The organism is Bacillus sp. ISL-75 (assembly GCF_018613095.1).
On sequence record NZ_JAGGQX010000075.1, the window covers coordinates 1 to 47929 of the forward strand.

Here is a 47929-nt window from a genome sequence, read left to right on the forward strand (position 1 = left end):
CGGGAGGAGTATGGCAAGCATACAAGTAAAAGATTTTAATTATACTAAACTAGGTATAATCAGTTATTCAATTATAGGGCGCATTTCTTGAGCAAGAAATGTGCTCTTTTTAATGTATAGGGCCAGATTGTGGAACAATACCATTTAGGAAATTAGGATCTCTATGTTAATCTAGAAGAGATTGTGAAAATTCATACTTAAACGATCGAACAAGGTGAGTGGGAGAAATGAATAATAACCTAGCATTTATGTGTTAAGATAATGCAGAATTAAAGAGAGGGTTGAAAGACAATGTCAAGAGGAGAACATCTACTACAAGAACAACATGGAACAACAAAGAAGGCTTCCTCTTTCTATGAAAATCAAATGCTTAATTACCTAAATGATAAGATGACAGAGTTTATATCTAACCAAAGTATGATGTTTATAGCAACATCTGATTCAAGGGGTAACTGTGACTCCTCTTTTAGAGCTGGCTCAATAGGTTTTGTACGGGTTATTGATGATAAAACATTAATATATCCTGGATATAAGGGGAATGGTGTTATGGCAAGTTTAGGGAACATTATTGAAAATCCCCATATCGGATTAATGTTTATAGATTTTTTTGAGTATTGCATTGGGTTACATGTTAATGGTAAAGCTTCTATTCTAGAGAATGGACAATTATCATCACTAAAAATGACAGAAAAGATAAAGAAGGATATTAAAGAAAAAGAAGGAAATAGACCCGAACGTTGGGTTCTTATCAAAGTTGATGAAGCCTATATTCACTGTTCAAAACATATCCCAAAACTAGAAAAGATGGACAAAAAAATATATTGGGGAACTGATGATGAAAAACAAAAGGGGGGAATTTCTTTAAAGCAAAACAAAGTAAAGAAGATTAAAAATAATATTCATTTATCGGGCGCAATTCTGAAACAAGAATTGTGCTTTTTCTTTATGTTTAGGGCCATTTTCTTGAATAAGAGAAGGGATTATTCGTAAGTAAATTGAAGTTAATCAGAAGATGTTATTTAGTTTAACATCGGGACGTACTACTCAACATTAAGGAGGGGTTTGAATTGAAGTTATTACAAATTAGACTGTTGGTTAATGATTTTAAAAAAAGCTCCAATTTTTACAAAGATTTATTAGGACTTCCAATAAGTTGGTATGAAGAAGAAATGGAATATGCACTTTTCAATAATGGAGAAATGAAAATCGAGCTTTTATCCCGAAAAGCCATGGAAGAAGTGGTCGGAGAGGAAAATAAATTTTTAGAAGGGGAATCTCAATCAAAATTTCTACTTCAATTTGAAGTAGAAGATGTTGATAAGACTTATAACCGTTTAAGAGAAAATGGGATTGAATTTATTACTAAACCACACGATCGTAAAGAATGGAGATCACGTATTGCACATTTTCGAGACCCAGATAGGAACCTTATTGAAATATATAAAATGCTGTAATTAATTAGGGATTTTTCAAAACTTATAGTAACTCCGCTTCAATTTATTCGAACGGAGTTATTTGTGTTGCTACCGATACGAATTACTAGAATAATTTTATACGAGAAAAAGGAGGAATTAACGTGAGAATAAAAATTGAAGAATATGAACTTCCCCATATAAAGAAGCTGTTGTCTATCAAATCTGGGAATTAGTGAAGGAGTCCGTGGCTATGGTACAACAACTCAGGAACCTCCATGGGAACAGAAATTGCCTTTGTCCATCCTGGTTTAGATTGGGAAGGGTAGACGTGGCCGAACAACACGTAATCCGTACCGTCCTGGAGAGCTTTTTCACCTTCATGATAAGAGTGAATGGAACTTCCCACCCTTAACTCCGGAAACGCTTTTTTTACTATTGCTGACTCTAAACTATGAAAGGCTAATTGGACCCCTGACACCCTTGTAGCGAAAGCGACATCCCCCCGGTCATTAATGATTATTTTTGATAGGGGGATATCTTTGGAAAGCAAATCCACCGCTTGAAAAAGTTCCCTTGCTGTTTTTTGCTTTTCCCGTAAGTGAATCGACGTTACATAGGGGTGTATATCGATTAAAATCTCCCGTAACTGCTCGATTGGCATCTTACCGTTTGAAATAATATGTAACTCTTTAGCTTTCGTTAAAATTCGCGTCACCCCTTAAAAAATTTCGCTAATTGAAACAAGTGAAAAACAAAAAAAACACTTTCCATGTAAGAAAGTGGTTTGATAATTTGAAATGATATGCGTGCGCACTCAAATATCCCGTTTTCCACTTCCCTACGCTGGTATTAACCAGATCAGGTTCATAGAGTCCCGAAGTAGCACTTCAATCTCAGCCCTTTAAAAAGGCACCTCTAGAGGATTTGTTTTCTATATTAATTTGTAATAATTACCTGCATGTATAATACTATCACCATTGTAAGAAATGTCGAATAATTATTAATACCTTAGATGAATAGTAGATAAGTATGACTGACTATTTATTAAAAAATTCGTTTTTAGAACAATATTATCTTAAAGCTTTTATCATGCCTATTCTCCATCCTAGTTCTTCTGAAATGGCATTTGCATATTTTAAAAGTGAATCAATTATTTTATTCAATTGATTATTTTGACTTGCCGAATTGATAGATAGACTAATGGATGCAGCTACAGTGTTATCCCATGAAAAAATTGGAGCTGCAATATTTGTTAGTCCCGTAGTCTTTTCACCAGGTGTTATGGAAAAACCATGTTGTTTGATTAATCTTAATTCTTCTTCTAAATCAGTCCTGTCCTTAACTATATCCTTTTCAGTTAGTTCTGTGATAATTTTGTCCCTCAGCCTAAAACTTAAATTAGCTAAAATCACCTTGTTGGCGGCATCAATGGATAGAGGTAGACGTATACACTCCACACCTGTATTAAAATTATAGATGGGATTTACTGAATTAACAGATTCGATTACTACCCCTTCGGATCCTTCAGCGATTGACAATCTCACATTTTCTTTCGTTTCATTCGATAATTTGATTAAAAAAGGTAAAGAAGCATTACGAACGGACATGTTTTCTCTAATGGAGAAACCTAATTCCATTATTTTAGTCCCGAGACGAAATCTTCGTGTTTCTCTATCTTGAACAACAAAGCCAACTTCGCACAAACAGTTAAGTAATCTGTGTACCGTCTGTACCGGGATCTTTAATTCTCGGCTTATTTCGGTTGTACTCCAATCTTCTTTTTCGCCATTTGGCTCTAATAGAGTTAGAAGCAACATTGATTTATGTATTACTCCGGACATTCCAATCATCCTCCTGTGTAGCAACTTTTACACAATCATAATAGTAAAATCCTTTGACAATATTTTGAATAGTTATGTAACATAATTTAACAACCATTTTTTATTGATGTAAAACAACTTCCCAAAAAATAACCCAAAAATTATAATTTTTGTTGTAAAAAATCTGGAGATAGACAAAGGGGAAATAGATTCAGACTGGATGTCAGGGGAATGAAGTAGCTTTCCTTCCCGAATGTAAGGTAAAAGTCCTACCGCCATTCTATAAAGTAGAACTACTAACAAACAAACAAAGAAAGAGGAGGTGAGCCCCTTATCTTTCTTTGTAGTGTTAAGTTACTATAGAAAATACTATAATATTATTCTAGATTTGCATGTCTACTAAACATAGTTGTCGAATCTAAATGCTTAATATCCATATATCTTAGGATTAAAGCATCAAAAAATAATAATAACGTTTGTTCAAACAGGGAACCCATCGGCTGAATCGTGTGATATTGACTGGTTTCTTTATCTTTCGGTGAGCCAGGTATCTGAACAGTCATGTCAACTAGCTTGCCAATGGTAGAATCAGGAGAAATCGTTACAAGCGCTACCTTAGCTCCAATGTTATTCGCTTTTTCTGCCATGGAAACCAATCCTCTCGTTTCACCGGAACCAGAGCAGATGATGAGTAAATCCCTATTTCCGATATTTGGAGTCACCGTTTCTCCGACTACATAGGCATCAATCCCCATGTGCATCATTCGCATGGCAAAGGACTTGGCCATTAGTCCGGATCTTCCTGCACCAGCTACAAAGACTTTTGATGATGTTGATATAGAATTGACTAATTGTTCGGCTTCAAAATCAGATATTTGAAGGGAAGAATAAGTAAGCTCTTCAATCACCTTTGTTAAATAGTAAGTGGTTTCCATTGCAATGACATCCTTACCTTAAACAAGTGCTTCTTGTTTAATTAGTTTCTGCATTTCGGAAGCAACAACTTTTTTATCTTTTTGACCAGTGATGCCACCTCCTACGATAATTAAGTCTGGTTGTGCCTCAATCACTTCTGGAAGTGTCTCTAATTTAATTCCACCTGCAACAGCGGTCTTTGCATTTTTAACGACACGTTTAATTGTTCTCAACTGTTCAAATGAATTTTCACCTGCAGCTTGAAGGTCATATCCAGTATGAACACATATGTAGTCAACACCGAGGGCATCGACCTCTTTTGCGCGCTGTTCAATATCTTTAACATTAATCATATCTACCAGAATTTTTGATCCTTGTTTCTTTGCTTCTTCTACCGCACCAATAATGGTTGCGTCATCTGTCGCCCCTAAAACCGTGACGATCCCCGCTCCTGCTTCGGATGCTTTCATCACTTCGTATCCACCAGCGTCCATCACTTTCAAATCGGCAAGAACAACTAAAGAGGGGAAAGCTTCTTTAATTGCTTTTACGGCATGAAGTCCTTCATTAATCACAACTGGAGTTCCAATCTCTACAATATCAATGTAGTCCTGAACCTCGTTTACTACTTGTTTTGCCTCTTCAATATTGACCAAATCTAGTGCTAATTGTAATTCCATGTTTATTCCTCCTAATAAATGTATTGAGTTTTCTTACAATTTCAATTATATTTTAAATATTCTAAAAAAAAAGTACGCACTTTAAAATCATATAGTGTAGAAAAATATACCGTAGGTTTAGAGTGTATTTAAAATGGGGTGAGGATATTGAGTCGTTTTGATGAAAAAACGTTTAACTGTGAAAAGGAATTAACCTTAAATGTCATCGGCGGAAAGTGGAAAATGCTGATTATGTGGCATTTAGGAAAGCATGGAGTGCTGCGTTTTAATCAATTAAAATCAATCATTCCAGACATAACACAAAGAATGCTTGTCAATCAATTGCGTGAACTAGAGGAAGATCTAATTATAAACCGTAAAGTTTATCCTGTGGTTCCGCCAAAGGTAGAATATTCCCTAACTGAACTAGGGCAGTCCTTAATGCCGATCCTGGAATCCATGTATGAATGGGGGAAAAACTATCGTTTAAAATATTTGGAACATACCAAGTTCTTAGAAGATGCGATTAAATAATCAATTAGAAATAAGAGTGCAATGTAAAAGGATCATCGATTACATTGTGCTCTTTTTTTGTGTGATTACTATCATACCTAAAGTAGTCGTTTCTTTTTAACTATCTTCATTGTAAGAAATGAATTTTTCTTAGGAATAATTCTCATTGTAATCTTTCCTCACACAAAAACGTTGATTTTCCTGAAAATTGAGAAAACTTAATTGGAGCCTATCTTTTTTTATGTAAAGATAGGGGAGTATTAAATAATAAATCCATTTGAGGTGAGAGTATGAGAGGAAAAGCAGTGGAGTGGGAGGTATGTTGCTTATGAGTGCTGAAAGAGAAATGGTAGTAGATTCATCGAGTACGCATGTGGAAAGCTCACTAGGTACGACTGGAGAACTGAAGAGAGAGATTACTTGGAAGGATGCGTTTTGGTTTGCCAGTGGAGTCCCTGCCTTAGTATTATTCTCTATTGGTGCTATCGCAGCTACTGTTGGGAATATCTCTTGGGTAGTTTGGGCATTATCGATCTTGATGGGTTTTCTTCAGGCATTCACTTATGCCGAAATTGCAGGCATGTTTCCAAATAAATCCGGGGGAGCATCCGTATATGGTGCCATGGCGTGGATTCGTTATTCAAAACTAATTGCTCCTTTATCGGTATGGTGCAATTGGGTCGCATGGTCCCCCGTATTAGCTCTTGGAACGCAGCTGGCATCAGGGTACGTATTAAGTATCTTTTTTTCCGATTCTGCCATAACGACATGGCAGCTTACCCTATTAAATTTGGATTGGATCAAGCAGGGTCTGTCCTTACGTATTAATGCCAGCTTTATGATAAGTGCTGCTTTTCTTTTACTGATTTTTGCCATCCAACATCGAGGAGCCCTCTCTGCTGCACGTCTACAAAAAGTACTGGCAATCGCTGCCCTTTTACCGTTACTATTAGTTGGAATCATCCCATTATTTACCCATGGAGTTTCAATCCATAACTTATTTCCTCTTCATCCATTGTCAGGTTCCTGGGATATGGGAGGATGGACATTAATGTTTGGAGGAATGTTTTTAGCCGCTTGGTCTACGTATGGATTCGAAACAGCCGTGTGTTATACAAGTGAATTAAAGAACCCGCAGAAAGACACCTATAAATCAATCTTTGCTTCGGGCTTACTTTGCATCGTTATCTTTACACTGGTGCCTTTTGTATTTCAAGATACTTTAGGGCTTAAAGGGCTGCTCGATCCGGATGTTGCAAGTGGTGCGGGTGTTAGTAAGGCGATGGCACATATGCTGGGTGGAGGTGTTATCATCGAAGGTCTTTTCGTCCTATTGTTAATCCTCTCATTAGTATTAGCGATTATGACCGCAATGGCCGGTTCATCCCGAACATTATACCAGGCTTCAGTTGATGGATGGTTCCCCAAGTACCTATCCTATGTTAATAAAAATGGTGCCCCGACTAAAGCGATGTGGACGGATTTAACTTTCAATATTATTTTGCTTTTGCTGTCGGATTATACATTTATACTTGCAATAGCAAATGTAAATTATATCATCTTTAACTTTCTCAATTTGAATGCTGGATGGATTCATAGGCTTGACCGTCCAAATTCGTCCCGTCCATATAAAGTGCCTATGTGGCTTTTAGTCACAAATATTGTCTTCGCTTTTGTCAATCTTATCTTTGTCGGAATGGGAGCGGATATATGGGGCGAAGGTACATTATGGACAGGTTTAATATGTGCCTCTCTTATTATTCCAGTGTTTCTATTTAGGCATTACGTAACCGACAAAGGGAAGTTTCCTGAAAGAATGCTGGAGGATATGGATATGAAGAATCCTTCGGTAGTAAAGAGGGCTGGCATTTGGCCATACGTAACCATCATTGCTGCGATTTTGTTCATCGTGATCGCTCATGAAATAGCTGTCTATCATTAAACAATCAGATTGATAAGTTCTGGCTAGAAGAATGTAAACGAGATTTCATATTTGAAATCTCATTTGCATTTTTATAGAGAAAGTGAAAAGTCCCTAATGGTAAATCAGGGACACTTTATGCATAGGTTTCTATGCCATAGAGATATATAGACTTGTCGTAGGCGATGGGGCAATTGAATGAGTGACCATTTGAAAAGCTTCTGTTATTTCAATCTTGCGATATGTTTCGACCGCCCGACCGGCGACCATTAGTGTCTTTCGATAATCAATCAGCTGGCCGTATTGATCCGGTTCAAACATCTCTCAGGATCTTTTAAACGAAGAAAAGACATAGCCTTCTGCAGCCGGGCAGCTTTTAATATAAACGTCATGATTTTGAACTCTCCCAGTAGGAGAGTAAGCGATGGCGCTTTTTATCCGTAGTTTGGCGCTGCTGATTGTTTCAGGTAAAAATGTAGCTCGAGAAGGTGCAATGTCTTCGACGAGCAACCTAGTTATATGACGGTCATTAACGGCTTCAAGAATTTGTTCGGGATCATCCTCTATAATCACTTCCTTATTGGGCGTCCACACATCCATCCAGTAATGGTCCATATGTTGTTTCCCTACATGGAAAATAAAAAATTCGGGATAGATTCGGAGTTTTCCAGGTTCGTTTCCAAGCAATGGGCGATGGAAATCATAAAATTTCGTTATGGCAGCCATAAGGAGAGCGCTTGCCCCAGCACTCCCACCTGATTGGCGAACCACAATTCCTAGGCGATCCTGTTCATTAAATCCAGGAAATATATCCATGAGAGTGCTCTTTACACCATTAATCATAATATCGAAATCATTCGTTTGAACGACAGATGTAGTGTGCATTTCTTATAGCCCCTTTTTATTTTCACTTTATCTATAAGTCTAAAACAAGACAACCATGTTTAGCCCTTGATACACAAGGCAATATGACATTCCCTTCCTTTTTATCAGAATCAGACAGAAAGAAGTCTCTGTGGTCAATATCCCCAGCGAGTACATCGATTTGGCAACTGCCGCATCCGCCGATTTTACATGAATACGGAGCTTGAATATTATGTTTAAGGAGGGTTTCCAACAAACTTTCTTCCTTCGTTACAGTCAGTATTTGATTGCTTTTATTTAACTTCACCTGAAAATCGTGCTGTGGACCAAAATCAGGGGGGGTAAAGAGTTCAAAGTGAATGCTATTTTCGGGATATCCATATGTTTTTGCTGCATTGGCATATTCTTTCATCATTGACTCTGAACCGCAAAAGTAGACATGTGTTCCCACTGGTTTATTTTTCATAAGGTCAGTAGTCATTTTCTTCCTATCTTTTGAAAAATAGAAATGAGTTTCGTCTGGATAAGTATTAGCTAAGAAATCATGAAAGGCACACAATTCCCTTGAAGGAGCTGCATAATGCAACTCAAAGGTCATTCCTTTCCTTTTTAAGTCCGCTGCCATTGCTAAAAAAGGTGTAATTCCGATTCCTGCAGCAAAGAAGACATGATGTTTGGCACGGAAACTTAGGGGAAAGTGGTTTTTGGGATAGCTAATATGAAGCTTATCTCCAATTTCTACTTGATCGTGCCAATAAATAGAACCTCCTTTCGACTGTTCACTACGTCGAATCGCAATTTGAAAGTGGGAAGTGATATCAGAGTCAGTTGTCAGCGAATAGTGGCGCTCAATCAGACCTTGTTCAGTCATTAAATAGGTGGTGATATGAGATCCTCCACTAAATCGTGGCAGCGGTGAACCGTTTGCCGTTACCAGGCTGAAACTTTTAACCGTTGGTGATTCAAGATTAATCTCATCTACAATAACATCAATTGTTTGAGTAGCCACTTTATTTCCTCCTTCATGTTAAATTTTTAAATATCCGAGATATGCATCAAGTCTTTTTGAGTAGTGAACAGAAACATCCAGAGTAGCACTGCAATGTTCGCAAACAAAATCATGCCCGACATCCACTTTTCTGTTTATTTGATAACACTTCACACAAAATACCCACTCATCTTTCGGTCCAATTCCGTTGAATAGGATTTCCTCATCCGTAAATCCTTCTTGATAAGCCATCTCCTTCACTTTGTTCATCATGGACCATTGACCAGCAATATAAAGTTTCGTACCCATCACTTGGACTTGAAGGATAGGGGAAATCTCTTGTTCGGTAAATGATGATACAATATGAATACGATTAGGAAGAATTTTTTGAAGGAACCACTTTTTTTCTAAATGGGTTCGATTTAAATTTATATAGAGGAACATTTCAATTTTACTTAAGTTTAAATAATAAATTATTGCTAAACTATCAAATAAAGTTGCTTCATCAATAAATAACAAGACTTTATTTGTCATAGACGCAAGCTTTGAAATTGTATGATTTAATGATTCAAGCCCCATAAACGATTCACTTGTTGTTGAAGAGTCCATTTGTTGTTTAGTTGGTTCATGGTAAAAAAGCCGGTATAAATTTTGATCTTTTGAAATTTCTACATAATGACTACGGAGCTGAATAAATTCAGCTCCATTCCATTCTTGAGTGTTTTTTAAAATGCCAACTTTTTGAGGGAACGCCCCATCTAGCAGCTTTACTTCCGTTGAATACACATTTTCATATAACCTCTCTTCAAGAGAAAACTGATACTGGATCATGTTCACTTTATTCCCCCTGTTTTACCTGTAAGGTCTGTTCTAAATATTCAATAAGTTGATTTTTGTAGCTAATAAATCCTTTGTATTGAGAGATATAGTCAGGTAAATCGCTTAAGACACGATAAAAGCGATTGATCCATTTTTCATTTTCACTTAGCTGGTTCACTGATCGTAAATGGGTGTGAATGCTGAATAAAATCCCATTACTTCTTGGGAGACGGAATAATCTTTGATCTTCCACTCTTAAGTGAACGAGCTGACCAATATTTTCAGTAGTTAAGTTTTCTTTTTTAACTCCCCATTCATCAAAATTTTCAGGGAATGTATCTAGGATGGGATCGACTGTTAAGGTCCAGTTCAATCGGGTCCAAGGGTTGCCTGCTTCCATTCTTAAAAGAAAATTACGCACTTTTTCTGCTAAGCCGCTATCTGAAAAGTGCGGTACTGGTGAATGAAATTCTGTATAACTCATACCAAGATTAAATGCGATTGACCAGTTTGCTGGGAAACATAGCTGCCCAGCATCCATATAAAGATCACCATCTCTTTGGGCAATATAAATCAAATCTTCTTGAACATGACAGCCGATAAAGTCTAATGGCTCATACGGCAAGCTGGAGGAATCCCCAAAAATAAAAGTATGGTTTTCATCTAATAATCGATTATAAAACGTCCAGCAATTATTATTTTTCTCTATACTGAAATTGTTAGGGTATAATGTGGTTAATTCGTTCAAAATCATCTCTAAAATTTCCCATTGTGCTTCTAACGAGTGTGAAAAAGACTGATATGCCTGGTCTTTTTTAGTATTTAAAATTTGTCGCTTAAGTTTTATCTCTTCACAATATTCTGGAGTAATCTCAAGTAAAAAAGGTGGATCCAGTGCTTCAGAATTATTGGAATATCGATATGAGTCTCCTTTAAAAGGGAAGGGGAAGTGTTCCAGGATAGATTGATTTCTCATTTTTTTTCTTAAATCTATTGGGTTATCATAAATGGACATTACTTATCCCTCCTGACAGATAGATTGGTTTATATAGAATGAGCATTCTAAGCGGGAATACCTGACCTAGAATGCTCGTTTTTCTTACTGAATCTTAGTATTTGACCTAGTTTTTACTATAATATTTTGATCTTACATAAAAGCAGGTTCTGGTAAACGATGACCAGTATAAATGGCTTCCCCATCACTTTCTTTATCAAAAATAACCGTTGTTTCAGGAGTAAAGATTAATACGTCCCCAGCTTCTGCCACATATTTTATCCCTTGATCGTCGCGTACAACAATTTTTCCGTGTATTATGACCTTTTCTTCCAAATAGGTATAGGTGAATTCAAAATCTTCCGAAGGTTGCATAGAAAAGTAACCCATGGATAAGGCATTTTCTTTTGAACAAATTGGTACATCAATAATTTGGCTTTTTAATGCTGGAATTCCCAGTAGTCCGTTCAGCTCTTTTTTTTCAAAAGTACCTGCTTTGATTAGCTGGACACCTGGCTTCGCGCTTAAATAATGGAATTTCTCTTTTGTTACTGTTTTTTCACTCATTTTCTTCACCTCGAAAAAATTTTTTCCATAAAGATTTAAATGTTGTCATACTTGCCTTCGGTGTCATTCTTTTTAAAAAGCTTTATTGATTGGAATAAAAATATAATTACATATTCACCATGAAAAACCCACTTGATTTTCTTGATTATTGGGATAATTTTGAATTATATGTCAATATATCTAACACAGAATGCACTTTTAGTGATCTTCTATTTAAAAAAAAACGGAGATTGTAAGATTTTGTAACGTACAATTTCATATCATCCTACTATTTAGGAAAAGTCTGTTTATTTATTTTATAACCTGTGTGAATATTAGCTCATTAAAAAATGGGAAAAGAGGAGAGGATCTAATGAAAAAAGTGGTCATTATTTCAGGAAGCCCATCACGATTTTCACGGTTAAATGGAGTTTTAGATTATGTCCACACGGTTTTAGAACAAAGAGTGCTCCAGGTACAAACCATTCAAGTGTGCCAGTTTCCAGCAGAGGATTTATTACATGCCCGATTTGATAGTAATGAAATACAAAAAGCAAATCTATTAGTCGAACAAGCTGAGGCTATTATTATTGCCACACCGGTATATAAAGCTTCATTTAGTGGGATTCTGAAAGCTTATCTGGATTTACTGCCACAAGAAGTATTCGTTAATAAGGTCATTTTACCAATTGCAATTGGCGGAACGGCAGTCCATCTACTAATGCTAGAATATGCACTTAAACCGGTGCTCTCTATCCTTGGAGCTACAATAATAGGAAAAGGAGTTTTTATCCAAGATACCCAAGTAGGCTTGAACGAATATGGAAAGACGGAAATCGCTCAAGAAATTAATAATCGTTTAGATCATTCACTTAATCAACTTATAGGGATAACTATATAAAGGTACAAAAGTAATTGTATGGTTAAGCAGCCTTTCTCCAGATACTCGTTTGTTGGCACAACTCACTAACTTATCAAACTTCTATATAATCAAATGTTAGAATACATAACATTGAATTCGTTATTTTCTCAATATTCGGGAAAATAAAGTAGGATTTTCTAGCAACTTATGTGATTATATGAGTAATCGTAAGATAAATGGTTAGTGATGTAATATTTATTGACATTAAGAGGTGATGGGTTTGAACGGGTAGACTGGTGAATGGGGCTACTAGAATGAAAAGGATGGATGGAATTGCGAGTACTTAAAGATAAGACGTTAAAACTTACCGCTTCAGTATTGACGATAGGAGCGCTTGATGGAGTCCACAAAGGACATCAGACGCTGATCATAGGAGCGAAAATGCGTGCAAGAAAGTTTAATGTACCTCTGGTTGTTTATACGTTTGATCCGCCGCCCCAGGTTTATTTTAAAAAGAGACTCTTTTGTTAACACCTTTAGCTGAAAAAATAAAATGGCTAAGACTGCTTGGTGTCGATTATGTCATTGTAGCACCTTTCAACGCTAATTTTATGGGAAGAGAAGTTCATTCCTTCCTAACAGAACTTGCTGATTTAAATCCATTAGAAATATGGGAGGGACAAGATTTTCAGTTTGGTAAGAATCGAGAGGGAGATGTAAATACTTTACGTAAACATTTCTCTGTCCAAGTTTTGGAACCCATTCGTTGTAGTTCGGGAGAGATTATTTCTTCTAGTAGAATACGTTTACTAATTATGGAAGGAATGATTAGTCAAGCCGAACAGCTATTGGGTTGGAAGAGGTTATCTCCAGATTTGGCAGGTGGTAACTATTTATAGATATCACCATTCTATTTCTCTAGAATTCCATTAAAAAATAAATCTGTCATGTATTAAAGGGAGGGGCAATATATGCTTAAATTGTTGAAAAAAAGGAATTATTTATTTATTTTCATCATGGCACTCATTTTTAGTTTTCCATTAAATGCTTTTGCTGCCGGACCAGGGCCGAAAATTGATACTGGAGATACGGCGTGGATGATTGTTGCGACAGCTCTTGTTATTTTCATGCATGTTCCAGGTTTGGCACTCTTCTATGGGGGGCTGGTCAGTGAACGGAATGTCATATCGACCATGATGCATAGTTTTGTAAGTCTTTTAATTGTTAGTGTTGTTTGGGTTTTATGGGGATATACCTTGAGCTATGGCACCGATATTGGAGGTTTAATCGGTGGTCTTGATTTCCTCGGTTTTAAAGATGTTGGGGGAGAACCGGCGCTTGGCATATTAACAATCCCGCATTATCTGTTTGCTATGCTACAAATTGCCTATGCGGCTATTACCGTAGCTATTATCTCCGGTGGGATAGCAGGGCGGATTTCATTTTCCGCATGGGTGATATTCGCTGCCCTTTGGCCTACGATTGTTTACGCTCCAATGGCCCACTGGGTTTGGGGAGGCGGCTGGCTATACAAGATGGGAGAGCTTGATTTTGCAGGTGGTACAGTTGTTCACATTCTGTCAGGTGTTAGTGCACTTGTAGCGGCTTTAATGATCGGACCAAGAAAAGGATATCTTTCACATGAACACAAACCACACAATATTGTGCTCTTCTTATTCGGGGCTACTACTCTATGGTTTGGCTGGTTCGGTTTTAATGGTGGAAGCGCACTGGCTTCCGGCTCTATCACATCGCTTGCCTTTGCAACTACCCATATAGCCGCGGCCGCAGCTGGAATAAGCTGGCTTCTGATAGAATGGAAATTACGCAAACGCCCGACTCTAATTGGGACAGTTACTGGGGCCATTTCCGGACTGGTGGCGATTACTCCGGCCGCCGCGTATGTAACGATTCCGTCCGCGTTAATAATTGGTATACTTGCTGCACCTGTTTGCTATTTTAGTATTTTCTTCTTAAAGGCTCGTTTAAAGTATGATGATACATTGGATGCATTTGGTGTGCATGGAATGGCTGGTATTTGGGGAGCTCTTGCAACAGGTATTTTTGCAACAAAGGATGTGAACGCAGCCGGGAATAATGGGTTGTTATATGGTAACCCAGAACAGCTTCTTCATCAATGTGTTGGTGTAGCTGTAGCGATTCTTTTAGCATCAGTAGGAACTTTGGTTGTTTTGAAAGTGATCAGCATATTTACACCGTTACGTGTAAAAGAAGAAGAAGAGCTGCTTGGTTTGGATTTAAGTTTTCATGAAGAGCAAGCATATACGAATATTAGCATAGCACCTGATTTGAATACCATAAGTACTCCAAAGAAGGAAATCCTTTCATAGAATTTTATTCTATCAAAGTGGAAAGGAAGGAGCCGGTCTGAAATCCGACTTGGATTTTTGGGCCGGCTTTTTTTGTAAGATTAGTTAAATGCTCTGACAAGAAAAGCTTTTATTCTAAAGAAACAAAATAATTTATCTTTTATGTTATGTTTCCTTACATGAAAACAGACATTTTCCTGAAAATTGAGAAAACTCTGTTGGAGCGGAATTTTTTTTATGTCATGATAGGGGTGTATTAAATATATCCATTATGAGGTGAAGAGGATGAATGAAAAAACGTTGACAAAAACGGAATTCAATTACTTAAGCCAAAAGCCAGGTGTTCAATTAATCAAAGCCCGTACTTATGAAAAAAAAGAACTGAACGGACTACTGGGAATCCCCGCATTAAAAAGCCAAATTATTGATGTACCAATTTGTTCAAAAGAAAATGCTTTATCCATGGGTTACTTTTCTATGAAGCCTTCGGAAGATTTTGAATTTACCTATACGTATTTAGAGGTGAAGGTGATTTTAAAAGGGAAGATCGTTGTCCGTGATGACAAGGGCGAAAAGCATGTGGCCGAAGCAGGAGATGTCTTAATTTTTACGCCTGAAACAACGGTTATTTTTGATAAAGAAAGTGATGGGGAAGCCATTTATACCGGACACAGATTACCTGAACCTGCTTTTATGTAAGTTAAAATTTGGAAGGGAATGAATACATTGACGGATACGAATGTTGTTGTAGATGAAGGTGTAATGAAGGTACCGGATTGGTGGTCATGTCCTATCGGTTTTGAAGAACTTCAAAATAAAGCGCATTTGATTGGAAAAAGTGAACTATTACCTCGTGCTTCCATTTCAGATCAAGAAGGAATGTACCCTCGTCAAAGTCTTCAGGCAATCGCGAAATCGGGTTATGGTGCATTTACTCTCCCAGTTGAAGCGGGGGGAGCAGGTTATGGCTTAACTGGTTTTGCCGTATTAGCCGAAACGTTTGCCCAATATTGTGCTTCTTCTACTATGTGTTGGGTAATGCATACAGCTGCGGTACATACATTGTATTCTGCAGGAACTGAAGAACAACGTCAACGTTTGATCCCGGCTGTATTGGAAGGGAAGATTGGCGGGCTAGCGTTTAGTGAGCCAGACACAGGAAGTCACTTTTGGAATGTGGTAAGTGAAGCCCCTCGAGTAGATGGAGGGTACCTGTTGAATGCGGACAAATCATTTGTGACAAGCGCTGGTGAAGCAGACTGGTATATCGTTTGTACCAATTCACCAGACAGTACGAAATCGGATAAGCTGATGTTTTTGTTAGTGGAGGATTATCAAGATGGTGTTGAATCCTTCCCATTTTCCGCCATGGGGCTGCGTGGGAATTCCAGTGGTCCAATGAAATTTAAGAATGTTATGGTCCCTGTGGAAAATCGAGTTGGGGATGAAGGGGGAATGAACAGATATAACGATAATGTGATTGATCCGTTATTTTTGTTAGGAACGAGTGCTTGCTGGATCGGGATTTCTCAAGGAGCCATTAACGCAGCTATTGACAGTGCAAAGAAAAAAGTGCATAAAGACACTGGAAAAGCAGTAGCTGGGTATCAGGTCATTCGCCATGAACTAGCAAAATCTCAGATTATAGTAGATAGTGCTAGGAGTATGCTTTTCCGTGTGAGTGAAGCGATGGATCGATGTATCAAAAATGAGGAAGAGTTATCAAAATGCTTATATCCGCTCTGGGAGTTAAAAACACAAGCTGCGGATATTGTCATTCAGGTGACTAATCAGGCCCTGCAAGTTTCGGGTGGACGAGGATATCTCACCGGGCAAGTGGAAAAGTACTTACGGGATGGTCGAGCGGGGGCATTAATGGGACCTACCAATGAAATTCTACGAGAATGGATTGGCCGCACGTTAATTGAAGTCCCATGGTTTGAGTAGAAAACCAGTATATCATTTTAAAAACACAGAAGCCTGTCTTTATAAAAAAGTGGGCCCTGTGTTTTAATTTGAAAAACGTATGGTGTGTATGAAAAATTAAAATTATTCATAAGATTCCTTAGTATGTGGAGGAGGAAATCTAGAAATGAGTAGATTAACAATATCAGAGGATATTCATTTAAAAGGGTGTCCTCGAGATACCCCAAAAACTTTGAAATTAGACTCTATGACGCTTGTATTATTTGGGGCAACTGGTGATTTAGCGAAAAGAAAGATTTTTCCGGCTTTATTTAATTTATTCTTGGATGATAAAATACCTCAAAAGTTTGCCGTTGTCGGTCTAGGAAGAAGGCAATGGTGTGATTTTGCATTTCAATCTCATGTCAAAGAATCTATTATAAAATTCTCTAGGCGTTCATGTGAAAACTTTTCAAAGCTAGATGCATTTTTAAGTGCTTTTCACTATCAGACTCTGGATGTAACCAAACGGGAAGGGTATAAAACTTTACTGACAACCGTCCAGAAAGGTGAAAAGCAGAGGAATATACCTGAAAATCGCATGTACTATCTATCCGTTGCTCCAGAATTCGTGGATGTGATTACCGAAAATATAAAGGAGAGTGGATTAGGTTCTACCAAAGGCTGGCGGAGGCTTATTATCGAAAAGCCTTTTGGTCGTGATTTACAATCGGCACGTGAATTAAATGAAAAATTAAAAAAGGGCTTTGAAGAAGACGAGATTTATCGTATTGATCATTATTTAGGTAAGCCCATGGTTCAAAACCTCGAGGCATTGGAACAGGCCAATCCTGTTATTCGAACTTTATTGAACAAAAAGTACGTTGCTAATGTTCAAATTACAGCTAGTGAAACAGTTGGGGTAGAAGGAAGAGCTGATTACTATGATCAGGCAGGTGCGATTCGTTTCAAAATCACTTGATGCAATTGCTGATAATGACCACTATGAGCCTACCAGGAAAGAGTACTTCTAAAGAGATATCCATTGAAAAGAAAAGAATCATGGAGTCAATTAGGCCGACCCTAAAAAAAGAGGTAGCTGTTAATATGGTTCGTGGTCAATATATCAGGGGTGAGGTCCATGACCAATCAGTTATTGGATATAAAGAGGAACCTGGAATTAAGGAGTCTTCAACCAATGATACCTTTATTGCAGCTCGTTTATGGGTAGATGACGACTTCTGGATGAGAGTACCTTTCTATCTACGCACGGGCAAACGAATGAAGGAAAAGTTGACACGCATCGTGATTGAATTTAAGAATCCCTTAAAAGATTCTAACTTTGATGAAATGATGATGCCTAATCTATTAATTATCCAAATTAATCCCCACGAAGGTGTTTCGTTCCAATTGAATCTGAAAAATCCCATAACCAATCAAACTGAGCCAGTTACTGTAGAGTTTACAGCCAATCAGCAAGATGTACCGGAAGGATATGAACTACTACTTTTTGATGCATTACGTGGTGATGCCAGGTTTTTTGCTCATTGGAATGAAGTTGAATTATCATGGAAATGGGTACAGCCAGTATTGGAGGCATTTGAGGAGAATCTTCTTCCACTCCATCCCTATAGGTCAGGGTCAATGGGTCCGAATGAGTCGGATAAATTATTACACGAGGATGGGTTTAAATGGTGGTAGCCTTTGATTGCTGGAACTGTAATGCATGGGAGGGCCTACCTCCTTTTTTAGTCTTTTATAATTCTTTCAAATATGTGATAAAAAATGGTTGTCTCATTGAGTCAACCATTTTAACAATTTTGTAATTAAATATTTAACCATTGCTTTCATTAAGAAACTTTTTATATTGTTTAGGTGTTAAATTAATAAACTTTTTAAAGCCCTTAATGAAATGGGCCTGATCATAGTATCCATTGTCATAGATGATATCTAAGATGTTGGACCCGTCTCTTTCTAAATATATATCCAGAGAATTTTGAAACTTAACAATTTGGCAAAATTGTTTTGGTGAAAATCCAATATAAGCCTCAAACTTTTTACGAATATGCTGTTCGGAATAACCAATCACATCGGATAATTCATGAACGTTTACCATGCCCCTAGAGGAATAGATTTTCTCAATCGCATAACAGACCATTTTTTGGTCTTTGCTACTATCAAAAAGCAGCTTCCGCAAAAACAAATCAAATTGTTCAATTCTCTCACTGAAAGATTTCCCCGAAGCGATTAATTCTATGATTGAATTCACATTCGACATTACCTCCATCAAAGGTATCTTTTGTGCTAGAAGCTCGTTTAATGGGGAGTTTAATTTAATAATAGTTTGCTCCGGGAAAAATCTAACCCCAAAATATTCACAGTCTTTACGGAATTCAGGTTGTTTTTTTCGATGGAAGGGACTGGTCCAAAGAAAGGCCGTTGGAATACTGGGATCACAGCAAAATAACATATCAAAACAACCATCAGGAATTAGCGAGAGACTCGTAGCAGAATGATTCTCCGTTTTAAATTGGAAGAAGAGTGCGATATCTTTACTAAACCACATGCCAATCGGTTTAAGTTCTTGATACCGCAAAGTATTCCTCTGTATTTCAGGCTGGGAGGGAAAATAGTTATTTCTATTCTGTAAAGGCATGTTCCTTCAATCCTTTCTTAATTAAAGCATGAATTGATTAGTGGTATCTGGTTGACATTAAATGATTCGATATGTTTGAATATTTGTTCAAAAAAATAATAACACTTGAATTAGATATATTTTCTCAATATGTAAGGAAATATGACATAGAAATTGTATGAAATGTGACATATTTTCGTTTTTTACAATAAATACATTAGAAATGAGACTATTCTTAAATTTATCAAGACACAAGTAATCAATACTAGATTCAATATTTTAAGGGAGGAAACACTTATGCAAACACATGAAATGAAAGTAAACCAAGCTATTCATCCATTAGAGCCATTAACAGCTGAAGAAATTACAAAAGCGGTCGCGATTCTAGGAAGGGAAAAAGAGTTGAGTGAATCAGCCCGATTTGCACAAGTGGTATTGCATGAGCCGGAAAAAGAATTAGTCCTTAATTTTAAAGAGGGAATGCCTTTTGACAGGGAAGTATTTATCATTCTATTAGAACCAGATACGAATGAAACTTATGAAGCCGTTGTATCTCTCACAAAAGATACAGTTGTTTCATGGGAACTCATTCCAGATGTTCGTCCTGGATTTATACTGGATGAATTTGAAGCGGTTGAAGAGTTAGTTAAAAATGATCCTGATTATCAAGCAGCTCTATTAAAACGTGGAATTACAGATCCAAGTTTGGTCATGGTAGACCCTTGGTCATCCGGTTACTTTAATATTCCAGAAGACGAGGGTAAAAGACTTGTTCGTGCATTAGCATGGGTCAGACCAGCAGAGGGAGAAAACGGCTATGCTTATCCAATTACAGGTCTGATCGCAGTAGTGGATGTAAATAAGTTGGAAATTGATAGGATTGAAGACTATGGTGTGAAACCACTCCCACCTACTGATGGTGCTTTTACACCTGAAGAAGCAAAGAGTTACCCAATTAATACTCGCCAAGATGTAAAACCTTTGGAAATTATTCAACCAGACGGTCCAAGTTTTGAATTGGATGGCCATTGTATTAAATGGCAAAAATGGAATATTCGATTTGGTTTTACCCCAAGAGAAGGGCTTGTTTTACACACAGTAGGATATGAGGATAAAGGGAAAGTCCGCCCGATTCTTTACCGGGCCGCATTATCCGAGATGGTTGTTCCTTACAGTGATACAAACCCTGCACATAACTGGCAAAATGCTTTTGATGCAGGGGAGTACGGAATCGGCCAGCTAGCTAATTCATTGGAACTGGGGTGTGACTGTGTTGGTCATATTCAGTACTTTGATGCGGTTATGTCAAATAGTAAAGGTGAACCATTTACAGTGAAAAATGCTGTATGTCTTCATGAAGAAGATTACGGGGTGGCTTGGAAGCATACCGATTGGAGAACCAATCGAGTGGAAGTCCGTCGTTCACGTCGTCTGGTTATCTCATTCTTTGCAACAGTAGCAAACTATGATTATGGTTTCTTCTGGTCTTTCTATCCAGATGGAACGATTGAGTGCGAAGTGAAATTGACAGGAATCTTAAATGTGGGTGCTCTAGATGAAGGTGAAAAGCCAAAGTATGGAACAGAAGTTGCTCCGCAGGTTAATGCACCATACCATCAACATTTCTTTAATTTCCGTATCGATCCAATTCTTGATGGGGTAAGAAACTCCCTAGTGGAATCACATACGGTTTCAGAAAAGCCAGGTCCAAATAATCCAAATAATAATGCTTTCTATACGATTTCAAAGACCTTTAAAACGGAAACTGAGTCCGTCAGCAATATTGATTTGGCTTCACAAAAAACATGGAAAATCGTTAATACAAATTCAAAGAACTTTGTTGGTCAACCAGTAGGATATAAACTTGTGACTGGTGAAAATTGCCTTCCGTTTGCGAGTGAAGATGCAACCGTCATTCAACGTGCAGGATTTATTAAAAACCATCTTCATGTAACGAAATATGACCGTAATCAAATGTATGCATCCGGAAAATATCCTAACCAATCTAAGGGGGGAGACAGTTTAGAGCATTTTGTAAAAGCGGATCGCCCAATTGAGAATGAAGATATTGTTGTTTGGTATACAATGGGGCACCACCATATCACACGACCAGAAGACTGGCCGGTAATGCCAACTGCGTATCAAAGTTTCCAATTAAAGCCTGTAGGATTTTTCGATCGTAACCCAGCACTAGACCTTCCGCGCCCGAAGGCTAAAACATCAGCGTGCAGCATGAAAACGGGGGATTCTTGCCATTCATAAAGGATAAGGGAGTTGGTTTTAAAACCAACTCCCTTATCCTAACTAGGAGGTTGTAAGTATGTTAGTATTCATTAGTTCGATCATTATTGTTGCCTACACGATTTACTTTTGCATTCATACTGCTGCCAAAAAACAGTACGTCAGTTCCATGACGGGTAAGTGTATTTCGATGTCACTAGGCATGGTAAGCAGTACGATTGTTGGCCTCTTGCTAGCACTATTATTACCAGGAGAATTAGCTTATACAACCGTATTATCGATTGCCGTCAGTAGTGTTTTAGCTTATTTTATCGGAAAACTTTTTGGGGTGTCGGGAATTATAGAAGCCATGTCAGCAAGTTTTATGGGAGCCATGATGGGGGCTATGCTTGGAGACATGATGCCTGGAAACCGTGTCGTTTTCATGGTCATTGCAATGGATATCATTTATTTACTTTCCGTACTATCTTTAATGATCATGGTGAATAAAATGGCAGTTAAGGAAAATCCTATCAAAGGAACAAATTTTATTACACTTTTTCTCTCATTCGTTTTATCCCTGTCAATTATTGGTTTAGTCGCAACCATTGGAAGTGGTGCTCTGAATTTTAACGACAGTCCTGACATGAATCATATGCACCACCAATAGAATGGAGAACATTCCCCTAATATCGACTATATAAAAAAGACCTCCACAGGTCTTTTTTTAATAACAGAAAACTTAATTCAATTTAATTTTAATGTTTTGTGAATTACCTAATTCCTTATGATTTTCATCAAGTACCTCACTGGTTTGAATAGCTATCCATTTTATATCAGGGGTTGATTTTTTTACTATAAACCCAAGTGCTCCTTGCTTTGAACCCTTTGGCTCCAATTCTCCGCCAAAGTACTCTATATAAAAGTCATCTTCGAAAGTTTTGATCCCACCATTGCTTGTTGTTAGATGAGCAACTGGTCCAAAATGAACTGTTTGATCTGATTTATTGACTAGCTCTACTTCCACTTTAATAAATTCAAATTCTTCATAGTCCTCTGTGTAATAATGAAAGTAATCCATTAACGAATAGGTCGGCATATTGTGAATCAGCTTAACATTCTTGATTCTCAAATCAATTGGTCCAACCGTATAAATCTTATTCTGTGCGGCAATCTCTTTTAAGGTTATTGTACCTTTACTATCTTTTATCGTTTGCCCTACTTGAAGAAGCTCCGTATCATTAGATACTTGCGGGTTAGGGATGTAGATATCAGATAAAGATTTTGCTCTATTTTTTTCTTTCTTTGATCTGTCTTTCTGGTTTTCAGACACATGTTCTTGTTTTTCAGTTGCTTTCGCAGTAGGTTCTATATTTTGAACAGTACTACAGCCAAATAAGAATAAGGGTAAAGCTAGAATTCCATCTAAAATAGATGACTACTCCCCTTCCGTTATTTTTGAAAGTAAGTGTTGTGGCATAGATTCTCCCTACATAGGAGATAGTCTTTCCCACCGAAGCACCAATTGGATGTTTAATATAATTTGATATATAAGCCAATGTACCTGACCCTGTACCTATAGCATAAGCTAAATTTTTTGTTTCAGTATTAGTTAAATAAAGCAAAAAAGTATAACCATACCAATGCCCGTATCTGGTTACAAAGAAGTTACCAGTAGGATCGATATTCATAATCGGGTTATTTTTGGCATAAGAATAAAAATTTAAACTTTGAGGTTCTTTTACAAAGTTAAAATCAGTTCGTATATTCCCTTCATCTGATTTTGGGGCTTTTTCCATTTGAACCCCATCAAACCAAACGCTTCCTGATGCATTAGAAAGTGTCAATAACGCATACGCATAAGTAGCATTAGCTGGAACCGTATCAGTTACAAGTAAATCTACCATTCCTGTCCCTGTATATCCACTTGTACCGGAATATTTAATAAACTTACCGTCCTTATCATAAAAATAAAGAGCAATACCAGCTCCACCACTACCGGTTACATTAACCATCCGACCAAAAGAAGAAAGTGTGATTTTTTCTCCAGGATTCACAGAAGCATAATCACTCCAAAGATACGCATCTGTGGTAGTAGTACTGGACATTTTCACGCTCTTTGTCCCGTATGCATTTATATAATCAGAAGAAATGGCTGATGTATTTCCATCTTTATACCATCCAATAAAATTCCCTGTAGATGAATCTAATCTTTCAAAACTACCATTTTCCAATAGATTGTATGTCGGGGCTCCAAGTTCTGTACTTGAAGTAACATTTCCATTGGAATCATAGGTTTTCGCATCAGCCTCTTGCCGTTGAGGATTCATCATTGAAATTTGTATTTGAATTTTGATCATAACTGTAAACTGTCTTGTTTTGATTTGGATCTGTAACGTCAGTAGGGTTGTTTTTATCGTATTGAATTTTTGTAGTAGCCGTTTCAGTTGAACTAATGGTGTCTGAAATTTGGGTGGTATTGCGTACGAGATCGGCTTTTTTTCCATTTAGTAATTAGTGTGAGTTGCACGTCAAAATGTTGGAGGTACCCTAGCGTAAAAAAATCAGGGTTTTATCTTCTGAAAAATGTCTAACATACGATATCCGCGTTTTGTCGGCAGGACTCCTTGTTGGATGACAATAAAGATGTTTCATTACAAATAAAGTTGTTACATTTACAATAAAGGTGTTTAAAAACGCCAGTCATGTTATTCCATTAAAGGGCCAGATAATGGAATAAACTAAAAGGACAGTTAGATATGGTTCCTTTATCACACAACCATACAGTTGCTTACATTTGACGAGCAATCGTAAAGTTACATATACTGTCAGGTAACTGCAGGGTTGCTTAATTCAAGGAGGTAAAACATGGATTACATTTCACCGAAAGAAGCGGTGTTAAAGGTGAAACGGTGGCCTAAAGATACCATAGCGGCGGGTCGTCGTCATACCGTTGGGCTTAAATCTGACGGAACAGTGACGGCTGTGGGTGATAATAAATATGGCCAATGTGATGTAAGCGGCTGGCGCGATATTGTGGCGGTCGCGGCTGGTAATGTTCATATGGCGACGAACACGGGTAATGCTCATACAATCGGTCTTAAATCTGACAGTTCTGTGGCGGCTGTGGGTTGGAACAAGCATGACCAATGCGATGTAAACGACTGGCGCGAAATTGTAGCGGTTGCGGCGGGTTGGCGTCGTACCATTGGGCTTAAATCGGATGGCACGGTGGTAGCAGTGGGACGAAATAATGAAGGTGAATGCAATGTAAGCGGCTGGCATGATATTGTGGCGGTCGCGGCGGGTGACTGGCATACCATCGGTCTTAAATTGGACGGCACGGTGACGGCTGTGGGTAATAATCGGTATCGCCAATGCAATGTAAGCGGCTGGTGCGATATTGTGGCGGTCGAAGCGGGTTATCTTCATACAATAGGTCTTAATCGGACGGTACGGTGACGGCTGTGGGTTTGAATAAACATGACCAATGCGATGTAAGCGGCTGGCGCGGTATTGTGGCGATAGCGGTGGGTAGTAATCATACCATCGGCCTTAAATCGGACGGTACTGTGGTGGCTGTGGGTTGGAATGAGTATGGCCAATGTAATGTAAGTGATTGGCGCGATATTGTGGCGATAGCGGCGGGTTGTGCCCATACCGTCGGGCTTAAATCGGACGGCACGGTGGTTGCTGTGGGTGATAATGAATATGGCCAATGCGATGTAAGCGGCTGGCGCGGCATCCAACTGCCTGGCAATTAGTTTTTAATAACAACAAGCCAGAGAATCACTGAACGAGTTAATGAGCATTGCTTCAGAAATAAGGCTATTCCATTAAAGGGCGCTTTTGTGAAATATCATTGAAATATTGAGTGATTTACATTCTTAAATTTGCATGCAACAAAAGGAGGATTTTTACGCCACCTTTACTTCGGCAGATGGCACGCCGTGTCGATCCACACCTTAGCAGCTGACATCACTGCCCATAAAGGAGGGGGAAGTAAGTTACTTTGAGACTACATCCTCATCTAAAAGTAACCAGGAGTGGAGTGTCGATATATAGAAAAAAGCAACATTCCGTGGAATGGAATGCGCTTAATTAAAATATCATTATGATACCATAATAGCATGGCTAAAACAAAATACTCTGCCGTTATTCTGACACAAGGTTCTACAATTCGTTTTATATCAAATCCAGCTAAAAGAAGCTCATGTATTATTAAAGAATCGGGCGCAATTCTTTAACAAAAGATGCGTCTATTTTTGTTTAGGGCCATATTCTTGAATAAGAGAAGGGATTATTCGTAAGTAATCGAACTATAAGTTATTCAATTAACAGGGGCAGGATAGCACAATATTTTGCTTGCAGTTATAATGTTCAAAGACGGACATTTAATGGCTCCAATTCATCGGATGTTTACCAGTGACCTGTGTCGAAATATTCGGAAAAGGGAGGCGAGGTGTGTAATGAAGGACCCTGATAAGATTTACAACACTGCGGTAGAGGTAACTTTGGAGGTAATTGGAGGAAAGTGGAAACCTGTGATTCTCTTTCATCTAACATTTGGCAAGAAACGTAACAATGAATTGAAAAGCTTGATACCCGCAATTACCCAAAAAATGTTAACGCAACAACTTCGGGAGCTTGAAGAGGAAGGCGTCATCTTACGCATTTCTTACAATCAGGTTCCACCAAAAGTCGAGTATGGGTTGACAGACTACGGCTGGAGTCTAAAGGAGATCCTGCATCTAATGTGTAGGTGGGGGGATTCGCATATAGAGAGAAAGTACGGGGGAAGGGCTACTGTTCTGGCCAATCCACAGCTTAAAGACGTATATGACATATAAGAAGCCGACCTAATATACAAGGCCGGCTTTTCGTTTATGGGATGACTTTGCGTTTGCGGAAGTCGTCGAAGATGTTCATAAACATCGCTTCGGTATCGACGTATTCGTGAAAACCTAAGCGACGGGCCTTAGTTCCGTCGGCGAAGAAATCGTAATCCCAAGAGAACACGAAATCACCGAATCGCCAGGAGGATACGTCTTTATAGGAATGCCGAGCAAGCCCATGTTTATCGCCCATTTTGTTCCAAATCTGCTCCTTGTCCGCCATGACAACGTCCAGTGACATCTGCAGCGGAGGCGCCGTCTCCAAGCCGAAGTAGTGAGCGATTTTCGGCCATAATTCATTCCAGCGGAACAGATCGCCATTCGTGATGTTGAATGCCTGGTTGGCACAACGCTCTTCAGTCGCCGCCCATACTGTTGCCTTCGCGAGAAGCCCCGCATCTGTCATCTCCAAGAGGCTGTCATAAGCACCCGGCTTGCCCGGAAACCGCAGCGGAAGTCCAAGCTCCTTCGAAATTGAGGCGTAGATCGCAATAACCATAGCGAGGTTCATCGGATTTCCAAGAGAGAAGCCGCAGACTACAGAAGGACGGAGCGCCGACCAAGTCCAAGCCTTACCTTTTTGCCTTTGTTCTAAGAAATCTTGCTGATCAACATTGAACTCTGGCGGCATATGGTTAGCGTCTGTCTCACGAGCCGGGGTCTTGAACGGGCCGAGATGTGCGCCGTATACCTTGTATCCCTGCATCAAACTAACATGTTTTAAGCCCGACGCGATTGGTTCGATCGCTTCTACGGTGTTCACTAGCATGGCGAGGTTGGGCGGAACAAGTTCGGCCCAAGTTGGACGGTCCTGATAGGCGGCATAGAAGATGTGTGTTACCTCAGTTAAACCACTTAACTTCTCGCGGGTGTCGTCTATATTGAGTAGATCCGCAGCTACATACCGGACACGGCCGACAGATTCACCGCCTCGACGCGATACGCCGATCACGTCCCAATCAGGGAGAGTAATGAGGTGATCAATGAGGTTGCGACCGATGACACCATTTGCGCCTACGACCAAGGCGACTTTGCGTGTTGATTGAGATTCATTATTCATAGTGTTGCAGCTCCTTCTATACTGTGCTTTGTTCACTGTTATTTTGCATCATGGAACCACACTTGAGAAGTACGCACTTTGAAGTGCCATAAGCACTTTTTTGTAATCCAGCAGTGCTCTTAAGACAAATATTTGGTGTTAATAACATCAAAAAATCCATCATTTTAGAAATAATTCTAGTTTACTAAATTGTATATAATCCTATCTCTTCTCTTTTTCGTTCTTGCGAACGGGTGCGTTAGTCAAAGAACTTAGAAGCCATTTTTGCAGCTCTTTCGCATTTTTTAATCTTCCGCAATCGGGCGCATTTCTTTAAAAAGAATTGCGCTCATTCTTTGTGTATTGGGCTAGATTGTTGAACAAGGTATTAAAAATGAAAATGGATTTTTATATTATAATGAGGATTTGAGTTTAGTTAAAGATTAATCTACTTGAATAAATCTTTACAATTTATAAAAATTAGATTTAACTATAATGACAACAAATTTCCTCATCTCGATCTATCTCTCTTACAACCGCATAATTATTCCCCCACTCACACATTGTGTTTAAAACTGGTACAAATGATTCACCTAACTCCGTTAAGCTGTACTCTACTTTTGGAGGTAATTCCTTAAATACTTCTCTTCGGACTATCCCATCTTTTTCTAACTGCTTTAATTGATCAGTCAAAACTTTTTGTGTAATTGCTGGGATTCTTTCATAAAATTCTTTTGTCCGCATTGATTTTTGGCTCAAGAAATAGAGGATTAGACATTTCCACTTTCCTCCTACTGTATTCATGAAAATATTAATTCCAGTGTTTTGACTCCCCACCCTTTATTCCCCCTCGTATATTATGTTTAAGCCTAATAGGCACTAAAAAGTGGCTATGCCACATTAATGTGCGTTATTTTCTCTTAGTTTAGTGTCTATTATAATCGGTGTTGTAGCAAAAAAAAAATTTGGAGTGGATACCATGAGTGTAAAGGATATTTTGGAAAAAAGACGTTCCGTTAGGCATTATGATTCAAACTATAAAGTCAGTTCAGAAACGGTAACATCATTGATTGAAAGTGCTAGTAAGTCGCCTAACGGAAATAATATACAAGCAACGCGATACTTAGTCATAGACGATGCTCATCTGCGAGATTTGTTGTTACCGATAGCCTTTGATCAACAACAAGTGACAGAAGCATCCACATTAATTGTGATACTTGGGGATTACCATGCTTTTGAGAAAGAAAATATCATAAAGATACATGAAGAAGGATTTCAGGCAGGTTTTTTTGATGCAACACTAAGAGATTATTTGGCAGGTGCTGCAATAAGTTATTATGCAAATAAATCAAAAGAAGATTTAAGTATCGAATTAACAAGAGATGCAAGCCTGGCTTCCATGTCATTAATTTTACTGGCTAATGAAGCGGGTCTTGAAACAATTACAATGTCAGGGTATGATTCCCAACAGCTTAAGTCGGCATTGCATATTTCTGAGAGGTATTTGGACGTTATGCTTATAGCAATTGGAAAAGGTATTAAGAGTGGTCACAAAACTGTCAGGCATGATGTGGAGAAAGTAATCTTTAATAATAAAATACAATAACGATTATCAAAATCGTTTAAGAACGTAGACAAACCCATGTTTTAAACATTGTTGAAACATGGGTTTTTCTCTATTTTCATTCCCGTCGAGTTTAATTTAGACTTCTTTTAGGCTGGTCATGGCCCTCAATGTTATGTTTTGACAGCATTTTAATGCCTCCCCTCAAAAAGAAGATCGGGTTTTCCTCCGATTATTTTTATGTGAGGATATATGACATGATTCATTTCTTTTAATAGATTTTATGAAATACTAGGATAGTAGGTATGTTTTAGCCATCATCTTTTTTAACTTGCTGGAGGTTTTAGAATGGATAAACAAAAGTTAGTATTAGTTGGGAATGGAATGGCGGGTATGCGTTGCATCGAGGAGATTTTAGAGAATGGTCCCGATCTATTTGCCATTACTGTTTTGGAAGCGAACCGAATGTTAATTATAATCGCATCATATTGTCGATTACTGCAGGGCAGCACATCGTTTTAGAATATTACGATAAATGATCGTGATTGGTATGAAGAGCAGAATATACAACTCTTCACAGGAGAAGCAGTTGTACAAATTGACATAGAGAAAAAGATCGTAAAAATAGACAAAAAAAGAGAAGTGCCGTATGACACACTCATTATAGGGACAGGTTCCGTTTCTTATTCCTATTCCTGGTATTGATAAAGAAGGGGTTATCACATTCCGAACAATTGAAGATTGCCAAAAAATGATTGAAACATCGAAACAATATAGAAAAGCAGTAGTAATTGGCGTCGGATTGCTAGGTTTAGAAGCTGCCAGAGGGTTGCTAAACCTTGGAATGGAAGTGAATGTTGTTCATATATCCAGCTGTTTAATGGAAAGCAGCTTGATCGCATAGCATCAAAAATGCTGGAAAAAGAGTTAAAAAGTCAAGGAATGAATTTTCCTTTAGAAAAAGAGACGCAAGAAGGACACTTTGCGGCGACTGGAAAACTGGATAGTATTCAAATGGGAATACTTAGCAAAGGGTGTTGATACCCTTGCTATTTACATGGGAATCAAAAACCTTCCTTATATATATCAACAACTACGGGCCTGTAAAAAGAATCCCTAAACTCCGATCGCGATCATTGAACAAGGGACAGGGACGGTTACCGGCGAACAGTTCTTGGCACTCTTGAAACAATTGAAAAAATCGTGAAAAAAGAACAGATTGCCAATCTAGGCATAGGAGAAGTCGTCAATTTATCAGGAGAACATTCCTGGTTTCCTGATAAAGAGAAAGAGAAGATGTTTGTATAAATAGAATAGTGAGTTCCACTAGAACAATTAATATCAAGAGAAATGAAAGGTGAGTTGGTATGGTGAAACAGAAGGGTCAAGCATCAGTACTAATTTTATCAACTTTATCGATGATTGTTTGTTTTACAGTTTGGTCGGTCTTTGCACCAATCGCTACGGAAATTCAAAAAATGTACCAATTAAGTGCTCTAGAAAAAAGCATTCTAATCGCTACACCTGTTCTGTTAGGTTCTTTGATGCGTATTCCTATGGGAATTTTAACCGATCGATATGGTGGTAGACAGATATATGCTTTAACCATATTACTTCTTGTCTTACCGATGGTTGGAGCTGGTTTTGCTCATTCTTATGCCATGATGTTGTTTTGGGCATTTTTTATTGGTATGGCAGGAACAACGTTTGCTGTTTCCATTACCTATGTTTCTAGATGGTTTCCACCAGAAAAACAAGGTTTCATTTTAGGAATTGCGGGTATGGGAAATTTGGGATCGGCAGTGGCTAGTTTTTTCATTCCGATGATTTTTACATCATATGGTTTGGAGTGGGTATTTTGGAGCCTTGCATTTGCATTGGGGGTTATGTCCATTATCTTTTGGATAGGAACTCAAGATGGCCAAAGACTAAGAGAGACCAAGACTTTAAAGGAAGCATTGTCCGTATTAAAATTTAAAGAAACTTGGTTATTATCTATTTATTATTGCCTTACCTTTGGAGGTTTTGTTACTTTTAGTATTTATTTACCTACTTTGTTGAATGACCTGTATCACATTACGGCCCTTGATGCTGGAATAAAAACAGCAGGGTTCGTTGTATTAGCTACGTTTATACGTCCGGTTGGTGGGTATCTATCCGATCAGTTTGGAGCAAAAAGATTGTTAACCATTGTTTTTAGTGGTGTATTGTTATGTGGATTGGTTATCGCTTTTTCGATGGGGAATTTTATTCTCTTCAGTGTTAGTTGTCTGTTAATCGCCATTTTGTTTGGGATCGGAAATGGAGCAGTTTTTAAGATGGTACCTGAAGTCTCATCAGATAATATAGGATCGGTAACAGGTATTGTCGGCGCAGTTGGAGGAATCGGAGGTTTCTTTCCTCCCATTATCATTGGATTCACAAAAGATGTAACTGGCCATTATTTTATAAGCTTTACATTATTATCTATTCTCTCTCTGTTGTGTTTAATCCTTAATCATATGGGAGGTATTAAGAAAAGAGTAAATTTGAGTATAAAGAAAAGCGCATAAAAAAGAGGCTGAATCAAATGGTTGTTGATCAACTGCATTTTCGAGTCACCTCTTTTTTTGTCTGCTTTAGCAAGGAATTGAATTAGAAGATTTGCAGTTTGAGGAATTAGCGAATTTTGTAGGATGGTGAATTCGACAGAGGATGTAAAAGTAATAGATTTAAAACCAAAGAGGGCTAAAAGAGAAGAAACAGAAAATTAAAAAGAGCAACTCTTTAAAGGTTTGCTCTATGCTTAACCTGAATTTAACTAAGCATATAATATACATTATATGTATTTTGAAATTAGTGAAAAATATAAGCACCTTAACAGGTGCTTGATGTTCGTACTATTTAATCATAGATATACCACTTTACTTTTTGATAAAAATTGTCTCTTGTACCAATATACAAAAAAATGTTCCACTATAATTTACCAATCTATCGATTTCTAATGGAAAATAAAACTTCTAGACAAATTTATTAAACTTTAATACTTATAGAATTTATTATCGGACAACTAACGCACGCTTTCCCATATCTGTATAAATCTTGTTAAAACGAGTTTTGTTGATTGGATAGTTTTTGTTTCCATTTAAAGGATCATTTATGTAAAAATTCATTGGGCTCACTCCAGTTACAACAATGCAGTGCAAGGGTTGAGGCCACCAGTATTTTTGATTGTTTTGATATTTATAATGGTTTAAGTCCGTTACATCCCCATATCCGATTGTATACCATACTAGCACAGGGTTGCCTTTTCTGATTTCATTTTCAAGGATATTGATACTAGCTCCAGTTAGGTCTGTACTGCCAGGACGATAAACCTTTGCCAACTCTTGGAGCTTAACTGGGTTGATCGTGTAACCTGTACGGTTATATGGGCTTCCAACATACCCTTTGTTTGGGTCAAGAGTAGTGGTATAAGGCATCTTATTAGCTAACGTTATCTTATCTATATTAACCCCTTTGTATAGAAGGGCCATATCTAAACTCGTAACTTCGCACCCAGCTGGCAGCTCTGGATTTTGCAGAACTAATGGAACATTCATTGTAAATGAATTTGAATCATTTACTAGTTCCACATAGTTTCCACTTACAAATCCTTGTTGTCCACTGTAATTAATTTGGTACCAACCATTAGAAAGTTTGGAATGTACAGTTAAAGATGACCCCTTTTTTAGTACACCAAGAATTGGATATGCCACAGAAGCCCCACTACGAACATTCAAATCGGAGGTTGTAACATATTGATCACTTACTGGGGTTGGAGAATTCGAGACTTTTACATATTGACCGCTTACAAACCCTTTTTTGCCATTATAAATTACATTATACCAACCTGTTGCATTTCCTATAATGTTGAGGTTTGATCCCTTCTTAACTGTTCCAAGTATTGCATATTTAGTAGATGGCCCACTGCGAATATTTAAGTTTTCAGTAGCGGTATAATTTAGCGATTCGGCACTTACAAAATTAGGTTGAAACAATTCAATATGCGTACCATTAAAACATGGAAAAGCTGTAATCAAAATAGTAGTAGCTAAACCTGTCAGTAGTCGTTTTTTATTAAATCTTTCTTTAGTTATCTTACCTTTCATTTCTTTCCCCCTGTGTTTTTCTGTGAATATTAGTCTATTTTTCTACTCTTTCCTTGTAACTAAATAGTTTTCAAAGAAGGATAAGTATTATCTGAATTTCCCTATGCCATCAGTGATTCTTTCTATTTTTTTACATTTATTTACCGAAAATTACATCTATCACAAGTAGTTTATAAAATAAAGAAGTTTTTGTCGACTGTTAAATTACTAAGGACTGGATCACAAGTTAAAATATGGAGTTAGATATCCACTATTATTTAACTATTAAAAGAATTAAACTATGTCATTTTTTGTCGAGTTTTGAATGTAAATATCTGTTGTTTATTGTATATCAATGGTAGTATTATTTATCCATTCTAGGAAAATATTGATAAAGGAGGGAGGGACTGAAATCATGTAAACGGAAGATTTTGAATATTTTGCATATTTTTAAATAGGGGGTTTAAAAATGAGCCAATTGATAAGAAAAGCAACATCTATTCTCGTATCAATATTGTTGGTTATTTCGCTTTTACCATTTCAGACAAATGCAGCATATAGTAAAGAAACAGTTAATTCAGACAATCTTCCGTCTCAATTTAAATCTCCTCCAGCTGGATCAAAAGATATAGTGGAGGAAGATTTGAGTAAAAGGGAAGAAAACGTTAAGCATTTTTTATTAAAGGATCATACATACGAAGCGGATGTATATCCCTATCCAGTTCATTACAATGTAAATGGGCAATGGAAAGATATAGATAACACTTTAAATGACTCAACAGATCCCGAAACCAACGATAAAGTTTTGGTTAATAAAGATAATAAAGTAAATATTCAATTTGCTAAAAAGACAAGTAAAAAAATCTCGTGAAAATTAAAATGGGGGAGTATTCCTTAGGCTGGAATTTAGATAACATCCAAGATGCACAAGTGATTCAAGATAAGGTTTCAATCTCAGGATATGATAAATTCACAGATAATGATAAAAAGAGAACACTACAAAAAATTACTTCCTCCGTCACTTATTCTGATGTAATGCCTAATACTGATTTACAATACAAACTAATATCTCACAACAATCAGGCTGCTTCCTCAAATCCGACTTACCCTTTTCCGGGTAGAGGACATTCTGAAGGTCAGTATCAGTGATGTCTTTCTCAAGTGGCCAGGAAACCTGTAATTCATCAGCCCTTTTTATCACATTATTAACGGTATTGCGCGAACAACCGCAACTTGAAGCAATACTGCGGTTACTGAGACCTTGGTCGTTCAATCTCAGAATTTCACGATATTTGATCACAAAAAAACCTCCTGTATAATGAATTTGCACACTATTGTGCAAATTCATTATACAGGAGGTGGCACTCGCCATGGCAGAGGTGGCTCTGAAATCTGTCCGAAGTGGCTCTGAAAAATGGCAGAGTTGGCACTTTTGGGTGGCCGTATACATCAGAGCGGTCTTTTATTTTTTAAAGATTTATTGTAGTGTTAAAATTAATGTTTAATAAAACCTTTTGCTAAAACGGATTAAAAAAAATATTTATTTGAAGCCAGTTTAGATGGTATTGAGTTTGGTGTTGGTCCTGAAACTACTTTTCTATAATTCCGTAAAGTTAATATGTAATATTATTTTGCAAAATGCATTTTTTTATAAGTGAAAAAACATGGTAAAAAAACTTTGGGTGATTTCCAAGCAGTTGAGGCTAATTTTTAATGGGCTTTTAACCCTATAACTGGTGTACATTCTTATTTACAAATGAAATCACAGCTATTTATATGAAGGGGGAACAAAAAAGCCCAATTTCTCAATTTTAATTCTGAGAAATTGGGCTCAATTTTATTTATATAGGGATGCTAAACTACCAGCAAAACATTTACACCGTTAAGGAAATTCCGGAATAAGTCTTACGACCTTCAAATTTTGGAATCCAGTCACCGTGTGCATCAATTAAATCATCGCACATCGCAATAATGTCATCCATTGATAATTCAGCGGCCGTATGAGGGTCAAGCATTGCTGCCTGATAGATGTGTTCTCTCTTTTTCGTTGCTGCTGCTTCAATTGTTAAAAGCTGTGTATTAATATTTGTACGGTTGAGGGCTACTAACTGTTCTGGAAGATCACCTACATAGCAAGGATTGATGCCACTACGGTCAGCAACGCATGATACTTCAACAACAGCTTTTTCCGGTAAATTGCTAATTAGGCGCCCCTTATTTAAAACGTTCCCGCCAAATTTAAATGGAACATTCGTCTCAATCGCTTCAATAATACGGGAACCATATTCGTGAGAACGAGTATGGGTAAGCTGCGCATTATTGACTATCTCGTCGCGCATTTTTCCCCAACGTTCAATTTGCTCTACACAACGACGCGGATACTCATCTAGAGGGATATTGAATTTCTCAATTAAATCCGGATAATTGCGTTTAATGAAGTACGGATGGTACTCAGCATTATGCTCAGATGATTCAGTTACGTAGTATCCGAATTTGTCCATTAACTCGAAGCGGACCATATCATCATGTTTTGTTTGTTGTTTTTCTCTCGCAAGACGTTTAATTTCCGGATATAAATCTTTGCCGTCGCGTTTGATCTCAAGGAGCCAGGCCATATGATTGATACCAGCGATTTTTTCTTCAACTCCTTCATGATCCAGACCTAAGGATTTAAAGAGGTGCTCGCTACAAACTTGTACACTGTGACATAATCCAACTGTTTTAACATTTGTATAGCGGAGCATTGCTCCTGTTAATGTTGCCATCGGATTTGTGTAGTTTAAAAACAGGGCATCCGGACATACCTCTTCGATATCCTTAGCGAAATCCCACAAAACCGGAATGGTACGAAGCGAACGGAAAATTCCGCCAATCCCGATTGTGTCAGCAATTGTTTGACGCAGGCCATATTTTTTAGGTATTTCAAAATCTATAACGGTGCTTGGTTTGTAGCCACCAACTTGAATGGCATTAATAACGTATTTTGCTCCTCGCAATGCTTCTTTGCGATCCGAATACGCTTTCACAACTATGTTTGCTTGTAAGCTTTGTTTTAAATTATTTAACATATTTTCCGAGTCTTTTAAGCGTTGCTTGTCTATATCGAATAATGCGAACTCGAACCCAGCTAATGCGGGAACGGACATACAGTCACCAAGAACATTTTTTGCAAAAACGGTACTTCCTGCTCCAATAAACGTGATTTTTGACATAAATTTACCTCCTATAAAGTGAAGCCGGGAATGCCTATAGAATCTTCTAATAGGATAAAAAATTGCTTTAAAACCAAATTAATTCCCCGTATTCATCTTTGTATTTTTTGTTGTTATAATAATATTAAAACGTTTACCTAATAACCTCAATGGTAAGTTAGTGTGATTGGAGGGTAAAATATTGTCCTTTATAAATAGAGAGAAACCTGTGAAGGATTATCGAACGTACGGTTTTCGTTTTCAAGATGTGCTTCCTAACGATGTAGCAAACATTTTCGTGCTTGGACGGGAAGAAAAAATGCCCGGCACGGTTTATGATTGGCATGGATTAAAGCGGAAAGATGTTGACACTTATGTTTTTCAATACACTCTGTCAGGATCAGGAAGGCTTGACATAGCGGATAAAAGCTATACAGTGAAGGCTGGAGAAGCATTCATTGTCGAGATTCCTAGCGATCATCGATATTATTTTCCAAAGGATAGCGAGGGATGGGAGTTTATGTTTATTACATTAGTAGGAAGAGAAGCAGCCGATTGCTGGCGGTTTATGAAGGAACAGAGTGGTCCTGTCTTGAAAGTACCTCCGAATTCAAAGTTGATCCAGCTTTTACTGAAAATCTATCAAGAGACATATGATCAAAGGATTACAGATGCATATTATGCCTCTGCAAAAGCTTACGAGTTTATTATGGAGTGTTACCGTTTCATAAGAAATATTGAAAAAACAACGAAAGATATCTCTCTCCAGATTACAAAAGCTCTTTCCTTTATCCAAACACATTATCATGAACCGATTACACTCGACGATATAGCGGCCGTATCCGGTTTCTCAAGATATTACTTTATTAAGCAGTTTCAACACCAACTAAATATGACACCTGTGCAATACCTTACCAAAATCAGAATTCAAAAAGCGGCGGAGCTTCTTCGTACTACAAGCTCCTCTGTTACGGACGTTGCAGCCCAAGTGGGTTATGCAAATGCCAACTATTTCAATAAGGTATTCCGTAAAATGGTTGGTGTATCCGCCGGGACGTTTCGTGATAGTAAGGAAGTTGTTGAAATTGATCAATTGATCATTGATTAAGTTGATGACAATATGAATTGATAAATGAAAAGGGGATATTCGCATAATAAGGGTACACCGGAGTGGAAAGATATTGATGTAAATCTAGAGGATTATTAGATTCAAGTTCTCTAAACAAAAAAATTGAGAGGACTTCGGAGAAAAAATAAGGGAGAATCAATACGATTCCCCTTTAACTCTACGAAGTAAGCTGCCTTATTTTCATTACCGACTAAGCTTTTTTGCATCTCTTTTTCCTAATACCAGGGTTAATATAAATGCAATAATCATCGAGATTACCATGCCAATTACATAATAAGGAATAGAGGCTACCTTAATCGAAATAATTCCTGGAAGTCCTGCTGCTCCCATAGCAATGGCTCTTACCTTAAAGAAGGTAACAAATGCAGAGGCTATACCAGATCCGATGATTGCTCCAATAAATGGATATTTAAGTTTCAAATTCACACCGAACATTGCCGGCTCAGTTATTCCTAAAAGGGCAGAAATTCCTGATGCAGATGCAACACTTTTCATTTTTTTATCTTTCGTCATGAAAAAAACGGCAAGAGTGGCTGCTCCCTGAGCTACGTTAGACATGGCTGCAATTGAAAATAGGAATGAACCACCTGTTTTGGCGATATTTGCCAACAATTGAGTTTCAACTGCAATAAAGCTTTGGTGCATACCAGTTATAACGATTGGGGCATAAAAGAATCCAAAAATCCCTCCACCAACAAAGCCTGTTGTATTATATAACCACACGATTCCATCCGTAAAATAATTACCTGCTGAGCGAGTTAACGGACCTACAATTGTGAATGTTAGCGCTGCAGTTATCAAGATTGATAATAAAGGTGTAAATAGGTTATCCAGTGCAGAAGGAATGACTTTTCGTAAGTTGATTTCAATTTTCGCTAAAAGAAAAGAGGAAGCAAGGACCGGCAAAACAGTTCCCTGATATCCAACTTTTTCAATTGTAAGACCGAGAATATGCCATGCTGGAACCTTATGAGCTACTAATGCCGCACCATACCCATACGCATTTAATAAATCCGGATGAACCATAATCATACCAAGTGCTGCCCCTAAAAAAGCATTCCCGCCAAATCTTTTTGTAGCGGAAAAACCAATTAACACCGGGAGGAAGACAAACGCAGCGTTTGCAAATGTATTTATCATTGCTGCTAAGTCGGCAATACTAGGGTTGGCATCAATTAATGATTTTCCGTGGATAAATAAATCTTTTGCGGTTAATACATTATTAAGTCCCATTAATAAACCACCTGCTACGATGGCTGGGATGATGGGAACAAAAATATCTGAAAGTAATTTAATTAATTGAAGAAACGGATTCTGTTTTTTCGCCCCTGCATTTTTTACTTGACTGGTCGACATTTCGCTAATCCCGGTAAGATTAACAAATTGTTTAAAGACTTCGTTTACTGTACCGGCACCAATGATAATTTGAAACTGTCCTCCAGTTGAAAAGGTACCTTTTACAACCTCGAGGCTATCTAAAGAAGCTTGATTGATTTTTCCCTCATCATGCAATACTAAACGCAGCCTTGTCGCACAATGTGCTGCTGCTGAAACATTTTCTTTTCCTCCAATAGCGGTTAAAATGGCTTGTGCGCTTTCTTTGTAATTCATATCCTTTCTCCTTTGTTTTAAGTTTTTATTTGGAACCAATTTCAATCCATGGTAAAAATAAAGTAGTAAAAACAACTTGTTCCATTAAGTGTTACCAGGAACCGGTTCCATTTTATAACATAATGAGAACCGATTCTGAATCAGTAGATAAAAGATGATGCTGATTTCCTTTTGTTTTCTTTTTATTAATTGCATTTCCATATTTTTGATAAATCATGATTAATTGGTCTAATTTCCGACTACAACGAATTGTTTCATGGCTGTTTAAGCCAGTTTCTTTAGCAATCTTAATCAAATCTTTTTTGAGTAGATTGATCTGTTCTTCTAATACTTCAATCTGTAAAATCATCATGCGTACCCCAATTCTTGTAACTGTTTAATTCGTAAATGAGTTACTCGCAGCATAATATGCAAAAAAGGTAACATGTTCATTACAATGTACTATGTTTAAACCTTCTTTAGTCTCCAGAATAGGCTTATAAAATCTCCTTTAATTCTTGGTATCGTAATCCCTATGTTCATAAGCTCATCCCCACCGTACACTTCACCTGTTTCCATATGTTTGTACAAACTATCTCGATCCAATCCTTTTAATTTGAGAATCCGAATAGATGCTGCAGGTTGAGATAATACTCTGAAATAACCAACTATTGTTTCCGAATAATTTTCAGAGACAAAAGACCAGGCGGTTTCATTTCCTTCAAATGGGCTAAGGATACGGTAGAAAGTGCCAAATTGAATCAACGGTCGAATCTCCTTGTAAAAAGCAACCTGTTGCATAATCATTCCCTTTTCTTCTGATGATAATTTTGTTAAATCTAATTCATAACCGAGGTTGCCAGACATGGCTACATGGCCACGCATATCAAGTGGTGTTACTCGGCCAACCTGATTGTTTGGAACAGCTGAAACATGTGAGCCTATAGAGCTGATTGGGTATTCCAGACTAGTACCATACTGGATATTCAACCGGCATACGGCATCTGTATTATCACTGGCCCATGTTTGAGGCATAAAGTACAGCATACCTGGATCAAAACGTCCTCCTCCACTAGAACAACTTTCAAATAATATGTTTGGAAACTTTGAAGTCAGCTCGTCCATAACTCGGTACAGTCCCAAAATATAACGATGCGCAGTTTCTCGCTGTCTCTCCGGTGGTAGAGTTGCCGATCCAACCTCTGTCATATGACGGTTCATGTCCCATTTAACGTAACTAATTGAAGTACTTGATAATATTTTAGATAATGCCTCAATAATATAATCACAGACCTCTTTACGAGATAAATCGAGAACCAACTGATTTCTGCCTACTGTACGAGGTCGATTTGGCACGTGCAAACACCAATCTGGATGTTTCCGATACAAATCGCTATCTTCTGATACCATCTCTGGTTCAAACCATAGACCAAATTCCATATCCATATCACGAATACGCATGGCTAAATCTTCTAGACCATTGGGAAGTTTTCTTTTATCTACTATCCAATCTCCTAATGAACTTTTGTCATCATCTCTATGACCAAACCAACCGTCGTCTAATACAAATAGTTCCATTCCAAGTTTTTTTCCTTCTTTTGCAATCTGCTCGATTTTTTCTGTGTTGAAGTCAAAGAAGGTGGCTTCCCAGTTATTAATTAAAATAGGACGTATACGATCGCGGAATTTTCCTCGACATAAACGAGTACGATAAAGCTCGTGAAAGGTTCGTGACATTTCTCCTAATCCATTTGAAGAATAAACCATAACTACTTCCGGTGTTTGAAAACCCTCATTTGGTTCAAGCAACCATGAAAAATCAAATGGATTAATACCCATAGAGACTCGGGTATTACGATATTGATCTAACTCTACTTGGGTTAAAAAGTTTCCACTGTATACGAAATTAAATGCATATACTTCCCCATGATCTTCATCGGCTCCTTTACGAAGTAATGCCAAAAATGGATCCTGTTGTGGACTACTTGCACCACGACGGCTTTCCATAATGTGAACACCTGGCGTTATCGGACGTCTAGAAATATTTCGTTCGTTTATATGAGCCCCATATAATGATAATAATTCGAACTCATCGTCTCGAAAATCTACACTAGCACTTAATGCTCTCATGATTTTGAGATTTTCATTTCCATGATTATCAAATCGTACAGAGCGAGTGACTACATTAAAATTTCTAAAGACTGTGTAAATTAACGTAACCTTTAATCCAATCAATTCATCTATCATGACAATTTCTAATGTTTCAGCTTCTTTTTCCGATTCAATATAAGTAGATGGCAGACCTTGTAATTTTGGCTTCCCTTCATAGATTTGATGCGTAAGATAACGTAGATCTGTCACAGTAGAGCCATTTTCTAATTGAATCTGGTAAGCGGGTGATCGAAAATCCCCATTTCCATAGGCGGGATACTCAAGTGGTATTGTATCTAATGAAAATGTTCGGTCTAACGGGTCTGGATTTGGTGAAAATCCTCTATCAATGAATGTAACAGGATTACTTTTGCGATATTTTTTAATTCTTTCTCCCCAATATAAATGGACTAAATATCCATCTCGGATTACTTGCATAACATAGCTTGTATTTTTTCCTTTTAAATGAAAAATTTTATTCTCTGAATCAAACTGAATAGTCATATAGCTCTCCTAGATTATTTATTGTATTACTTGTCTCTAAAGTCTTTTTAAGCAATTTGTTGCTTATATAATTCAGGATAAAACTATTTGTTTTGTGGGACAAGGGTAAAAAAGATATACATAAGGTAAATTATTGCTCTTCGTTCGACCACAAATTTCAGTTGGATTTTAATTGTTAATACTATGCTTCTGTCTACAGGGAATTGGAAGGAATTCCATAGTTAAATTAATTATAAATGGGGTTGAAGTGGATGTACTTATATCGTACAGTCAATTTAGAAGGAGATAACATTGATTATTATCTAAGTGAGTCAAGTGATTACAAGTAGCCAAACGCTTTTTCAAGGAAGCCTTGGCTACTTCTCATATTTTTTCAACCTCGAAGAATACATGATCTTAATTATTAAGTTAAACTACTTTTTAAATAAAATCCGATTCATATCATAATGATTATTATTCCTACGAAATTCCATTGGAGAAATCCCCATATGTTTTTTAAAAACTTTCCCAAAATAATTGGCGCAAGTAAATCCCACCTTTTTCGCCACCATCTCTAAATTCATTTCAGTTGAAGAAACTAATAGTTGAGTGGCCTTTTCTAATCGGACTTGAGTCAGGTAACGGTTAGGGGTCATTCCTAATTTTTTCTCAAATTCACGAGTGAGATGAAATTTAGAAATCCCTACTGCATTTGCCATATCGTCCAACCCAATTGATTCTTGATACGTTTCATCAATAAACTTCTTACATAGTTCAATCTTAGAAGGCAAAGGCCTTGTCTTTTGTTCTTGATAAAAGTGACTGGTTAACTCCATTACCAGTTGATAAGCGTATTTAGAACACTGATACACATCCTTTATTTGATCTTTCACAGCCAATTCATAGACGGTCCAAGCCAATTGCATAAAGGCTGAATCTTCTTTTACTGAAATAACAGGACCGGACAAACTAAAGAGTTGATGCCAAAAAGGTATGGCTTCTTTTGAAAATTCGATATAGAGTACTTCCCACTCTTTAGAATAGGATGGCAGTCGATAGCAGTGATCACTAGGGATTTCAACAATAAAAACATCACCTGGTTTCTGACTATAAATTTTCCCTTCAATCTCAATTTCTCCTTGACCACTTACAGTATATTGAAATAAGCAATATTCATTAGAGCGGCGTCTTCCATCCCAAATATATGTGGGAGATGAATAAGAGCGCCAGCCGATTCCCTTTAACATTAAAAGAGGCATGGGCATAATAAATTGAAAACCTATTGAAGCTTGAGATAAATCACCCAGCAAGATATTACCCTCCATTTGTTTTTTTTACTCTTGTATCAAATTAACTATCATTTTATCTTAATTATATAAGGAGTTTACCTTTTTAAAAAGTGACTTCAATGGAGGTGAATAACCGCAAGAATGTACAAATCTTGTTTTGTTGACTGTATGTATAAGACCCGGGATTTATGAAAGCGGTAAAATTTAATAACGACAGGCGCTTCAAGAATCAAACATTTCCGTTCCAAATTATTATTATCGAATCAATACCAGGAAACTTCGATTGAAAGTAACCGTTCCTACTTAATTGGTGATTAGAGAAAGCGGTGAAAAAGTAGGTAGGGAGAAGATATGACTTTAGGGGGTGAATCCAGAAAAACTGCAGACAGGATTCTTCATATTGGTAAAAAGGTTTAACATCCCTAATGAATGCTAGTGACGGCCATCACATTTTAATAGGGACATTAAACCGGAGACTCACTAGCTAACAAATGAGTTATAAATATTATATAGTAGTCTCTGCTGATTATATAGTATATGTGTTTACTAGCTAGTAGGAAATATTATTTGAGTTAAGAATTTGTGGGCAGATTTTTTTATCTCGAAACGAAAGCGGATTCAAAGTTTTAGGTTACTGCCAAAAATAGTATTCAGGTATCTTTGATATCTAGTGATAAGAAATTCAACGAACTTATCTAAGATTATTAATAACTAAGTTTGAAGAAAGAAAATGAAACTAGATTGAAAGAAAAGCATCCCAATAAGACTTAGCAATTTACCTTTTTTTAAAAAACTTATTATTTTTCAAATTTAATGGGAGGTTTCAAAATGAAAATAAAATCAAAGGTAATGTTTAAGATTGTTCCAGCAGTTCTTGCCGGCATGCTTGCCCTTTCCGGGTGCAGTGGCAACAGCACAAAAACATCCTCAGAATCAGGTGGAAGCGCCTCTGGTAAAACAGTGAACCTTACGATGTCTGTTTGGGGAAATCCCGACGAGTTGAAGGTATACCAGAAGGGGATCGATGCTTATACAAAAGAACATCCAAACGTAAAAATTAAAATGATACCGGTGCCTAGTGAAGGGTATGAGCAAAAATTATTGACCCAGCTGCAAGGCGGAAATGCTTCAGACGTATTCTATGTTGGCGACACTACCATGGCGAAGTTGGCAAAAAAAGGTGCCCTTGCTGAGTTGGGTAAATTCATGAAGAGTGATGAGAGCTATGCCAAGCCGGATGAATATGCAGTCGGTCTATGGGGCGCTGCCAAGCAAGGTGACAAAATTTACGGTATCTCAGTTGACTGTAATCCAGTGGTTATGTACTACAACAAAAAAATGTTTAAAGACCTGGGCATTAAATCGCCTCAAGAATATTTTGATGAAGGCAAATGGAATTGGAATGCCTTTAATGAAGTAACGAAGAAATTAAAAGATGCCGGTAAAAAGGGATTTATAGCCGAACAATGGCTAATGGATACTTGGATTTGGTCAAACGGCGGTCTTTCCTTTGATGAATCAGGAAATTACGTGATGGACCAAAATCAAAAAGCGAAAGATGCGATCCAATTTGTAAACGATTTAATGAAAAAGAGGCAAATCACGTACGCTGGATCTCTTCCAAAAGGACAAGGAATAGATGCGATGTTCCTGTCCAACCAAGTGGGAATTGTGGCTGCAGGGCGCTGGTTAACTCCAATGTTCAGCCAAAACAAGAGCCTCAAATTTGATTATATTTCCTGGCCAACTAATACTGGCAACAAAATGGAGCCAGTCCAAATTCCTGTAGCATACATTGCTGTAAACAAAAAGTCTAAAGAAGTAGACGAGGCAATGAAGTTTGCAACATTCTATGTATCAAAGGAAGGACAAAAAGAGCGTTTAACCGGAAATGGTAGCGCAGTTCCTTCAGTAAGCGGTATTGATGACATAGTAACGAGCGACAAGACAGTTGAGCATTCACAATATCTAATCGATGGTCGTGAAACAGGTTTTGCAAGCGGCTCTCCTAAACTATTTAAAGGACAAGTTCCTGGCTTGAACAAGGAGATTGAAGACCAATATGACTTGTTGTTCCTAAAAAAGCAAGATGTGGATACAACCATCAAGAAAATTTCAGAAAAATCAAAGAAAATGATAGAAGAATTTAAAGCGGGTAACTAATTTTACTAAAATCATAGGGAAAGGGAGTTGATAGAATGCTTTCCCTTTCTCTACTATCATTGAAAACGGAGGGTGAGTTCCATGCATAATCGCCAAAGGACGTTAGCAGGTTATTTATTTATCACACCGCAATTAATTGGCCTATTTGCTTTCTCTTTATTCCCGGTTATTTACGCACTTGTATTAAGTTTCACAAAATGGGACGGGTTTGGTGCAAAAACATTTGTAGGTTTTGCCAACTATTTGAAGCAGTTTGAAAATCCGGATTTTTGGATGGCAATGAAAAATACAGTATATTATATGGTTTTAGTGATTCCAGCGAGCATTATTCTTTCCTTACTCCTTGCGGTTGCGCTTAACAAGGTGAAAGGGAAGGAGATCTATCGGATATTTTACTTTATGCCTGTTGTAACAAATTCCGTATCCATCGGGGTTATTTGGATGTGGATTTTAAACGGTGACTTTGGAATTTTGAATCTGCTGCTTTCGCATATCGGAATTGAAGGGCCAAAGTGGCTGACCGATACCCATTGGGTTATTCCGGCAATTGCAATTTTAAGTATTTGGTGGGGACTTGGTAATAACATGGTTATCTTTCTCGCAGGTTTACAAGGAATTTCCAAAAGTTATTATGAGGCTGCTGAAATTGACGGCGCTTCCCGTTTTCGTAAATTTTGGCATATTACCTTGCCATTGCTCTCACCTACAACATTCTTTATTGCCATCATGTCTATCATTGGCTCCTTCCAAGTATTTGACCAGGCCTTCGTTATGACGAACGGTGGTCCTGCGAAATCTAGTTATACACTTGTATACCATATTTATCAACAAGGGTTTATTGACTTTAAAATGGGAGAGAGCGCTGCTTCTGCGATGATTCTGTTTGTGATTATTTTAATCTTCACTCTTATCCAATTTAAAATGTCGAAAAGGTGGGTTCACTATGCTGAATAATATAGTCACAGCAGTTAAAAAGACAGCCATTCCAGTCGTACAGACAAAGGTGAAGAAAAGGGTAAAGCCATCTCAAATTATTCTTCATGGCATATTAACTCTTGGCGCTCTTACTATGATCTTCCCGTTCCTTTGGACGGTAATCAGTTCCTTGAAGGACATGTCGCAAATCTTTCTCGTACCTCCGGTATGGATCCCTCATCCAATTCAATGGTCTAATTATCTGAATTCATTGACCGCAATGCCGTTCGGAAAAGCATACTGGAATAGCTTCTATATTACTAGTACGGTTGTGTTGGCTACATTGCTAACTGCATCTATGGCAGCTTACGCGTTTGCAAAAATTCGTTTTACAGGAGCAAACGTTTTATTCATTCTTTTCTTGTCTACAATGATGATTCCCAAGCAAGTAACGATGATTCCTTTATATATTATCATGGGGAAAATTGGATGGCTGGATTCCCACCTGTCCCTGATTGTACCTGGTGGTTTATTTAACGCCTTCGCTGTATTTTTACTGCGGCAATTTATCATGGGTATTCCAAAAGAATTGGAAGAGGCAGCCGTCATTGACGGAGCAGGCTACTTCAGAATCTACTGGAGCATTATTTTACCACTGATACGCCCTGCCCTGGCTGCTGTTGGTATTTTCGTATTTTTAGGGTCATGGAATAACTTCCTTGACGCCTTAATTTATTTGAACACACCTGAGAAATTTACAGTTCCATTACTGCTAAATACGTTCAAAGGTTTATATGTGTCTGACTGGGCATTGATGATGGCGGGTACAACAATCTCTGTTATTCCTGTACTTATTATTTATATCGTTGCACAAAAGCAAATTATAGAAGGTGTCACGATTACAGGTATTAAATAATTGCGGGAAAAGGGCACATTTACAAAATTTTAAAAACCAGTGGTGAAAATATGAACTTTATGAACAGCAAAGTGTATTCAACATTCGAGGTAGTTTGTAATCTTTTTCTGTTAAATTTGCTTTGGCTTCTGATGTGTTTGCCTGTCGTAACGATTTTCCCGGCAACCGCTGCTATGTTTGGGGTTGTGCGACAATCGGTTTTGTATAAGGATTCCAGCGTTTTTACTTCGTTTTTTCGCTATTTTAAGGAAAATTTTAAGCAAAGTTTTCTACTGGGGATTTTGTGGCTGACTTTTGCCTATATATTCTATTCTGACTATAAGTTCATATACGGATTAGGTTCCATCCGTAACGTATTGTTGCCGGTTCTGCTTTTTGTCGGCGTTTTGTATACTTTTACAACCGTATTTTTGTTTCCTGTCATGGTTCACTACAAAACGAATTGGCGTGTATTGCTAAAGAATGCGTTGTTCTTTTCACTTTTACATTTTCCGATTACCCTTCTAGCTCTTGTTATCTTGGTTGCAACGGCAGTGATCGCAATGGCACTTCCAATTACAGGCTTTATAATTATTAGTATCAGCGCTTACTGGATATTTTCACTTTGCAACCGTGTTTTTCGGAAAATAGAACAGGTAAAGGTTATGGAATCCGTCAACTAATAATGTGATCTCGGGTTTTCTCAAATATAAAATGACAATTTAGTAGGATTATAATGACAGCTGAAAAACAAGAGGGGGAGTTCCCCTTTTGTTTTTCAGCTTTATTGGTTAGTATATTGCGCATCTCTTTGTATCAAACCAGTGTTATTACGGGGTAGTTTAACTTAATGGAAGGCGGTATGAAGTAGTGCAGAATGAATGACGAAAAAGTCTGAGATACTCCATTAAATGGCACTTAAGAAAATCTTAGAATCCTTTGGATTCACCGTAAAAACTTGGATAGGTTACACTTAGTTGGACAATAAAAATAAGGGCAAGTAGAATAATACACAACACGTGAGGAGAATCTACTATGTCTAAAAAAAGAAGAACGTTCACAACAGATTTTAAAAAGCAGGTGGTGGCCCTATATGAAAATGGGAAAAGT

Annotated in this window: 44 protein-coding genes, 3 pseudogenes and 1 riboswitch; of the genes and pseudogenes, 25 read left to right on the forward strand and 22 right to left on the reverse strand. The window is 37.6% G+C overall.

The features are described from left to right. The first annotated feature begins 291 nt into the window (after positions 1-291). Both J7E63_RS26295 and J7E63_RS26300 read left to right on the forward strand, forming a co-directional pair. Positions 292-990, forward strand: coding sequence for a pyridoxamine 5'-phosphate oxidase family protein (locus J7E63_RS26295; protein ID WP_215017898.1), 699 nt, complete (start codon positions 292-294; stop codon positions 988-990). A gap of 77 nt (positions 991-1067) precedes the next feature. Beyond that, a complete protein-coding gene (locus J7E63_RS26300) occupies positions 1068-1454 on the forward strand; it encodes a VOC family protein (RefSeq protein WP_215017901.1) in 387 nt (128 codons plus the stop codon). A gap of 190 nt (positions 1455-1644) precedes the next feature. On the opposite strand, the gene J7E63_RS26305 is transcribed toward J7E63_RS26300, so the two are convergent. The 4 genes from J7E63_RS26305 to hxlA all read right to left on the reverse strand — a co-directional run bounded on the left by J7E63_RS26305 (position 1645) and on the right by hxlA (position 4830). Continuing rightward, entirely contained in the window at positions 1645-2130 is a 486-nt protein-coding gene (locus tag J7E63_RS26305) for a thiamine phosphate synthase (RefSeq protein WP_308162025.1), read from the reverse strand. A gap of 103 nt (positions 2131-2233) precedes the next feature. Further along, positions 2234-2342, reverse strand: a riboswitch (TPP riboswitch). A gap of 143 nt (positions 2343-2485) precedes the next feature. Then, positions 2486-3256: an IclR family transcriptional regulator gene (locus J7E63_RS26310; RefSeq protein WP_215017904.1), complete on the reverse strand. Its 771-nt coding sequence runs from the start codon at positions 3254-3256 to the stop codon at positions 2486-2488. Between the two features lie 356 nt (positions 3257-3612). Then, positions 3613-4170 (reverse strand): 6-phospho-3-hexuloisomerase, encoded by a 558-nt coding sequence (hxlB, locus tag J7E63_RS26315; RefSeq protein WP_215017905.1) that lies wholly within the window; start codon positions 4168-4170, stop codon positions 3613-3615. An 18-nt stretch (positions 4171-4188) separates the two neighbouring features. Beyond that, positions 4189-4830, reverse strand: coding sequence for a 3-hexulose-6-phosphate synthase (gene hxlA / locus J7E63_RS26320; RefSeq protein WP_215017907.1), 642 nt, complete (start codon positions 4828-4830; stop codon positions 4189-4191). A 147-nt stretch (positions 4831-4977) separates the two neighbouring features. Between hxlA and J7E63_RS26325 the strand changes: the two genes are divergently transcribed. After that, entirely contained in the window at positions 4978-5343 is a 366-nt protein-coding gene (locus J7E63_RS26325) for a winged helix-turn-helix transcriptional regulator (protein WP_215017909.1), read from the forward strand. A gap of 307 nt (positions 5344-5650) precedes the next feature. After that, entirely contained in the window at positions 5651-7264 is a 1614-nt protein-coding gene (locus J7E63_RS26330; protein WP_251033788.1) for a trimethylamine N-oxide permease, read from the forward strand. 129 nt (positions 7265-7393) lie between these two features. Here the strand turns inward: J7E63_RS26330 and J7E63_RS29900 are convergent, their stop codons facing one another. From J7E63_RS29900 to J7E63_RS26355, 6 genes are all read right to left on the reverse strand, one after another. Next, a complete protein-coding gene (locus tag J7E63_RS29900; protein ID WP_251033789.1) occupies positions 7394-7564 on the reverse strand; it encodes a hypothetical protein in 171 nt (56 codons plus the stop codon). A gap of 3 nt (positions 7565-7567) precedes the next feature. After that, positions 7568-8128 carry a hypothetical protein gene (locus J7E63_RS26335; protein WP_251033790.1) on the reverse strand — a complete coding sequence of 187 codons (561 nt, stop codon included), beginning with the start codon at positions 8126-8128 and terminating at the stop codon, positions 7568-7570. 31 nt (positions 8129-8159) lie between these two features. After that, a complete protein-coding gene (locus J7E63_RS30385) occupies positions 8160-9116 on the reverse strand; it encodes a PDR/VanB family oxidoreductase (protein WP_215017912.1) in 957 nt (318 codons plus the stop codon). 18 nt (positions 9117-9134) lie between these two features. Next, positions 9135-9926 carry a dimethylamine monooxygenase subunit DmmA family protein gene (locus J7E63_RS26345; protein WP_285289978.1) on the reverse strand — a complete coding sequence of 264 codons (792 nt, stop codon included), beginning with the start codon at positions 9924-9926 and terminating at the stop codon, positions 9135-9137. 7 nt (positions 9927-9933) lie between these two features. Continuing rightward, positions 9934-10929 (reverse strand): heme-dependent oxidative N-demethylase family protein, encoded by a 996-nt coding sequence (locus tag J7E63_RS26350; protein WP_251033791.1) that lies wholly within the window; start codon positions 10927-10929, stop codon positions 9934-9936. 132 nt (positions 10930-11061) lie between these two features. Then, complete coding sequence (locus J7E63_RS26355) at positions 11062-11475, reverse strand: cupin domain-containing protein (protein ID WP_215017916.1); 414 nt, start codon at positions 11473-11475, stop codon at positions 11062-11064. Positions 11476-11827: 352 nt separating this feature from the next. Between J7E63_RS26355 and ssuE the strand changes: the two genes are divergently transcribed. From ssuE to zwf, 7 genes and pseudogenes are all read left to right on the forward strand, one after another. Next, the gene (ssuE, locus tag J7E63_RS26360; RefSeq protein WP_215017919.1) at positions 11828-12355 is read left to right on the forward strand and encodes an NADPH-dependent FMN reductase; all 528 of its coding nucleotides are present in this window, start codon (positions 11828-11830) and stop codon (positions 12353-12355) included. Positions 12356-12649: 294 nt separating this feature from the next. Continuing rightward, positions 12650-12847, forward strand: a complete 198-nt coding sequence (locus tag J7E63_RS29905) for a nucleotidyl transferase family protein (RefSeq protein ID WP_251033792.1) — start codon at positions 12650-12652, stop codon at positions 12845-12847. Next, entirely contained in the window at positions 12841-13215 is a 375-nt protein-coding gene (locus tag J7E63_RS26365; RefSeq protein WP_251033793.1) for a hypothetical protein, read from the forward strand. Before J7E63_RS29905 ends, J7E63_RS26365 begins: the two co-directional genes overlap by 7 nt. 174 nt (positions 13216-13389) lie before the next feature. Beyond that, entirely contained in the window at positions 13390-14667 is a 1278-nt protein-coding gene (locus J7E63_RS26370) for an ammonium transporter (RefSeq protein ID WP_215017968.1), read from the forward strand. Positions 14668-14931: 264 nt separating this feature from the next. Further along, positions 14932-15345 carry a cupin domain-containing protein gene (locus tag J7E63_RS26375; RefSeq protein ID WP_215017922.1) on the forward strand — a complete coding sequence of 138 codons (414 nt, stop codon included), beginning with the start codon at positions 14932-14934 and terminating at the stop codon, positions 15343-15345. Positions 15346-15363: 18 nt separating this feature from the next. Continuing rightward, a complete protein-coding gene (locus J7E63_RS26380) occupies positions 15364-16593 on the forward strand; it encodes an acyl-CoA dehydrogenase family protein (protein WP_251033794.1) in 1230 nt (409 codons plus the stop codon). A gap of 226 nt (positions 16594-16819) precedes the next feature. Beyond that, positions 16820-18252: pseudogene (gene zwf / locus J7E63_RS26385) on the forward strand (glucose-6-phosphate dehydrogenase). Positions 18253-18385: 133 nt separating this feature from the next. Here the strand turns inward: zwf and J7E63_RS26390 are convergent. Beyond that, complete coding sequence (locus J7E63_RS26390) at positions 18386-19147, reverse strand: helix-turn-helix domain-containing protein (protein WP_251033795.1); 762 nt, start codon at positions 19145-19147, stop codon at positions 18386-18388. Between the two features lie 336 nt (positions 19148-19483). On the opposite strand from J7E63_RS26390, the gene J7E63_RS26395 reads away from it, so the two are divergent. Both J7E63_RS26395 and J7E63_RS26400 read left to right on the forward strand, forming a co-directional pair. Beyond that, the gene (locus J7E63_RS26395; RefSeq protein ID WP_215017926.1) at positions 19484-21448 is read left to right on the forward strand and encodes a primary-amine oxidase; all 1965 of its coding nucleotides are present in this window, start codon (positions 19484-19486) and stop codon (positions 21446-21448) included. A gap of 58 nt (positions 21449-21506) precedes the next feature. Further along, entirely contained in the window at positions 21507-22076 is a 570-nt protein-coding gene (locus J7E63_RS26400; protein WP_215017928.1) for a hypothetical protein, read from the forward strand. Between the two features lie 72 nt (positions 22077-22148). Here the strand turns inward: J7E63_RS26400 and J7E63_RS26405 are convergent, their stop codons facing one another. Together J7E63_RS26405 and J7E63_RS26410 are read right to left on the reverse strand one after the other, a co-directional pair. Next, a complete protein-coding gene (locus J7E63_RS26405) occupies positions 22149-22739 on the reverse strand; it encodes a DUF4352 domain-containing protein (RefSeq protein ID WP_215017930.1) in 591 nt (196 codons plus the stop codon). 52 nt (positions 22740-22791) lie between these two features. After that, a complete protein-coding gene (locus J7E63_RS26410) occupies positions 22792-23766 on the reverse strand; it encodes an RHS repeat-associated core domain-containing protein (protein WP_215017932.1) in 975 nt (324 codons plus the stop codon). Positions 23767-24274: 508 nt separating this feature from the next. Here J7E63_RS26410 and J7E63_RS26415 point away from each other — a divergent pair. Beyond that, positions 24275-25170: pseudogene (locus J7E63_RS26415) on the forward strand (RCC1 domain-containing protein). 705 nt (positions 25171-25875) lie between these two features. After that, positions 25876-26256 (forward strand): winged helix-turn-helix transcriptional regulator, encoded by a 381-nt coding sequence (locus J7E63_RS26420; RefSeq protein WP_215017934.1) that lies wholly within the window; start codon positions 25876-25878, stop codon positions 26254-26256. A gap of 34 nt (positions 26257-26290) precedes the next feature. Here the strand turns inward: J7E63_RS26420 and J7E63_RS26425 are convergent, their stop codons facing one another. After that, positions 26291-27361, reverse strand: coding sequence for an SDR family oxidoreductase (locus J7E63_RS26425; RefSeq protein WP_215017936.1), 1071 nt, complete (start codon positions 27359-27361; stop codon positions 26291-26293). 465 nt (positions 27362-27826) lie between these two features. Beyond that, on the reverse strand, positions 27827-28177 hold the full coding sequence (locus tag J7E63_RS26430) for a winged helix-turn-helix transcriptional regulator (RefSeq protein WP_308160803.1): 351 nt from the start codon (positions 28175-28177) through the stop codon (positions 27827-27829). 142 nt (positions 28178-28319) lie between these two features. Between J7E63_RS26430 and J7E63_RS26435 the strand changes: the two genes are divergently transcribed. The 3 genes and pseudogenes from J7E63_RS26435 (at position 28320) to J7E63_RS26445 (ending at position 31456) form a co-directional block, all read left to right on the forward strand. Next, positions 28320-28946, forward strand: coding sequence for a nitroreductase family protein (locus tag J7E63_RS26435; protein ID WP_214718345.1), 627 nt, complete (start codon positions 28320-28322; stop codon positions 28944-28946). Between the two features lie 306 nt (positions 28947-29252). After that, positions 29253-29879, forward strand: a pseudogene (locus J7E63_RS26440) (FAD-dependent oxidoreductase); the annotation flags it as partial. A gap of 395 nt (positions 29880-30274) precedes the next feature. Continuing rightward, the gene (locus tag J7E63_RS26445; RefSeq protein WP_374193807.1) at positions 30275-31456 is read left to right on the forward strand and encodes an MFS transporter; all 1182 of its coding nucleotides are present in this window, start codon (positions 30275-30277) and stop codon (positions 31454-31456) included. 486 nt (positions 31457-31942) lie between these two features. On the opposite strand, the gene J7E63_RS26450 is transcribed toward J7E63_RS26445, so the two are convergent. Then, positions 31943-33034 (reverse strand): C39 family peptidase, encoded by a 1092-nt coding sequence (locus J7E63_RS26450; RefSeq protein ID WP_215017940.1) that lies wholly within the window; start codon positions 33032-33034, stop codon positions 31943-31945. A gap of 448 nt (positions 33035-33482) precedes the next feature. Here J7E63_RS26450 and J7E63_RS26455 point away from each other — a divergent pair, with 448 nt between their 5' ends. Beyond that, the gene (locus tag J7E63_RS26455) at positions 33483-33884 is read left to right on the forward strand and encodes a hypothetical protein (protein ID WP_215017943.1); all 402 of its coding nucleotides are present in this window, start codon (positions 33483-33485) and stop codon (positions 33882-33884) included. Beyond that, positions 33881-34162 (forward strand): hypothetical protein, encoded by a 282-nt coding sequence (locus J7E63_RS26460; protein WP_215017977.1) that lies wholly within the window; start codon positions 33881-33883, stop codon positions 34160-34162. Before J7E63_RS26455 ends, J7E63_RS26460 begins: the two co-directional genes overlap by 4 nt. On the opposite strand, the gene J7E63_RS30390 is transcribed toward J7E63_RS26460, so the two are convergent. Then, complete coding sequence (locus J7E63_RS30390) at positions 34053-34463, reverse strand: helix-turn-helix domain-containing protein (protein WP_308162028.1); 411 nt, start codon at positions 34461-34463, stop codon at positions 34053-34055. The genes J7E63_RS26460 and J7E63_RS30390 overlap by 110 nt on opposite strands. Positions 34464-34887: 424 nt before the next feature. Beyond that, the gene (melA, locus tag J7E63_RS26470) at positions 34888-36225 is read right to left on the reverse strand and encodes an alpha-glucosidase/alpha-galactosidase (protein ID WP_215017948.1); all 1338 of its coding nucleotides are present in this window, start codon (positions 36223-36225) and stop codon (positions 34888-34890) included. Between the two features lie 181 nt (positions 36226-36406). On the opposite strand from melA, the gene J7E63_RS26475 reads away from it, so the two are divergent. Continuing rightward, positions 36407-37312 carry an AraC family transcriptional regulator gene (locus tag J7E63_RS26475; protein ID WP_251033796.1) on the forward strand — a complete coding sequence of 302 codons (906 nt, stop codon included), beginning with the start codon at positions 36407-36409 and terminating at the stop codon, positions 37310-37312. Between the two features lie 204 nt (positions 37313-37516). Here J7E63_RS26475 and J7E63_RS26480 read toward each other — a convergent pair whose 3' ends face one another. From J7E63_RS26480 to J7E63_RS26495, 4 genes are all read right to left on the reverse strand, one after another. Continuing rightward, positions 37517-38944 (reverse strand): sucrose-specific PTS transporter subunit IIBC, encoded by a 1428-nt coding sequence (locus J7E63_RS26480; RefSeq protein ID WP_214732154.1) that lies wholly within the window; start codon positions 38942-38944, stop codon positions 37517-37519. Positions 38945-39056: 112 nt separating this feature from the next. Beyond that, complete coding sequence (locus tag J7E63_RS26485) at positions 39057-39296, reverse strand: aspartyl-phosphate phosphatase Spo0E family protein (protein ID WP_251033797.1); 240 nt, start codon at positions 39294-39296, stop codon at positions 39057-39059. A 95-nt stretch (positions 39297-39391) separates the two neighbouring features. Next, a complete protein-coding gene (locus J7E63_RS26490; protein ID WP_215017950.1) occupies positions 39392-41578 on the reverse strand; it encodes an alpha-galactosidase in 2187 nt (728 codons plus the stop codon). 413 nt (positions 41579-41991) lie between these two features. After that, positions 41992-42867, reverse strand: a complete 876-nt coding sequence (locus J7E63_RS26495; protein ID WP_215017952.1) for an AraC family transcriptional regulator — start codon at positions 42865-42867, stop codon at positions 41992-41994. A gap of 807 nt (positions 42868-43674) precedes the next feature. Between J7E63_RS26495 and J7E63_RS26500 the strand changes: the two genes are divergently transcribed. The 4 genes from J7E63_RS26500 (at position 43675) to J7E63_RS26515 (ending at position 47502) form a co-directional block, all read left to right on the forward strand. Continuing rightward, a complete protein-coding gene (locus J7E63_RS26500; protein ID WP_215017954.1) occupies positions 43675-45009 on the forward strand; it encodes an ABC transporter substrate-binding protein in 1335 nt (444 codons plus the stop codon). An 81-nt stretch (positions 45010-45090) separates the two neighbouring features. Then, positions 45091-45963, forward strand: a complete 873-nt coding sequence (locus tag J7E63_RS26505; protein ID WP_215017956.1) for a carbohydrate ABC transporter permease — start codon at positions 45091-45093, stop codon at positions 45961-45963. Continuing rightward, positions 45953-46840 carry a carbohydrate ABC transporter permease gene (locus J7E63_RS26510; RefSeq protein ID WP_214732144.1) on the forward strand — a complete coding sequence of 296 codons (888 nt, stop codon included), beginning with the start codon at positions 45953-45955 and terminating at the stop codon, positions 46838-46840. Before J7E63_RS26505 ends, J7E63_RS26510 begins: the two co-directional genes overlap by 11 nt. Before the next feature lie 59 nt (positions 46841-46899). Then, positions 46900-47502, forward strand: coding sequence for a YesL family protein (locus tag J7E63_RS26515; protein ID WP_215017958.1), 603 nt, complete (start codon positions 46900-46902; stop codon positions 47500-47502). The last annotated feature ends 427 nt before the right edge of the window (positions 47503-47929 follow it).

Coding starts and splice junctions, on each gene's coding strand:
- J7E63_RS26335 (WP_251033790.1), bottom strand. CDS start 8,128: ATGCACACTACATCTGTCGTTCAAACGAATGATTTCGATATTATGATT.
- J7E63_RS26515 (WP_215017958.1), top strand. CDS start 46,900: ATGAACAGCAAAGTGTATTCAACATTCGAGGTAGTTTGTAATCTTTTT.
- J7E63_RS26455 (WP_215017943.1), top strand. CDS start 33,483: ATGAGCCAATTGATAAGAAAAGCAACATCTATTCTCGTATCAATATTG.
- J7E63_RS26450 (WP_215017940.1), bottom strand. CDS start 33,034: ATGAAAGGTAAGATAACTAAAGAAAGATTTAATAAAAAACGACTACTG.
- J7E63_RS26355 (WP_215017916.1), bottom strand. CDS start 11,475: ATGAGTGAAAAAACAGTAACAAAAGAGAAATTCCATTATTTAAGCGCG.
- J7E63_RS26400 (WP_215017928.1), top strand. CDS start 21,507: ATGTTAGTATTCATTAGTTCGATCATTATTGTTGCCTACACGATTTAC.
- ssuE (WP_215017919.1), top strand. CDS start 11,828: ATGAAAAAAGTGGTCATTATTTCAGGAAGCCCATCACGATTTTCACGG.
- J7E63_RS30390 (WP_308162028.1), bottom strand. CDS start 34,463: ATGTATACGGCCACCCAAAAGTGCCAACTCTGCCATTTTTCAGAGCCA.
- J7E63_RS26490 (WP_215017950.1), bottom strand. CDS start 41,578: ATGACTATTCAGTTTGATTCAGAGAATAAAATTTTTCATTTAAAAGGA.
- J7E63_RS26410 (WP_215017932.1), bottom strand. CDS start 23,766: ATGATCAAAATTCAAATACAAATTTCAATGATGAATCCTCAACGGCAA.
- melA (WP_215017948.1), bottom strand. CDS start 36,225: ATGTCAAAAATCACGTTTATTGGAGCAGGAAGTACCGTTTTTGCAAAA.
- J7E63_RS26375 (WP_215017922.1), top strand. CDS start 14,932: ATGAATGAAAAAACGTTGACAAAAACGGAATTCAATTACTTAAGCCAA.
- J7E63_RS26395 (WP_215017926.1), top strand. CDS start 19,484: ATGCAAACACATGAAATGAAAGTAAACCAAGCTATTCATCCATTAGAG.
- J7E63_RS26420 (WP_215017934.1), top strand. CDS start 25,876: ATGAAGGACCCTGATAAGATTTACAACACTGCGGTAGAGGTAACTTTG.
- J7E63_RS26295 (WP_215017898.1), top strand. CDS start 292: ATGTCAAGAGGAGAACATCTACTACAAGAACAACATGGAACAACAAAG.
- J7E63_RS26310 (WP_215017904.1), bottom strand. CDS start 3,256: ATGTCCGGAGTAATACATAAATCAATGTTGCTTCTAACTCTATTAGAG.
- J7E63_RS26510 (WP_214732144.1), top strand. CDS start 45,953: ATGCTGAATAATATAGTCACAGCAGTTAAAAAGACAGCCATTCCAGTC.
- J7E63_RS26485 (WP_251033797.1), bottom strand. CDS start 39,296: ATGATGATTTTACAGATTGAAGTATTAGAAGAACAGATCAATCTACTC.
- J7E63_RS26480 (WP_214732154.1), bottom strand. CDS start 38,944: ATGAATTACAAAGAAAGCGCACAAGCCATTTTAACCGCTATTGGAGGA.
- hxlA (WP_215017907.1), bottom strand. CDS start 4,830: ATGGAATTACAATTAGCACTAGATTTGGTCAATATTGAAGAGGCAAAA.
- J7E63_RS26425 (WP_215017936.1), bottom strand. CDS start 27,361: ATGAATAATGAATCTCAATCAACACGCAAAGTCGCCTTGGTCGTAGGC.
- J7E63_RS26330 (WP_251033788.1), top strand. CDS start 5,651: ATGAGTGCTGAAAGAGAAATGGTAGTAGATTCATCGAGTACGCATGTG.
- J7E63_RS26435 (WP_214718345.1), top strand. CDS start 28,320: ATGAGTGTAAAGGATATTTTGGAAAAAAGACGTTCCGTTAGGCATTAT.
- J7E63_RS26345 (WP_285289978.1), bottom strand. CDS start 9,926: ATGATCCAGTATCAGTTTTCTCTTGAAGAGAGGTTATATGAAAATGTG.
- J7E63_RS29900 (WP_251033789.1), bottom strand. CDS start 7,564: ATGTTTGAACCGGATCAATACGGCCAGCTGATTGATTATCGAAAGACA.
- J7E63_RS26500 (WP_215017954.1), top strand. CDS start 43,675: ATGAAAATAAAATCAAAGGTAATGTTTAAGATTGTTCCAGCAGTTCTT.
- J7E63_RS26350 (WP_251033791.1), bottom strand. CDS start 10,929: ATGTCCATTTATGATAACCCAATAGATTTAAGAAAAAAAATGAGAAAT.
- hxlB (WP_215017905.1), bottom strand. CDS start 4,170: ATGGAAACCACTTACTATTTAACAAAGGTGATTGAAGAGCTTACTTAT.
- J7E63_RS26505 (WP_215017956.1), top strand. CDS start 45,091: ATGCATAATCGCCAAAGGACGTTAGCAGGTTATTTATTTATCACACCG.
- J7E63_RS26380 (WP_251033794.1), top strand. CDS start 15,364: ATGAATACATTGACGGATACGAATGTTGTTGTAGATGAAGGTGTAATG.